The organism is Olivibacter sp. CPCC 100613 (assembly GCF_036959255.1).
Lineage (GTDB): Bacteria > Bacteroidota > Bacteroidia > Sphingobacteriales > Sphingobacteriaceae > Olivibacter.
Map to the genome: position 1 here is coordinate 346,029 of NZ_JAWMTI010000005.1, position 57,671 is coordinate 403,699.

The following is a 57,671-nucleotide window of genomic DNA, read 5'->3' on the forward strand; positions in this document are numbered from 1 at the left end:
TGATCGACAATCGCCTTAAGCCTATAAAGCTCGGTAGTGGGGCTAAAGGTTTTCAAGTATGCTTCTATATCATTCAAGTATATGCTAGAATCATTATCAACAAAAAAGTCGGCAACTTGCGCACTGTCAAGGGTACCCATCTTTGAATTGCTATATGTCCAATGATTCTGCGCAGGAACAGGAATATATTTACCGTAAACCACTCCTTTTATTCCGCAACTTTGATAGTGGATTTCCAAAAGTAAACTCCTAACCAAAGCGTCTTGATATGCGTGAAAGGCGGTATTTTCATCAATAAATAAATGTCTATTAGTCATTTCAATCATATTTCGGACCCGTATAAATTATTTAATTGGAAAATTCTGTAGGTTGGACGCCTTCCTTTCCCAGAAATTTGTATTTAAAAAGCCTTTAAAAGTACATGAACAGCAAATGTACTATATGAAAGCTTCGAAAACGGGTGTTTTTCTCACAAAAGAGGGTACTTTTTAGACACAGGAATGTGTAAGTAAAGATAAGCGAGGTACGCAGAGGATGTTAAGCTAATAGCTATTCGAAATATCGAAATGATTCGTGATCAAAGAAGATCCTTTAATCACTTTTTGTGTGCAAAAGAACTTCTATTGTAGATGGGGTTAATTGCTTACATTTCATCAAACGTCCTTGATCATTATGTATACAAACAATATCATGCTCCTTTTGTACAGTAAAATGCACCGTACATTCATCTGCCGTCTGAAATTTTACCTCATAAAATTCCTGGCAATCCTCTATAGTAACGTAAAACATAATCTAGGTTTTATGTTAAAGTCCAATGTTAGCAATCCGTGTTATCATCTTCCGAAGATTCGTTCGAATAAACAGTATTTTCTGGTTGGTTAATCAAGTAGTTTATATCATAGTAATGCAATTTACCCAACCTGTTCATCACGTCATAACTATAAATAGCCTTAATATGCATCATGGTCTCGGTCTCCTCGTGCGGATTATACAGATATGTCATCGGTTGCGAAGGAAAGGCCGCAAACTGTCTATCATCAAAAAAGATAGCTGCGCAAAACATAGCATTATGGATAGGTTCGCTCTCCAGAGATTGACAAAAATCATCAATATCCTTTCTCGTTACCATACTATTCACTGCAAATAGTTGAATCAGGTATACTTTTGAATTATTTGTTTCAATTCGTTTCTTAATAAAAGTAATTTCCTTCATATACATAAGTCCGGTGCTAAAGCACCTTATCTGGAAGACATATAACTGAAACAGCTCCCCTTCCTTCTTAACAACATTTTTTTTCCAATTTTGTTAAAAAAAATCATTTCACAAAATCAAACACATTAAGTTTTCTCTATCCGTGCAAATTATCTCGTTTTTTCACGCAAATAGAGAAATTCCGATTTATTAATCTATTTTCTGTATGTTTGAATGAAATAAAAGCTTTTCACCTCGTCTATAAACCCTAGTATGTTAAAGCTCAAGTACAATTTTTCTTTATTCGCCTTCGCGACCGCCATTGTGATCTTATCATGTGTACAAAAAGCGACTAATTCAAAAGTAAAATCCAGCTTGGAAAAAGCTAATTTTGAAGCGATCGTTAACGGAGATTCCACTCATTTGTTTACACTCAAGAATCCTCACATGGAAGTAGGTATCACAAACTATGGTGGTCGAATCGTTTCTCTCTTGGTTCCCGATAAAAACAACAGCCCATTGGACGTCGTTCTCGGTTTTGACAATATTCAAGACTACCTCGCTAAACCAAATTCATTCGGTGCTACAATGGGTCGAGTTACCAATCGTATTGCCAACGGCACATTTGTATTGGACGGTGATACGATCCGAATCGACAAGAATAACGGACAACATGCAATTCATGGAGGAAGTAAAGGTTGGCGTCAACAGGTTTTTAAAGGTAACCAGCGAAACGACAGCACACTATTCCTTTCTTACCGCTCTCCGGATGGAGAATCAGGTTTTCCTGGTAACGTAGAAGTAAACATACAATACACCCTCACACAAAACAATGCACTAAGAATTGACTACACCGCCAAGAGCGACAAAAAAACAGTCATTAATCTGACAAATCATAGTTTTTTTAATCTAAGTGGTAATCCCCAAAATATAGTACTTGACGACATCCTCTTTGTTAACGCGGGGTATTTCACACCAGTAGATTCCCAGGCTATTCCCACAGGTAAAATAGTCCCGGTATTAAATACACCTTTCGATTTTACAACACCTATTAAGATCAAGGATGCAATAAAACGCGACAGCACCTCGGAACAATTGAGATTTGTATCCGGTTTCGATCATAATTGGGTCCTAGATACAAAGGGAAATTTAAACGATCCCGCTGCAAGTGTTTATTCACCCATAAGCGGCATTAAATTAACCGTCTATACTGATGAGCCCGGGATACAAGTTTACACAGCTAATACCTTAGATCAATCCCAAAAAGGAAAAAAAAATATTCCTTTTCGGAAGTATGGTGCTATTTGTCTAGAAACACAACACTTTCCGGATACGCCCAATAAACCAAGTTGGCCTTCCATTGTACTAAATCCCGGCGAAAAATATCACAGTACCTGCATCTATGAATTTGGCATAGAATAAATCGATCTTCCGATTTATATGGATCATAGCCATCAGATAACGTAAAATAATTTGCGAATATGCTCGCCATGTTTTTACTTTGTTATTTAGATTTAATAAAAACAATATTGCTTCCGTCTAGATGCTATTAATGAAAGATATTAAAAAAGTCTTTGCCTGGTTACATTTATGGCTTGGATTAGCTGTAGGTCTTATATTTAGCGTCGTTGCGCTCACAGGTGCTATACTTGTTTTTGAGGAGGAGCTCGATCCGATATGCTATCCGTCTTTATATTATTTGAAGCAAACGAATAATGATTATCAATCATCATTATCCATTGACAGCTTATATAGCTTAGCCACCCAATACGCGAAGGGGGCAAAAATCAATTCCTTGATTGTGCGAGATAAATCTCGCCATCAGGCAGCTGTGCTCTTTCAAACCCACGGAGAACGCTTAACACGTCATCTTTTATCGGTTAATCCATACACAGGGCAGCTTCAACAAGATATTAAGGGCAGCCAACATCTTTTTACATTCTCAGAAGAGCTACATAGGCAACTTCTTATGGGAAAAACAGGAAAAGCCATTACAGGGATCTGCTGTTTATCCTATTTAGTAATTTTAATAACCGGTTTGGTCTTATGGTGGCCTAAGCACAAAAAAAACTTGAGACAACGTCTTAAGATAAAATGGGATGCAAAATTTAAACGCTTAAATTGGGATCTACATGCAGTGGCAGGCTTTTATTCGCTTCCTTTTGTGTTCCTTATTACGTTTACGGGGTTAACTTGGAGTTATAAATGGTTCAATGAAGGTATTTTTTTTCTTTTTGATGGTGAAGGTCCGCAAAAAGAATTTGTACAAGGAAATGAGCAACTACAATCACAAGGCAATATACTTCAAGATATCTATCGCCAAACACAATCCTTACTTCCTTACGCAAGTAATTTTACGTTGTACTTTCCTGTTGAAAAAACCGCAGCCTTACGGGTTAGCAAAGAGCAATCTCATGCAAGTATACCCAACGTGGTAGATCAGTTGTTCTTTGACCGTAATACGGGCGCACTCATTAAAAAGGAACTGTACAATACGCGCTCGAAAGGTATGAAAGTACGCCGTTTAATCTTTCCCATTCACACCGGTAGCCTTTATGGTTTTCCGACCAAATTACTTGCTTTTTTTTGCTCTCTTATTGGCGCTAGTCTTCCTATAACGGGCTTTATTATTTGGCTCAAAAGAAAAAAGAAGAAAAAGCCTATTAAAGTCAACCACCTTATTCGTAAAGATTATGAACTAGTCAATTAAAAGTGACTTCTCATTTCATTTCTTGCCTTACACTCCCCGTTGCTGATAACAAGTAAATTTGTTTATCCGATTTATTTTCGACTAGACCTGCGTGTCCCTGCGCAAGAAAAGAGATTAATTTAGATCACAAAAAACTCCTTCCAGGCATCATGAAGGCCGAAATTTCACATTTTCACATTTAGCACAATTATTACACGTTTTTATACATATTTTTACATTATCCAACCGAGACTTAGCGAGAAACTGGGAGGAAATAAGATTATTAGCCGATCCTACTGTTCAAGCCTCCATTTCTCCATGTTTCTTTTAACATTAAAGCGAGTATATGAAACATGTTTTACTTAAAATTTTAAATGTCGCCCTACTACTGGCAATCGTCGCTTGCGTAAAGGATCCTTTTCCCGGAGGAGGGGACAGTGAACTCGAGCCTGTACCTCCAACCGACACAACAACCACACCACCTCCGGACACAACAATAATCAATGATTTCTTTTTTGGCGTGAATGGGCACCCTCTCAATCAGGAGGCGTACGCAACGCTATCCGCTCCGGAACAAATGTTACTATTGAAGTCTCTCGGGATGAACATCTATCGTGTAGATTTCACCGTGACGAGTCAGGGAAAAATCATTCCAAAACAACGGTTTGAGACATTACGTGAGGCCGCAACAGCCTCCAATATAACGATCTTGCCCATGTTACCGGATGCTAAATTGGATTACAACAGCTCTGAAGATGTGGCTTACCGACAGGGATATGACAGAGGCTACGGCTTTGCACAGGAAAACGGTAATTATTTCACTTTCTATAACATTGGCAACGAACTGGACAATGATTGCATACTTCCTAATAAATCCGGAAAAATAGTGGAACATTACGATCAAAAAAAGTTCAAAATAATAGCCGCTCATCTAAAAGGAATGGATGAAGGAATTAAGGCAGTGGATAAAGATGCAAAAACCATGATCAATGCGAGCTGGATGCATTATAAATACCTCCAAATGCTCGAACAATATGGCATCAACTATGATATAGTTGCCTATCATTGGTACAGTGATATGGAATCAGCCGCCGTCAGCGCTTATCAAATAAATGATATAACAGAATTTTTAACCAAACAATTCGACAAGCCAATATGGCTTACGGAAATCAATATACGAAACAAAAATGGCAAGATCTCCGAGGAGAGCCAACGTGATTTTCTCAATACCGTAATCGCCAAATGCCAAAAGAATCCTGGAGTACAAGCCGTAATTATTTATGAACTCTTCAATCAACCTGTCTTTAACAGCATTGAATCTTATTATGGCTTATTTGACTGGGAACAACCTTACAAAAAATATAAAGCCAAACTTTGGGCTTCGGAACAAACAACAAAAACCTCAAAAGGTGGTTAAAAATACTGCTTATCTCGGGCGAGATAAGCAGTTTCTACATGATCAAGTATCCAACCGTAACCTTAGTAGAATTTCTTTATAGTAATGTACTGACAACTTTCTAAACCAAAGCTAACTAGAAAAATAGCCTTTTATTGCGTGTTAAACAATTTGTGTATTTTTTTGTATAAAAATGTGATAAAAACAAAAAGCTCTTCTACCTTTAATATATACCGTCGTCAGATCTAAAACATTTTATCTTGTTAAGAAAAATCGCCAGGTCCTCTTCCTTTATTCCTTCCCAAGTATAGCTTTCCAAATCATTCAGCTCAAGCTGTTTGCTCTCGAAGCTCTCGGTTAGTACCCAACGTTCATCTATTCGCAGAAACGGAACACAAAATTTCCCGCTATATTCTATCTTTCTTTTCAATCTTATACTTAACCTATTTAATGGGGGTATCATGTTTTTATGTTATGGGGCTAAGATACTACTCATTAATGACATGTTAATTCACAAAACACAATATACCTGAAAACCGCTAGTCATTTCTCATTTCACCGAGAAATCACCTGCGTTTACCGAGTTATTCCTCCCACAGACCTAATTAGCCTCAAAGTTTATCAAAGCACATTTTATCTTTGAATTAAACAACAAGATAGTATTAACCCATAATTTACGGGTAGACTCTTTTCCATCATATCGAACTATATATACAATCCCTGTTGACCGTGCTAAAGAACCAGCCATCTTCGGGGTTTTTCTTTATTTCCCAAACCTATAGAAGTTGTAAAGCAGAAACGATTTTCACTGAAATCTCGTATTTTTATCCTTTTAAAGAATTGCTCTCACTATGCCTATTCTGATATACCTATGGTTATTGCTTTCTCCTTTAGCAGCACTTGCGTTCGACAGCGCTCCTTACCGCCAATACAACTATACGCTACAAAATGGACTACCTTTTAACAATATTCGGGATATAAAACAAGACCATACTGGCTTTATTTGGATAGCAACCGAGAATGGCTTAAGCCGTTTTGATGGAAAAGTTTTCAAAAACTTCAGCTACAATGTCTCATCTTCGCAAGGTTTGTTGGGTAATTATGTGCAATCGATCCTGATCGATAAAAAAGGTACACTCTGGGTATCTTCCAGAAAAGGGATTAGCAAATACAACAGCGCAACAGAGTCTTTTACGCATTATCCAATTTTAGCATCGGTAAAGGGGCAATATAAGATGGACGTTGGCTGTATCAGTAATTCAAACGACAAGGATGTGTTATGGATTTCCGCTAATGGTCTAGGCGTTTATCGCTTCCGTAAATCGTCTGGTGCTTTCACCCGATATACCGCAGAAAACCTTGTAGGTCTGCCATCCAATATGGTGACGGCTATATTGGAAGACAGTCGAGGATTATTGTGGATCGGTAGCCAGGACGCAGGATTGCAGGTTTTCACGCAACACCGTAACATGCTAAAACCATTTTATCCCATTCAATCTACGCTAAAAGAAAAGCCTTTTTGTCGCATACATAACATTATGGAAGATCCCTCTGGAAACATTTGGATCGCAACCGACAGCGGTCTCTTCACTTATCGTCGGCGTAGTGGTAAAGGACAATGGATTACTGCGGAAGCCCTAGGTACACCTCATAACCATTATTTAAGTGTAGCTTGTCAGAACAATAAGGAGTTTTACCTCGGTATTCTAGACGGTGGTGCCTTTCATATAAAATTTGAGGAAAGCAAGGATAATAGCGTTATCATCAAGCAAGTTTCATCCGCAAATGAGGCCGATTCAACACCGAACGGCCTCCACAGAAGGTCAATTACCAGTTTATTTTTTGATCGAGATGAAAATTTATGGGTAGGCTCATACGGAGATGGTGTCTTTCTCATAGCCAAACCCATTTATCCCTTCTTTAATCTCTATAAAAGTCAATTAGGTTATAGTCATAAAACCGATCAAAATATCCGCTTTTATGGGTTGTTGGAAGATGCAATGGGAAACCTTTTTATTGGGACGGATGGTCATGGAATCTTTAAACTCGATCAGGAGAATAAATTGGTAAAACACTACACAAAAGAAAAGAACAAACCATTCAGCTTATCTGACAACAACATACTCGCTACCTTAAAAGATCACAACAATCAACTTTGGTTTGGTTCTTATCGGGGTGGTCTTATGCGGTACAATCCCAAAGAAGACAACTTCACACACTTCAAAGCGGACCCCACAAACGAAGGAGCCCTTGGCTCAAACGATGTCCGTACTATATTTGAGGATAGAAAACAACAGCTTTGGATAGGTACAAACGGCGGAGGACTTAATAGATTAAACTACTCAACGCAAAAATTCACCACCTTTATTCCTCAAAATAGCACGATTCCCTCTAACGATATCCGCTCAATCGTTGAGGATAGACAGGGTAACCTCATTGTTGGTACCTACGGAGCGGGCATTACCTATTTTGAGCAGGAAAGAGAACACTTTCATCCTTTTTTTCCGGATAGCAAGGATTTTGAGAGACTAAAATCAGAAGTCATTTATGATCTAGCCATTCTCAGTGATGGTTATTTATGGATTGCTACAGAAAGTAACGGACTATTCGTGTATGATATGGAGAAAAAACGTTTTGCTTATAACTTCCATGAAAGAAATGGTTTAACAAGCAATACCATTCTCGCCATTCAACAAGATGAGCAAGGGCATTGCTGGGTAAGTACGCTGCAAGGCTTATCGAGCATTCATTTAAAGTCAAAAGTGATCGTCAACTATGGAACTGGTTCAGGAGTTCAAGAGGGCACGTTCAATCCACGCGCATCCCTATATAGTAAAACAAGAAATCAACTTTTCTTTGCAGGGACTGGGGGCTTAACTTATTTCAAGCCAAAAAATATAATTTATAGAAAACCTCAACGGGATATCATTTTAACGGGATTGGATTTTTTAGATAAAGAAAATCCTTCATACTCCAGTAGGGCAAATCCTGCTCAACTACGATCGTTAAATGACATAAATAAATTAGTACTCCCCTATTATTCATCTACCTTTACCTTACATTACGCCTCGTTGAGCTTTGGACAGTCGAGCCAACACCGCTTCGCCTATAAACTGGAAGGATTGGATGAGCACTGGAACTATGTCGGTAATGAGCAAACCGCCACTTATCGTTATTTGCCTCCTGGTCGTTATACTTTTCGGGTCGCACTCGAACAAGGGGGTAAAATTTTCGCTGGCAGCATGAAGCAATTACATCTCGCAATCCTACCGCCATGGTATAAAACAGGATGGGCCTATTTTATCTACGTTATAGTAACCGTTACCATTCTGTACTATTATAGGCGTCATCAATTACAAAAACAGCATCTTAACTATCAACTTAAAATCAGCCAATTGGAGCGGGCCAAAGAACAAGAAATTAACGCTTTAAAAATAAATTATTATACCCGTTTGTCACACGAGTTCCGTTCCAGCTTAACACTCATTCTACAACCGGTTAAGGAATTGCTCAACAAAAAGGACACCAATGAATTCGATCAGACCCCTTCTGTCAAAACGCTGTATGTAAACACTAATCGTCTCTTAAGACTTGCCAATCAAGCACTCACGTTTAGAAAAGACAATTTAACGAAAGAGAATTTACAAATACAATCAACAGATTTGGTCAGTCTGATCTTAGAGGTATTAAATTGCTTCAATCATCAGGTTAAACAAAAGAATCTATCTGTAACGTTTCATACGCAATTTGAAGAGTTTATCTTAGCAATAGATCGTGAAAAAATGGAAATGGTATTGTTTAATCTCGTATTCAATGCGATTAAATTCACAAAAGAAGGAACCTTAGAAATCAACTTGACATCTATCAACAAAACGACTATTTTATTGAGCATAAAAGACAGTGGTTGCGGTATCGACAAGCAGGTCGGTGACAAATTGTTCGACCCCTTTACGCATCATCCATCTAACCTCAATAGCACCTTGGGCTCAGGTTTTGGCGTTGGATTATGGATGGTAAAATCGTTGATTGAGTTACATGACGGTCGTATTTATTATGAGAGTGAGCTACAGAAAGGAACAACCTTCTATTTGGAACTCCCCATCAAAGAACCTATCGTGCACATGCCACCTACACAGGATAAGCTCACAACGGGATCAATCGATATACTCCTTAACGGGCAAGAGGAAACTCCTCCTGCCCCCCTGGCAACAAGGGCGACTTCCTTTTGCAAATTATTAGTAATTGATGATGACATCAGCTTAACCGATTATCTAGCAAGTATGTTGTCCAAACACTTTGAGGTGTCTATTCAACATGACGTAAATGGTGCCCTTCAGTTATTAAATGACAGCTTACCCGATCTCATTCTTTGCGATATTGTGATGGAAGAACATAACGGAATCGAATTTTGTAAACAAGTAAAGAATGATCCTTCCAGAAGGCATATCCCAATCATTTTGCTCACCGCGTCCCATAACACAGAGACTAAGTTGGAAGGTATCCAAAGTGGTGCTGATGACTATATTACCAAACCTTTTGATATCGAGGTATTAACTGCTAAAATACAGGGTATATTAAAAAGTAGACGTGATTTAAAAGATTATTTTTTCCACCATATTACCGATGGTGCTAAATTCCAAAAGATTAGCATGGAAGATCAAGAGTTACACGACAAGTGTTTACTCATTATAGAAAAACGACTGACCGATGCGAATTTTAATGTTCATCAACTAGCAGATGCCTGCAGTCTCACTTATGCAACCTTGAGCAATCGGATTAAGGAGATGCATAACCTTAGTCTCAACAGCTTTATTCGTACCGTTCGATTGGATATCGCAGCGCGCTTATTTCTATCTTCCGAATCCACCATATATGAAGTAGCCTATCAAGTAGGGATACGTGATCTTAAGTATTTTAGAGAACAATTCGCTAAGCAGTATGGAATGAACCCCTCCGAGTACATTAAGAAGTACAGGAAGCCATTTCATAATGTTCATCACGCGAAATAGGCCCTTTTTATATTTACCCCCTCTTTTTTTTTATTTTACCCCTCACTTTGCAAGGGGGGGATAAACGAGATTTGCTCCTCATAAACTAATCGATTATAACGGGATTGTATCCTAACGCGTCAGTTTGTTTATCCTAACCAATAGTATTATGAGTTCTATTTACAATCGATCACGAGGATTTGTACAAGTATGTTTAGCATTCGCTATGTTTCATACCTTTGTTATTCACAACGTACAAGCAACTGTTATTCCATTTGACACTGGAAACAAACAGTCACACTTAAAACAGCAAGCCACCATCGGAATAGTGGTGGATGAAAATGGAAACCCACTTCCCGGAGTCAGCATCCGTGCAAAAAATGGGCAAAGTGGTGGGAGCACAGATGCACAAGGAAAGTTCAGTATACAAGTCCCTACGACAGAAACAACCTTGGTAATAAGCTATGTAGGTTATCTGACACAAGAAGTGGATATCATCCCTAATCAGGTAATCCGTATCAACCTACAACCCGATGCACAATCACTCAATGAAGTAGTAGTTGTAGGCTATGGAACCCAAAAAAGGGCAACCGTTACCGGCTCTATCTCAGAGGTAAAGGGAGCTGATATCGTAAAAAGTCCACAACCCAATGTATCGAATTCACTGGCAGGTCGTTTTTCAGGTTTGGTGGCAACCAATAGAGGAGGAGAGCCTGGTTATGACGGTTCACAGATACGCATTCGTGGCGTATCCACCACCGGTAATACAGATGTGCTCATTGTCGTAGATGGCGTCCCTGGTCAGGTAGGAGGACTAGAACGTCTGGATCCCAATGATATTGAAAGTATAAGTGTACTCAAAGATGCTTCTGCTGCTGTATATGGAAGTAGGGCTGCTAACGGCGTTATTTTAGTGACGACAAAAAAGGGTAGCAGCGGTAAGCCTACGGTATCATACAGTTTTAATCAAGGTTTTTCTTCCCCTACCCGATTGCCCAACATGGCCGATGCAGCCACATATGCCGCTATACGAAATGAAATAAGCTATTACAACAATCCAGCCGGCGGTCTGTTTCAGTCCTATACTGCCGATGAAATTGAGAAATTCAGAAATGGGTCAGACCCGGAGAATTATCCCAATACTGACTGGCAAAAAGAAGTATTGGCCAATACCGCTTCACAAAGCCAGCACAATCTCTCCGTCAACGGAGGTTCAGAAAAGGTAAAATATTTTGTTTCTGCCGGAACGCTCAAACAAGATGGCATTTTCAAGAACGGTGTAACCAATTTCAGGCAATACAACTTCCGATCGAATATCGATCTCGATGTCACTGATCGTTTTAAAATAGGGATGTCGCTGGCCGGTCGTGAAGAGAAACGTCTTTTCCCCACCACTGGAGCCGGTGATATCTTTCGTAATTTATACCGAGCGTACCCAACGGTTTTACCTCGATACGCCAATGGTTTACCAACCAGCGGTATTGAAAACAACAACCCTGTTATGATGGTAACCGATGCAGGAGGAACGAACCAAAACCCAAAACAAACTTTCAACGGTATCCTCCGCGCATCCTATCAACTGCCTGTCGAAGGCCTTATGTTAGACGGGTTCTTTGCTGTAGATCGTTCTACAGAATCAGGAAAGAACTTTATCGTTCCCTATTTAGTTTACAATTATGACGCAGCAACGGGAGTTTATCAACCACGTACTGTCGGAGAATCAAAAGCACAACTACAGCAGTTTCAAGAAAACACGTCCTTAACCACGTCTCATATTAAATTAAACTATGCACGTAGTTTTGGATTGCATAATATCAAAGCCTTTGCCGCTTACGAGCAAAGCGAGCGGACACTCAGTAGAATGGAGGCAGGCCGTCGCAATTTCCCTTCTTCCCTCACACCAGAATTGTCACAAGGAGGTACTTCTTTAGAAGATCGTACAAACGAGGGCTTAAGTTGGCGCGAGAGTCGTACGAGTTTCATCAGCAGGGTCAACTATAACTACGATGAGAAGTACTTGGTAGAGGCACAATTACGGGTAGATGGTTCGTCCATCTTTCCAAGCAATAATCGTTATGGATACTTTCCCGGCATTTCTGCAGGTTGGCGCATCTCCCAAGAAAATTGGTTCAAAGATCGGATTAAATTCTTCGACGATTTAAAATTACGCGCCTCATATGGTGAATTAGGGGGGGACAATGTTGGCGCGAATCAATTCGTAAACAATTACATTTTCGGCAACTATTACACATTGGGCAGTAGCATATATCCCGGCATTGATTTAAGCAAATTGGCAAATCCGAACATCACTTGGGAGGTATCCAAAAAAACAGATGTTGGTTTTAACGCCCAATTTTTGAAGAATTTCAACATGGAATTCATTTATTTCATGGAGAAACGGTCCAAAATACTGTTACCCCGAAATGCATCCGTCCCTGGCAGTACGGGTATCGTTAATCCTTTCCCAACCGATGACAACACCCCCCTTGTTCCCTCCGAAAACATAGGCAGAGTCGATAACAAAGGGCTCGAGGCCACTTTAGGTTATCAAAAAAGTGGTGCAATTAGTTTTGGTATTGCAGGAAATATCACCTACGTAAAGAGCAATGTTATTTTTAGAGATGAATCACCGGCGATATTACCCTACCAAAGCCAAACAGGCAGACCTTTAAATAGCTACCTGCTGTATCGTAGCATAGGTATATTCCGTAGTCAGGAAGAGTTGGATGCTTATCCGCATGTTGCAGGCGCAAAAGTTGGTGATTTAATATTGGAAGACTACAATGGAGATGGGGTTATTACTGCAGATGATATGGTCCAAACTAATTTAGGTAATATTCCACAGTTAACTTTCGGTTTAGCGCTTAATGCTTCTTATAAACAGGTTGATATCTCCGCTGTATTTGCGGGTCAAGGTAGAGTTCGCCAATACATTTTGGCCGAAGCAGGAACCATTGGTAATTACTTCAATACATGGGCAGAAAATCGCTGGAGCCCCGAGAATCCTACTGGTACATACCCACGTGTTGACGAAAGGGCTTCCTCTTCTATTAGTGGTGGCCTATATAAAAATGATTTCTGGTTGTTCAATACCGCATTTGTTCGTTTGAAAAGCATTGAATTAGGTTACACCCTACCAGAAACCCTCCTCAACAAACTAGGTATCAAATCACTACGGATTTTCACCAGTGGATTTAACCTTTTTACGATTACGAAATTGAAAGATTTCGACCCGGAAGGCTCAAGCGAAAGCGGTCAGTTCTATCCACAACAGCGTATCATTAACATTGGCGCTAACTTACGTTTCTAACATTAAACGCTAAAAACATGATTACCATACACAAAATAAAATTAGTTGTCTTAACAGCATTGGCTTTAACAACTGCCGGATGTAAAAAAGACTTTTTGGATGTTACCCCAACAGATAAAGTATCTGATGCCGCCGTTTTAGGTGATTCTGTCTTGTTTGAGGCATTCGTTGTCAATCGCTATCTTGGCGTACGACTTATTGATAAGGAGGCAGAGGGCACACCTCCTGGATTTGGAAGAGGCTTCGAGTATGCCATGTGGTCGTCTTTATCGGATGAATCGATTTACAACAATGATGACAATACCTGGTTCATTCAACGGGGGCAACTCTTACCGGAAAACACAGGGATCGCCGGTACCTTCTGGAAACGCAGTTATCGCAGCATTCGCGAATGTAATTATGCACTAGCACACATTAATGAGGTACCGATGAGCGAAGTGCATAAAAATTTATTAATTGCTGAATTGAAATTTATAAGAGCCTTTCGTTATCATGACCTCATTCGTAATTATGGTGGCGTTGTGTTGATAGGAGATAAGGTTGCCGAACTAACCGATGATTTCAGTGATCCGACTCTTTTTAAAAGAGAAGATTTAGCGACTAGCCTAGCTTATGTTTTAGCGCAATTGGACGAAGCGGCAACCAACCTTCCGGAAAACAACAATAATAACTGGTTGCGTGGTCGGGCGACAAAAGGAGCCGCGCTCGCCTTAAAATCCCGTCTTACATTATATGCCGCAAGCCCTCTTTATAATGTTGGAACCTGGGAAGCAGCCCTTCAAGCAGCAAACGCTGTTATCGCTTTAAACCGCTATGCTATTTCTCAAAATGGATATCGTGCGCTTTTTCGTAAAACCAGTGATGATAATGAGATTATCTTTGCTCGGTACTATTCAGTTGGTGCTCGACATGTTCCTATGGAAATTGCCAACGGTCCCAACGGTTATGATGGTTGGGCGGGAAATGTACCGCTGCAAAATTTAGTCGATGCATACCGCATGGCTAATGGAAAGCCAATTGCTGACCCAACATCAGGTTACGACCCTCAACGTCCTTATGTTGGACGTGATCCGCGTTTTTATCAAACCATTTTATATAATGGGGCTAGTTATCGCGATAGAAATGTAGAAACTTTTATTCCTGGTGGACGCGACAGTAAAGATGGCCCATCCAATTGGAATACCAGTAAAACTGGTTATTATCTAAAAAAATTCGTTGACGAAGATATGCCGATTAATAATCCTTGGAACATTGCAGGCTTACAACCTTGGATTTATTTCCGATATGCTGAAATTCTCTTAAATTTTGCTGAAGCGGCAAATGAACTTTCTGGACCCGATGCAATACCCGCAGGAGCTAGTTTTTCAGCTCGTGAAGCCCTGAATCAAATCCGTAGTCGCGCTGGCGTAGAAATGCCTTCTATAGTTGCAGGTTTGGGGCAGGACACCTTCAGGGAACTGATCCGTAATGAAAGACAGATCGAATTAGCATTTGAAGAACACCGATTTTATGACGTACGTCGTTGGAAAATTGCCGAACAAACAGAGAATGTTCCTGCCTATGGCATTGACATTACAAAAAATGGGGACACCTTTAGCTATGTAAAAAAAGTTGCGTTAGATGGTCGAAGTTTTGCGATAAAACATTACTGGTTGCCAATCCCGCGTGAAGAAATTCAGGCATCCAACAATACCTTACAACAGAATCCGGGATACTAACAGCGCTATTTTTTGTTATTTAAACCAGCAATACACATGAAAGAATTTGTAAGCACATTTATGGCGATAATCTTTGGATTATCAGCTATAGCTCAACAAGATAAGACGCTTTTCAACGATCAGTGGAAATTTCATTTGGGAGATATTTCGCAGGCAGCTGAAGTATCCTTTAATGATCAAGACTGGAAGCAGGTAATGCTACCCCATGATTGGAGCATTGCCGGTCCTTTCGACAAACAGTGGGCAAGTGCCACAGGCTACCTTCCAGGAGGTATTGGCTGGTATCGAAAAACATTTACGCTCACAACACACGACACAAAATTCAAGCACAGCATTTATTTTGATGGGGTTTATAAAAATGCAGAAGTCTGGATCAATGGTCATTATCTTGGAAAACGCCCAAACGGTTTTATTGCCTTTTATTATGACCTCAGTCCCTATCTCAAAAGTGGTAAAAACATCTTAGCTGTAAAAGTCGATCACAGCCAGTTTGCCGATGCTAGATGGTATACCGGTTCGGGCATTTATCGAAATGTATATCTTATTAGGCAACAGCCACTGCATTTTGCCACTTGGGGTATTGCCTTCCAAACACCTCAGTTAAATGACCAGGAAGCTCATGCAACGGTACTTATTGATTTAGTAAATGAAGATAAGCTAAAACTTTCCGATGTATCATTAACTGCTTCTTTGTTAGACAAAGGAGGTAACGTGGTCGCACAACAAAAACAACAAATCGATTTAACCGGTAATAAAGAGCAGCAAGCCAAGCTTCATCTACACCTGTTAAAACCAAATCGATGGTCGGTGGAAGACCCTTATCTTTATACCCTACAGGTACAATTAACTACCCCTAATCAAAAAGTCGACGCTTATCAAGAAAAGATTGGCTTCCGAACGTTTCGATTTGATGCCAACAAAGGCTTCTTTCTAAATAATCGGAATATGAAATTAAAAGGTGTATGCATACATGACGATGCGGGCGCTCTAGGCGTAGCTACCTTTGAGAGTCTTTGGCGAAGAAGACTGAAAACATTAAAAGAGGGTGGTGTCAACGCAATACGTATGAGCCATAATCCGCACGCCGATTTTTTTTATACTTTATGTGATGAGTTAGGCTTGCTCGTTATGGATGAAGCGTTCGACGAATGGGAATTCGGCAAAAACAAATGGATTGCTGGATGGAATGTAGGTATTCCCGGGAAAGACGGCTACCATCAGCATTTCCAAAACTGGGCTCAAACAGATGTCAAAGACATGATCCGCAGAAACCGAAATAGACCCTCCATCATACTTTGGAGTATTGGTAATGAAGTAGATTATCCCAATGATCCATATAGTCATGAAGTTTTAAGTGGTGGTAACAACCCACAAATATATGGAAAAGGCTATCTACCGGACCATCCACCTGCTAGCAGACTTGGAAAGCTTTCCAAATCGTTAGCAGATGCTGCTAAAAGTATAGATTCAACACGCACGATTACAGCCGCCTTAGCAGGTGTTGTCATGTCAAATACAACCACCTACCCTGAAAATGTGGACGTTGTGGGGTATAATTATCAAGAATATCGCTATGCAACTGATCATGTCAACTATCCGTCGCGCATTATTTATGGTAGTGAAAATGGCATGCAATATAAGGCATGGCTTGCGGTAGATACGAATGAATATATTTCAGGTCAATTTTTATGGACGGGTATCGATTATCTTGGTGAAGCTGGCAAATGGCCTAACAGAAGTAATGGTGCAGGTCTCTTGGATCTAGCGGGCTTACCAAAACCCGAGTACTATTTCAGACAAAGTTTATGGTCTACGGAACCGATGGTCTACATTGGTAGCTCATCGATTCCGGACGAAGATGACGACGGTATTTGGAGCCATAAAAAGGCAGATCCTGTATGGAATGCTACTTATGGTGATCAGCAAAGAATAACGGCTTTTTCCAATGCCGAAGAAGTGGAACTCTTCCTTAATGGTAAATCGTTTGGAAAAAAAAATAAAGGAGACTTTACCTCAGGTTTTGTTTACTGGGATATCCCTTTTAATCCCGGCACTTTGGAGGCAAAAGCCTATATAAATAAATCAGAGGTGGCCAGGTATACCATACATTCCACAAAGAAAGCCGTTAGATTAATTTACCAAATTTTAAATACGGGTAACGACCGGTTAAAAGAGGTGTTGATACAAGCGGTAGATGAGGTGGGTAACCCGGTATATATGGCCGATGATTCGATTGAGGTAAAAACTGATGGTATGGTTGAATTTAGAGGAATGGAAAATGGAAATCACCAAAATCTATGCAACTATTTATCCCGAAGCAATCAGCTTTACCACGGAAAAATACTTATCTATCTCTATAAACATGAACTAGATCAAAAGGCTGAATTAACAGTTGGATCAGCCGCCTACCCAAGTGTCAATGTACCGCTTTAGACTTTAAGATGTACGATATCACAAATCCCCATTTTCAGGTATTGCCATTTCATCGATAGCAGATATATTTGCTATCGATGAAACGCGCACGCACTTTTCTTCGTTTATTCGCTTTCTTATGTTTGCTTTACAACACGGAATCATTGGTAAAAGCGCAAACGATGCGGTATAATGGAGCTTTTTCAGGCCATTTCAGAGGAGAAAGGACAACCTTATTTCTAGAAGGCCCAAAAGGTACTTTCTCCATGTTATTACAGCAAACGGAGAACACACCCTATGAATTTATCACTGGTACCTTCCAGCTAAGGCAAGATACCGCCTGGCTGCAAAGTGATTTTTATACACACGACGTCTTTGTATGGGGACTTCATAATCCACAGATAAAAAAAGGGCAAATTAAATTATTATTTCAGCTTTGTCATTCAATGAATACCCCATCGATAACGTTTAGTTTAGGTTCTATCAGTGCGGAGAAAATCACGCAATGGAAGGAAGCCGGCAAGCTTCACAAAGGAGATAATAGTTGGTCCATAAGGGCACCACAAGAGGATACGTTATTTATTGCGCACGGATTTGATCGTTTATATTTGTATAGTTTTCCACTTAAACAAGACAAGCAAATTCTCAACGAGTTCACAATTATCCAAGTTCCTAAACATAAAAATCGGATGCTGATTAATATGCCGGTGTACATACCGTCACGCAATCCTAATCAGCTATTACTTGGTCGTGAAACGAAAACACGTTTCATGAGAATCGATGAAAGCCCATGGGGTGTATTGCCTCCACTTGAAGAAAACTGCCCATATCTTGGGCCTCCCTTCCAGCGGATATTACCTACTAGCGTAAGCGATCTCTCCTTCGTGCTCCGTAAATAGAACTTGCTGCATGATTAAGATTCTCCGAGCACCTGCTTAAACCGATATACCATTTTATTCAATACGCCCAACACGAATTTACGTACAACGCAATAGCGTTCACCGAAAAATCCACCTTCTTTACCGAGTTCTTCACTTTACTCACCTAATTCTACTCGGGTGACAACGGATTGTGTTTTACCTTTGAATCAACAAATAAAACATAACAATACATAAAATATTAACCCTTTAAAACATAAAGTCATGAAAACCTCCATCAAATTATTTATAGCGGCCATCATTGTTCTTACTTCAGGCACTTTTGCAAATGCCACCATGGTAGATAAAAACTTAAACACCGCAGAAAATGCCATTCATGAATACATCGATGGTATTACCTTAGGTCGTACCGAGAACTTGGAAGAACTGTTTACAGAAAATTTTAAACGTAATACCTCGGGCAAAGGGATTAGCTATAGCCATACTAAAAGTCAAGTGATCAGCTTTTTAAAGCAGAACAAAAATTTAAAACAAAACTGTAAAACACAATACAACGTGATTGAACAGAGCGCACAATTTGCTCTAGCGCAAATAGAAATGAAATATCCGGATTTTATCAAAGTTGAATACGTTCAATTATGTAGAGAAGGTAACGAATGGAAGATCAATCAAATAACTACTACTTATAGATAGATACACAAAAAAAGCTGCCGTAAAAAAACGGCAGCTTTTTTCTTACCTAAAAATCATTTATTGCTCCACATCCCACCACATACGCGAAGTCATTCGATCCCCGTCACTATAACGGGAAACCGCTTCATTATAGTTAGCGGTATTGATCGATGCTTCGCTGGTTGGATACGTAAAACGACGAGGTACTTTGCCATTCGTTACATTATTAAAATAGTTCACTTCCTTCAATACAGGATAACCTGAACGACGATAATTGGTCCATGCCTCATATTCATCCATAAAAGTTGCAATCCAATATTGTGTATTAATCTGCTCCAGCGCCTGATTTGCATTAAACGGGTTCGCCGTCAAATAACTTGTGGCTTCCAATTCGGTCATCGCGGGTGATGCCCCCAACTGATTCATCTGTAAAATAGCCGCTTTTACACCCTCTTCGTAATAAGCCTTCGCATCCCCACCTATCCATGCGCGCGATGCTGCTTCAGCCAATAATAGCTGCGTCTCGGCATGCGTTAATAAAAAGCTGGGCGCATCCAAACGAGCATAAGTATAACGATTTACAATCGAATAATTATTGAGGTTTCCCGGCCAATTTGCTGCATTTGAAACATCTGTTTCAGCCCCCAATTCATCATAACCATTAGGCATGCCCAACTGCTTGGAAGCGGTGGTGTCGCCTAAATCGTAATTGGCATTTCCATAAGCCAATTGAGGAGCTTCTGCCACCGTCGCAATATAAATGAGCCGGGGGTCATGGGTGTTTTTCAACTGATTGATGAATGCTTCACTTACCCGAGAGGCATTGGCATCTTGATAAACCAATACTTTTCCATATGCATTTGCAGCATCGGTTGTATTTAACTGATGCTGCATCAATGCATTATCATCGTTACTGCTAAATATACCTCCTTCTAATGCCCGAGTTACCCATTGCTTGCCCGTTTCAGGATCTACCTTTGACAATCGCAAACCTAAGCGAATCATAAAAGAGTAGGCGAACTTCTTCCATTTATCAACGTTACCACCATAGATTAAATCAGCGGTCGATAATGTATTAGGAGCACCTGCATCCAAGGCACTCGCTGCTTCATCCAACTCCTTGTATAAGTCATGATAGATTGCTTCCTGTTTATCGTATTTTGGGTAACCAACGTCATCTAAGTAACCCAATCCTGCCTCAGTATAAGGAATGTCACCGTATAAATCTGTCATTTTTTGGAAAATTGCAACACGCATAATACGCGCAATCTGATAAGCATTAGCTTTGGCTGGATCATCTTTGAATTTGCTGATTACCATTGTAATGTCTTTCACAGCATTCGGATAGTCGCGATCCCAATGTGCAGCATTATAACCTGCATCATAAGTATATTTATCGCCATTCCAATAGCTCTGCGTAGAGGCAAGGTGTTGTACCATTGTTGCACAATAAATCAAACCATTTCGCCAAACATTATAATCGGTACCTGCATGGTAAACCTGAGCAGAAGAAAATAACAAATTATAATCCATGCCATTTTCCGGAATCGCGTTTGGATCCGTATTGATTTCTTCAAAATCCTTGGTACAGCTCCAAAGGGTAAAAGCAAGAAGTGCCAAGGCAAATGGAAATTTAGAATATCTCATTGAATAATATTTTTAGAACTTAACATTTAAATTAAACCCAAAACTCCTAACCGGAGGGTTTGAGGTTGCCTCCAATCCTTGGGCATTTGAATTATTATAGGCAGATTCCGGATCAATGTTCGGCGTGTGCTTTAACAAAGTGGCCAGGTTACGTGTGACCAAGGAGACGGTTGCAGCTTTAAAAGGCATCTTTTGCAAAAAGCTATTTGGCAAAGTATAACCCAATGACAGCTCACGTAGCTTAATAAAACTTGCATCATAAACAAATTCTTCTGCAATGTTATTATTAATTGCCAGATTCTGGTAATAATTCTGCGCCGGTACAGCTACCGTATTCTGACTGCCATCTTCAGTTACTCCGACCCCCACTACTCCGCCTTCGCGTCCATTCAACGTTTCTTTATGTAAACCTGCATTATATAAAAGTAAATTAGTTGCAGAATACAATTTGGCTCCAAACTTAAAATCGAATAAAGCAGACAGGGAAAAATTTTTGTATTTGAATTGATTGGAAAATCCACCCGTTGTTTTATAAACACCTGAACCCAAAGGTACCACACCATCGGTACGAAGTGGGTTACCGTCCGAACCATAGATGATATTACCCTGATCGTCACGTCTATAAGCAAAGCCCATGATTTGTCCATAGCGCATCCCAACCACGTTACTAACAACCACACCACTTCCATAGGCGGCCTCTGATCCCTGTATGGTTAATGCATTTACTCCCTCACCTAAGTACCTGATTTTACTATCATTAAAGGCTAAGTTTAAACTCGTATTCCATGTAAAATTATTATTTTGAATCGGTGTTCCAGAAATTAGTCCTTCAATACCACGATTGCGGACTTCCCCTATATTTTGAATAGCTGCGCTATAACCGGAAGCCGTACTCGTACTAATAATCGCGATATCATCTTTCGTATCTTTCTGATAAACCGCTGCGTCAAAGCTTAGTCTGTTATTAAAAAATTGCATGTTCAAGCCTGCTTCATATTCGCGAATTTGTACAGGGCGCAGATCGGTATTGGGTACATTCTCATTCTTCACATATCCTAGGGCTATACCATCCTTATCATAAGTTCGCAAGGAGAAATTCAATAAGTTTTGATAGGGAGTCGTTCCGTTGGAAGACATTGCATAAGAAGCCCTAAATTTAGCAAAGCTTATTACCTCTGGTAACTCAAAAGCCTCACTGAACACGAAACTGGTACTCACTGAAGGATAAAAATAACTATTGTTGCTTGGATTTAGTGTAGAGAACCAATCGTTTCTTCCTGTAAAGTTCAAGAAAAGGAAGTCTTTATAACCAAGGTCAGCCGTCCCATAAAAGGAGTTTACACGAAAACGTTCATATTCCGGAACGTATTTGGTATTTGGCGCATTGATATTATTGATATTATATACATAAGGTACAATAAAAGGGCCCGCAGCACCGCCCAGTAAACCATAAGCCCGATTGATATTGTCTTGATGGTTTCCTCCCAAAGAGGCGTTTATGCTAAAATTTTCGCCTATCTTCTTATTTGCAGTAATTAAAAAATTCGCATTGAGTTCCCGAAAATTGCGTTCATATTCCGTTAATTCACCACCATTTGCATATGCCGTTCCCGTAGGGGTTACTTTTCTGAACTGAAAGATATAACCATCCCTACTTATTTGTCCTTGCACAGATAGCCAGTCTAAGATATCATATTTTAACGTAGCAGCTCCTGTTAAACGGTTACGATCTGTATTGTTCTGATGCTCGTAGGCTAAGAAATAAGGGTTGTTAAAATAAAGGTTTGTTCCGGGCAGTAATTCATTCCCATCTGCGTTGCGAAAAGGATTTAACCATCGTATATCATATCCATTCGCCAGATACATCGTTGACGCGTTGATATTCGTCGAGTTATTTGCCAATAAAGCTCTGTTTTTTACTTGTTCAAAGATATAATTTGCTGTAACCGTTAATTCCAGCTTATCCGTAATCTTGTAACTGGTATTCATGTTGATCCCCTGTTGTTTCATGTTTGAATTGGGAATGTTCGGGTTGTTATATAGGTTAGATAGCCCCACACGATACCGTACCTTCTCGCTACTTCCGGCTAAAGCGACTGAAGTTTGATTATTTATTCCGTTTCGATAAAAATTCTTCCAATTATCCGGCCCGGGAGAATAAGTGTACGTATTACCCAGTAAGTTCACTGCTTCTGAACCGTCAAATCGGGGTCCCCAGCTGGAAACCGCTGAATTAAGGGCTGAAGTTGCTGAATTAGGTTTCACCCCTTGCGTTCCTTGTCCATACTCATTTTGAAAATCCCTAAAATCAATAATATTATTTAAGGTGAAATTGTTGTTTAGCTCAACAGATAAAGCCTCACCTGTTTTACCGCTTTTGGTGGTGATTAGGATTGCACCATTGCCTCCCCGATAACCATACAAAGCCGAGGCCGCCGCCCCTTTCAGTACCTGGATATCGGCAATATCATCGGGATTAATATTCGACAAACCATCGCCGAGATCCAATCCACCGTATTGCCCGGCACTCCCTTGGTTCGTATTATCGAAAGGCACGCCGTCGATGACGTATAAAGGTTGGTTGTTGCCTGTCATAGAGGCCGCACCACGAATGACTACCCGACTACTCCCCGAAGCACCGGTTGCGTTATTTGATACACTTACACCCGCAACCTTACCCGTAAGTGCGTTACCCAAGTTCACATCACGTGATTGTGTAAACTTTTCTCCGTCCACCCGGGTAGTGGAATAGCCCAAAGCTTTCGATTCGCGTTTAATACCCAGCGCACTCACAACCACCTCATTTAAGGCATTGGTTTCCGAGGCCAAGATTACATTTAAAATCGGATTATCCCCTACAAGCACCTCTTTACTGGTATAGCCGAGATAGGTGAATGTAAGGGTTTCCCCTTTTGTTGCTTTGATCTCATAAGTCCCGGTGGACGAAGTCTGAACCGATTGTTGTTGTCCTTTTACCATAACCGTGACACCAGGCAATGGCCCGGATTCGTCTCTTACTGTTCCTTTGATTGTTTGTTGTGCATACAATTGGACTGTATCCAGCAAAAAGAGAAATACAACTCCAAGGAGCATTTTGTAGTACTGAAGCATAATTTAAAAATTACAATATTTAACTTGTATAGAACCAGTAGTTGACGCGCATACATCACCAACTTCCCGTTCTTATAAGAATTAAACGTTTTAGCGACAATTATTTTGCCGTTTCTTCAGTCCTTCCATGTTTTAACATATAAAAATTTAATCGTGTAATAGGAAGTATGTCCAATCGTTTATTCAAAGTTCAATTATCGATTGTTAACCAAACATTTAACAACAGAATAATTGGTATAGGACGTAAAAAATTCATTTGAAAATTTTTAAATCGATAATCGAAGAAAACAAGCACATCGGACTATTCCTGTAGAAGGCTTCCACAAATTGTAGAAAAATGCCATCGTTGGCATTATTGTATTTAAAAAATGCTTAATACATCTCCGCTTTCAACATAGAAAATGATAGAATAGCTTTATAACACGTACGTGAGAGAAAGAATGGTATGAAAAAACTACCTTTTTACATTATGTAAGAAAGACCTTTTGATACTGAGCGAAAAATAGAATAAACGGTCGTCATGCTGACTATACATATTCGCATATCCATCCAATTCATCCCCAAAATAAAGTCCTAACTGAGCATTTACATTAACGGCCCAGGTTGGCCCGCTCAAAGAATAGCCAAAAGGAATGTCAATCCCCGCATTTAATGGTACAAAAGCACCTTTACTTTTATCCGCTCCTACAAAATTCGGATCTTCGGATGTACTACGCCGAGCCTCTACATCGTTCCGCAAAAAACCAATACCAGCACCGATATATAAATTTCGAATTAACGATTTGAAAAAAGGTTCCCGAATATAATTCAATTCAAAATTTCCACCACCACCATTCAGTACTAAACCCAATCGTGCTTTCGCATTGATATTAGCCCCAATATAGTTATTTTCAGCGCTTCTCCCTGTCCAATCGTCAGCAGCGAGTTTGCCCATCATTCCTTGTAAGCCGACTGAAACAAAAGGTATTACAATATAGTCTATACCCAAATGATAGCCGGGCTTTAGTGGTTTATGTGCCATTTCTCCGTACAACTGGGTTAGCCCGCCCCCCACCTCACCACTTAATCCGCCGCCAAATTGAGCAAAGGTCGTATTGGGAAGCAAAGCAGAAAAAACAAATAAAACGCAATAGAAGATTAAATAGCGAAAGAAAGTCATAGTAACACAATTTATGGCTGTAAATTAAACGCACTTTGTGTCAAATTAGTCTTTGCTAACCACAATTCATAGATAATTTATCTCAAGACTGAAACGTAAGCTTTTCACCAAATGCACAAATGTTCCAATTGAACATTTGTGCAATTAATTAATTCCCTTATTCTTCACTAGAATATTGCCTTAGCGATGATTTAGTTCATCTGCCAATTTTCTCATGCTTGCGCTAAAAAGTGCATCCACGCGTACCTTTGCATCTAAGGCTTTTTGCTTGGCTTCCTCTGGGTTTTTGGCTAGCGCTAAAACAGCCGGCAAAATCCGTTTCACATCCTCCGGTTTATCTACATCGAAATACCATTCATCCAATCCAATATCCTTCCACATAACTCCTTTAGAGGTTTGTTCTTCAAACCGGCCAACCAGGGCAGGTATGCCATTCCCAATACACATAATCGGTGAATGCATTTCTAACCCAAATAATCCTGCTGATAGCCTGTAGGTACTAACAGCTTCATCTGTTAACCAGTAGGTATCTTTCCAAATTACTTTCTTTCTTACATCTTGCGGTAATTTGTCCATAATAATTTGTTTACCTAGTTTAACTTGGGTGCCGTCCTCCGGACAGACCAGTACTTTCATTGAGGTTTGGCGCACGACTTCAATGATAGCTTCCCGAATGGGTGCATTATCATGCTCCCGCATTTCTTCATTACGTGCGTTCTTACGTTCATCAAATTTAGCCTTCTTTTCAGGAAGTTCCCACCAAGGTGTATAGCGTTGCCGTGGAATGGCACATAGAAATTTACCCGGTTCTAAGTCATGTTGTTTAAGGAATTGTTCAGCAGCACCATCGTTGCGCAAATCTACCGCGAAAGCTCCATCAGGCCCAAATTCCATAACAGGACAACGCGCTCCATGTTCTTGCGCAAAATGAAGCGATATTGAATCCCTGAAATAGCAAAATTGTGCTGTCGTGAGCAACTCAATATTCTTTGTTAATGCAGCTTCCTGTCCGGAAGTCGGTGGACCGTAAAATCCAGGAAATGTAATTCCATAAATGCCATAAGGTTTACCTGTTTCCTCTTTCCAGCGAGCGATATCTTTAGCGGCAACTAAGGAGGGTCCCGAGCCGTGCAGTAAAAAATCGCTCTCTTGCCAAGCTCGTGCAAGATCGGCTTCACCCTGTACTATTTTCACTTGTGGAAAACGCTTTCGTAACATCGGTTCTACGCCATTATTAATGCTCATAGGCCATAAGCGCACTTCCACGTCCGGCAAATGCTTTTCAAGTAAGGCGAGTACGCCTGGGGTGTGGCCAATATCACCTATGTTGACTGTTTGCCAAGATGAACGAAGTAATACAACTTTTTTACTCAAATTTCGCCCAAACAAATTTTGGGATAAGAGTACACTTGCAGTCAATGTTCCTAAATTCTTTATATATGCTCTTCGTGTTAACATAAAAATTCTTTTTAATAATTTGTCTTTAATTAATATCCCGGATTCTGTTCCAGTAGCGGATTAACATCCATGTCCAATTGCGGAATAGGCAGTAACACATGATGTTCCTGAATTTGCGCATTTCGCCCAAACCCTGTGTCCGCTTTAATGGCTTGCAATAATTGGCCGGTTCGTATTAGATCAAATCGTCTGTTATTTTCGAAAGTTAATTCTAATCGGCGCTCCAGCCAAACAGCCGCTCGAAAAGACGCATAATCAAGACCACTCAGTGCACTAAGACCTGCGCGTTGCCTCACTCGGTTAAGTGCTTCATATGCTTCCACGGACGGCCCTCCGTCGCGCTCGTTACTTGCCTCTGCATACATCAGCAGTATATCAGCATATCGTAAAATTGGAAAGCTTGTTCCCTCCCCACCATTTGTTGTCGCCGTTTTGTCCCAGAGTTTTTGGAAAGATACCGCATTGGCGGGATTCGGATCAGTAGCCGATAATTCAACCGTCTTCCCCTGATAACTGTAAGAAGTAATAAAAGAAACTGCTTTCCGTTGATCGTTGTCTTGATATAAGTTAAAAAGGTTTGCTGCTACCCGTGCAATACCGGCACCACCGCCTGGATAAATCGGAGCGGAACGAATACCATAACCTCTCCCCAAACTATGCCCCCGCACATCGGTCAGGTATTGAACTTCAAAAATGTTCTCTATTCCTCCTCTCGCTTGCAATGAAAAAGCCGCTGCAAAATTGGGATAAAGATCATAAACACCTTGATCGATCAGCTCCTTTGCTTTGGTTGCAGCACGTTGCCAATAAGGTGAGTTACGTTCTGTACCTGCTCGAGTAAGATATACTTTTGCCAAAATACCTTTCGCAGCTCCCTGCGTCGCCCGCCCTTTATCTACTTCTTCATACGATAATGGAAGTACCTGTTCGGCTTCCGACAAATCACTCTCGATAAGTTGATATACTTCGTCTATAGAGGCGCGGGCAACTTCCAAGCCTTCCAAGCCATCCGTTTCAGTTGTCATAATAGGAACCCCTCCGTAAAGGCGTACCAAATTAAAATAAGCCAATGCCCGTAAAAATTTTGCTTCGGCAATATAACGCTGCTTCAGGTTTTCATCCATCGCAATCGTTGGCAATCGATTGATAACAATATTACATCGGTTAATGCTCGTATAAGCAGCTGGATAGAAGCGAATAAAAGCATTATCCGGTGTTATATCATAGCGCCACAACAGCGGGCGGTTAGCGTCCCCTGTCAAAAACGGAACCGCATCGTCGGAAGTAGCTAAATCAATAAAGACATCCGGATTACTTATACTCGCATAACAACCCCCTAACGCAGCTTTTGCATCTTCCGCGGTTTTATAGTACGTAGCGTCTGTTAAATTGGAGAGAGGTGTTACATCCAATCGGCTCTCACAGTTAAACAATATCATTGCCAAGCATGAGAGCGAAACAATCGTTTTTATGTAGCCTAAAACTACTCGTTTCGTGTATGTCATATTTTCCATATTAAAATTTAACATTCAGTCCCAACAAATACGTTTTCGCCGCCGGATAGGCCCCATAATCAATACCTTGGCTTATCGTATCACTTCCGAACCTGTTTACTTCCGGGTCATACCCGGTATAAGAAGTGATCGTAAAGAGGTTTTGACCCGTGATATAAATACGGCAGGAACTAACCGAGAGTGACCGTAACCAACTGGTAGGCAAAGTATAACCCAAAGAAATATTTTTAAAACGAATGTAAGACCCATCTTCCACATGGAGTGTGGAAAGCAATCGAGACCCACCAGCCGCATTGGCCCGCGGCACCGAATTACTGGGATTGGAAGGAGTCCACCGGTCTAACACACGGGTTGACTGGTTATTTCCTCCCGTCATATTCATTTGGTCAAAAGTGCCGTAATTGAGAACCTCATTTCCAAAAGTGCCTTGAATAAAGATATTTACATCAAAACCCTTATAAGAGATCGTGTTATTAAGGCCACCAAAAGCATCCGGGTTTGCATTCCCGATAATCGTACGGTCCTCATCATTAAAAATACCATCACCATTAATGTCGGCATAGTGTATATCACCGGGCTTTGCGTTAGGTTGTGCTGAGGCTGCAATTTCGTTTTCATTTTGAAAAATACCCTCCATTTTAAACCCATAAAAATTGCCTATCGGCGTTCCCACACGCATTAAAATCGGACTGATATTCGTTCTATGCACTTGTGCATCACTACCCGCTCTAAACTCTGTGCGATTATCAAGCGCAAGTACCTTATTTTTATTGAATGTTATATTGAAAGCGCTCGTCCAACGAAGACCACCATGATCAATGTTGGTACTATTCAATGCTAGCTCAACTCCCTTGTTCTGCACGCGACCGATATTTTGGAGCATTGAAGAAAAACCCGAATTCGTGGGGACTCCTACACTGAACAAAAGGTCCGAAGTTGTTTTCACATAGTAGTCACCGGTGAAGGATAGCCGGTTATCAAAGAACCCAAGGTCCAATCCAATATCAAGTTGTGCATTCTTTTCCCAACGTAAATCCGGGTTAGCTATTCCCTGAGGTGCATTACCTGTTAATAATGCTCCGCCCAACACATAGGGATGCGGTGTAATATTTGCCAAAAAACGGTAATTATCAATTTCCTGGTTGCCGGAAAGTCCATAACTGACCCTGAGTTTTGCGTCTGATAAATATCTCAAATCCTGCATCCAGGTTTCATTCCGTACTTTCCAAGCAAGCGCACCAGAGGGGAAAAAACCGAACTTATTGTTAGTGCCAAAACGAGAGGAGCCGTCTCTTCTACCGGTAAGTGTTAGTAGAAACCGATCGTCAAAACCATAGTTGACTCGCGCAATATACGAAATCAATCGCCACTGGTTTGCTCCTGAGCTAGCCGGAATAAGTGTCGACCCAGCTTCCAAGTTATGATATTTAGCAAAGTCATCGTTGAAGGTATTGGCATTGGCCGTGGCTGTTTCATAATCCGATTGCTGATAGCTGTAGCCTAGCAAAGCATTAAGCTGATGAGTCGATCCAAAAGTTCGCTCATAAGTCAAGGTATTTTCATTTAACCAGTTGATGGTTTGTGAAGATGCAACAGAAGCACTGCCACCTAAGCTCGCACCTGTAATTACCAAGCGTGAAATATAATTGCTTGCCTTATTGGACTGTAAATCAGCACCCAATGTGGTTTTAAATTTCAAGTGATCGCTAATTGCAAACTCGGCATACGTATTTGCTAAAAACCGAATCAAAGAACCTTTGTTGGTAAATTCCTGCGACATTGCATAGGGATTATCGGCTCCCAAGCCATTAAGTGGCCCCTGATTACTAAAATAAGATCCATCAGAATTCCACACCGGAAAAGTTGGTGAATAGTTCAAAGCTGATGAAACCACGCTTTCGTAAGCGGTATTGCCGGCTACTTCCGTACGAGCACTATTACTGGAAGTGTGTACACCCTGTGCAGATAGCCCCACTTTCAGCCGACTTGAGACATCACTATCTACATTTGTCCGAAGTGAATAACGTTTAAAATCAGAACCGATAACGATACCGTCTTGTCCATAATAGCCTAGCGAAATGGCATAGCGCGTTTTTTCGGAGCCGCCTGATATCCCTAATTGATGATCTTGTATAGGCGCTTTGCGCAAGATGACATCTTGCCAATCTGTACCTTCACCTAAACTTGAAGGTAACGGACGTTCGTCATTGCTCCCATCAAAATAGGGCACCGATCCATTATTAACATTGGCATCATTGACAAATTCTGCAAACTGCCCGGCATTCAACAGGGGGATTTTTCGTCGTACGCTCTGCTCTCCATAATAACCGTCATAACTCACAATGGATCTTCCAACTTTTCCTCTACGTGTAGTTACCATGATGACACCATTTGAACCTCTCGATCCGTAAATAGCTGTCGCTGACGCATCTTTCAGGACCTCCATTGATTCGATATCGTTTATGTTAATAGAGTTGAGATCACCTGTTGGAAAGCCGTCAATAACATATAGTGGTTCGTTTCCTGCATTTACAGATCCAGTGCCACGGATACGAACGGTAGTCGCTCCACCTGGTCTGGCTGAATTTGTCGTCACATTGACACCTGCCACACGTCCTTGCATGGCACGATCTAATGCTACAATAGGAGTTGAGCGAATGTCCTTCTCCCCTACGGTAGATACCGCTCCTGTTAAATCTCCACGTCTCACCGTACCATATCCTACTACTACTACTTCGTCTAATGCCGACTCCTGTTCGGCCAACGTCACATTAATCTGCGTACGCTGCCCAATTGACTCTTCCACCCGTTGGAAGCCGGTAAATGAGAACACGATGAAGGCTCCGTCCCGAACAGATAATGAATAATAGCCATCACGATTCGTTATCGTACCTACTTTTGGATGCTCCTTAACAAAAACAGATACCCCTTCCAAGCCTCTTCCATCTTTGTCTGTTACACGTCCTTCTATTATTAACTGTGACAGCCCCGGTGGCCTAAGGCCTACCCCTCCAAGAGAGGATCGTCCACTTAGTTTTAATACAACAGTTTTTTCTTCTTTCGATACAATTTCTACCTTTAAAGGATAAAAGCACTGCTTTAATACCTCTTCTATGGGCGTCTCTTTTACGTCGATAGACACCTGTTTCAGGGTATTAGAACGTTCAACATTATAGATAAAATCATAGCCGGTCATTTTTCCTAGCCGCCGCATTACTTCTTTTATCGCAACGTTGTTAACCTTTAAGGTAACTCGCTGCCCCAAGCTGATCGCATAACAATGGCTACAGATTATGGTTAAGATGAAAATGAGCTTCATTACCGCTATTAATTTTAAGGAACAGCGTAAAAGTGCAACACTATTCCATGCAGTATTTTTTTTGTACATTTGATTATTAGGTTTGTTTAATACGAAAAGGAATTGACCTAATGTTCAGCTTTAAGCTACTGATCCGGAAGTGTTAGCGCATTTCCGGTCAGCTTTTTCTATTACTCAGACATAATCGTCACCCTCCTTCCTTTTATTTCGTAAGTAATCTCTCCCGTAGCAGCTAAACTGCTTAACAGATGCTGCAGGCTCTTCCTTTTAGAAAAAGTACCAGCGAAAATCTTATCCTCCATATCTCCCACATAGGTAACATCGATCTGATACCAGCGTCCTATTTTCTTCATGATATCAGTAATATTTTCATCATTAAAGACAAAATATCCGTTTTTCCAAGCGAGTACCGCTTCTATATCTGCTTGTCCAATATCCAACCGATCATTGTCAACGTAAGATAGTGCTTCGTCTCCAACCTTCAGTAGCTGTTGCGTTTGCGCAACTTGCACCCGCACAGTACCCGCCAATAAGGTTGTTTTCATCACCGCTTCGTCATGATAAGCTTGCACATTGAATTTAGTCCCCAGTACATGGATTGTTTGTTGGCGGGTAATAACTGTAAAGGGCCGTCTCTCATCCTTTGTAATTTCAAAATAAGCTTCACCCGTTAAGGTCACATTACGAGCGTTTTTGGAAAACTGTGCAGGAAAAGCTAAAGACGAATTGGCATTTAACCAAACCAAAGAGCTATCTGGTAAAACTACCCGATATTCGCCTCCAACGGGCGTCGTAAGGGTATTATAACGAGCCTCATGCTGCATATCAGATCCTCCCTGATAACGACAGCTAATCTGACCGTCTATCGTCTTTGTAATTTGAACACCCGCCAGCATACTACTTTTACCAGCAGGTAAGCTATCTAAATTAAATGTCGAACCATCATATAATTTCAGTCGAGCCAACGAAGCTCCTGGTAAGATATCGTTTTCAGCAATCTGGTTTTTTGCTTTATACAGGAACAGTTCCCCTACGCAGAAGAAAATTAATATCGAAGCAGCCATCCAATAAATCAACCTGCTTTTTCTCTTTTTGCTATTAATCAACATCTGATGCTTCAGGCGATTCATGCTAGCCTCAACATCATATGACTGCATTTTTTCCAATCCGACCTTAACGATTGAGGGATCGCTTAGTTGTTCAAAAAGTGTTTGATTTTCCTGAGATACCTGACGCCAAGCTTGAACTTCCTCCTCCTCTTCTGTGGCCAGTGGTTCTTGTAGTCGCTTTGAAAGTAGGTAAATAATACGTTCCTGTTTATAAAAGACGTTGCTCGTCATCTTAGATGAATTGGTTAGTCTGTATACGACAAACCAAGAAAAGCGTACCTATTTATTTTTTATTTTTTTAATGGAGGAAGATATAAATAAGTAGAAGCTCCGAAATGCTTCCCGCAAACTGCTGTTTCAGTATTTTTAATGCTCTTACTTTGTGGTTTTTTACCGTTTGGACAGAAAGCGATAAGGTTTGGGCGATCTCTTCATTGGTTAGACCGTCTACAAATCCTAATTGCATCACGTACCTACATTGAGAAGGTAGCTTGCTAATCGCGCGGTGCAGTTCCGCTAACACTTCGGTATGAACCAAATGATGGAGATAATCTTGTTCCGTCTTCTCCAATTGATTCAGCCAAACATGATGTCTCTTGTTTAGTCGTCCTTGTACTTTGATGAAGTCTAGGCAAGCATTTCTTGTAGCTTGATATAAAAACGCTTTCAGGTGCGCCTCGCTAGCCAACAGCTTCTTTTGTTTCCAAACCCGTAAAAAGAGCGACTCGACGATGTCCTCGCTTTCATCATCACCCACATACTTTGAAGCAAAAAAACGAAGCGCAGGATAATACATTCGGTAGATCCGTTCAAAAACAGCATTATCACCTAGATTAATGGCATTGACCATCTTTGATATGAATTATTCAATGAATAATAGCTTATAAATCGGTTAGATCATAAAGGGTATAACAAGAAACCCTTTACGTAAAGGTATAAAAAAATGGAATTAAACAAAAAGATAAGGCAATATGCCTTATCTTGCGCAAGTCACGCTAGCATTTTAGGCTACCAATCTGTAACTAATAGCAGATCGCTTCCAACACCTGATGGAGATTGTCAAAAGCACGTTCAACGATCAACGATTGTCGGATCGGTTCATGTGTTTGTACACCCCAGCATGTAAGACCGGCAGCTTTGGCGGCCGTCGTCCCTGTTACAGAATCTTCCAGTACCAGACAATCCGACTTAGCAACTCCCAATTGCTCAACACACATAAGATAAGGTTCAGGATGCGGCTTCGTATTTTTAACTTCTGTCCGAGTAATCAATAACTTAAAAAATCTCATTATATGGTGGGCCTCCAAATAGTAAGTGGCTATTTCTCGTTGACTGGAAGTGACGAGTGCTATTTGTATTCCTTCTTGGCACAAATAGGTAATCAGCTCCTTAGCTCCTGGCATCATCGGAACTAACTCATCATCATACTGCTTTGCCACACGCGCTTTAATTCTTGCCAAAAAAGTATCAATCACTGTGTGGAATCCAAATTGCTCATGTAACACTTTAATTGCCTGCACATCGGTCTTGCCTGCCAGAGAAGATAGCCAAACATCACTATCCAATGTAAAATTATATTCCGCCAATACGGCTTTCCATGCTTTGTAATAGAACCATTCGGAATCGATGAGTGTTCCATCCAAATCGAACAATACTGCTTTCGGTTGCTGAATCATATTTTCCCTAACTGCTTAACGTGTTCTGCAGTTCGTACAAAATACAAAGAAATTTGAGTTCGTCTGAACAAATGTGTTTTTTTTATTTGGTTAACTTCACCACTTCGAGCTCCCGCCAACGCAAGAACTCCATTTTTTGACCGACGAAGACACGGCTTTGGTACGGCTATTGCATTATAACAGATAATATTGATTTTAAACACATTTGCTATGGAAATTACAACAACTACTGTACACGATTTACATTGGGATTTTCCAAATTCGCAAGATTTTTCCGCACAGATCACCAATAATAAAATAACGAGACTTTGCTTTCAGGATGTGGGTGAATTAACCAATTCACATCTCGACTCGATCAATGAGAAATATTTACGTAATATTCACCGAGCGCTTAGCAATCTGTTTCAACATCTTGATCAGGTTCGCGGTGTTGGCAGTCTCCCTAAGCAGGAAGAGGAAGAAGAGACAACTACGGCTGATCGTGCGCAACAACTTCGATATCTCCAGAAAGACGAAAAGGATATGTTAGAGCATCGTGAGAACATTATGAATCGGATCAGACGATTATAAGAATTTACCTTAGAAAAAAAAAGTTCAACTCATATTCGCTTACTTATATCGGAAGGAATTCCCTTATCATTGTCTATTATGTTATAAATTAGCAGTCTTTAATTTCTTGTATAAAATCGATTAGCGCATTTAAGGCACCAAAATCTTTTCTTGAGAAAGGGAAATAAATATTTGACAATTCTTGAACGGGGAATGCGATAATCTGTTAATGTTTTACACTTAGGGCATTTTGCTTCTTGATCTGGGTTAATAGTATGCATGACGGAAAAGTTGAAGGTTGACAAGCTAGGTATGAACCAAAAAGTCCATGATTCCTCAAACTATTCATTAGTTTTCACCCTATCAATTACCTTGAACTTTTGTAGAAAAAAGTGAATAAAATGAATAGTTGAGCGAATTTAATAATTAGCAGAGATCTCCACAAGTTTAGCGAGAAATATTGAGAAAAAACGACATCTTATAGACGTCGTTTTCGTGTAAAATCTAACGGTCACCAAAAAAGGATTAGTGGTTCAAAACCTATTTATTCTTCCACCATTTTTTCTGTTTTTCTTGCCCATAATGTCCATAAGCGTAGCCATAATAACTATAACCATGTCCCTTCTTACGTACATCGTTTAATATGATAGCATAACTTCCAAGTTTCCTTTCACGTTTCATGTCCTCAGGCAAGGACAATAAATTAAAGGGCGTATAGTTTGCTCGTGTCACAAATAAAAATAGATCTGCATAATTATTAAGTAATTGTGCATCCGTTACGGCTCCAACGGGGGGTGCGTCAATAATAACAATATCAAACCGTTCCCTAGCAATTTTGAACAGCTCCTTGGTACGTTCTTTCATAATTAACTCAGATGGGTTTGGCGGAATCGGTCCACAAGGTGCAAAATAAACGTTTCCTGTTTCATCCACTGGTCTAACTATATCATCAATTATTAAATCTTTGTTAACAATGAAATTAGAAATCCCTTGCTGCCCAGTTTGTGCGTGGTATGTTTTCGAAAGCTTGGGTTTGCGTAGATCAAACTCTAATAAGAGTACTTTCTTCTCCGAATGTGCAAAAACGTTGGCCAAGTTCAACGATATAAAAGATTTACCTTCACCAGGCATACCGGAAGACAATAAAACCACCTTATTACCTTCACCAGCTAGTAAAAATTGAATATTTGTTCGTAAACCACGAAATTGTTCAGCCAAAATAGATCGGGAGGAATCAAATTGTAATAAGTCTACCCCAGAAGTATTATGACTAAGCTCTGCAACAACAGGGGCAGAGGAACGGTCTTCTATATCTTTGCGTCCACGTATTTTCGTATTCAAACTGTCCTCTAAAAAGATTTTACCAGTTGGAATCAGTAAAGCAATAAGAATACCTCCAAGATATATAACAGAAGGTTTCGGGCTAAACGGTTGCTTGTTCGCTTTTGGTTTATCCAGTACGGTAATTCCACCGATACTTGAGGTATTCGCTAAAGCGGTTTCCTCCCTTTTTTGTAAAAGGAACAAATATAATTCTTGCTTCAATTGTTGTTGCCGTGAAAGATCGAGAAATGCACGTTCCTGTACAGGAACTTGTTTAATATTTCCTCTTAGCAAGCCAAAGTTTCGATCAATTTCTTGCTTATTTACCTCAAGTGATCTACGTGTGTTCTTAATGTAGTCGAAAATATTTTCCTTAATCGAATTAATCCGTTTCTCTGCATTTTGAATGATCGGATTATTTGGTCTATATCCCATTAATAAACGTTCCTTTTCTAAAATAAGTCCATTATAAGATGAAATCAATGTATTAAAAGCTTGATCAGTACTTCCGTTGTTTAATACCGCTCCGGAGATTAAGCTTTTTCCTCCTGGAATGTTCAACATCGAATCTACAGCATCCATCATTTGCATACGAATCTCCAGATCCTGAATTTCAGTGGTATACTCCTTATTGCTCTCCAACATCAACTGCGACTGGGCAGAGATATTGGCCAAGCCATTTCCCTGCATAAATTGTTGTATTTTTTGCTCGATACCATTTAACTCAGCATTCACCAAAAGTATCCGTTGATCGATAAATGCAATGGTGCTATCAGCAATTCTACTTTTATTTTGAATACTCTGTTTAATATACTGATCGATATACCTGTTTAAAATGTACTCACCCTTCGATATCAGTCCGCAATCCATTTGCAGATCAATAATGGTAGTAAGCTTGTTGCTAATATTCGTTGTGATGGTCGATCTTAGGGATGATACCGCATCATCAAAAGCTAAAATCTTAATTTTGTATTCCTCCGCAGCAACAACCTTAAAAGCAGCATTTCTCTCTACAGTAAAGGAGCCATAACCTGGTAATTCAAAAGGACTATTAAAGGGAATTTTCTGCAATTGTATTTCCTCGCCTTTATGTTCGTACGATAAATTAAAACTGGTTGTATCGTTAGCATGCATATTGAGTAGCAAAGCTCGACTTACCGTATCCGTAACACCGTTGAAAACAAGTTTATAAGGGCCATCGAATATTTCAAGTTCGCGCATCGGTTCTTGTTTGTACCACATGATATTTAACTTAAAGTCACGAACCAATGCCTCCATCAGCGAGCGAGTTTTTAAAATTTCTGCTTGATTATCCACACCACTAGTGGTTCCTAACATATTTTCAAGACTGAGGCCTGCCGCCGACGGATTGGCCCCTTGCGGTCCATCTTCTATTAAAATTTTAGCCCCAACATGATACATCGGAACGGTACGATAATGCAGATAACCGTAGGCAACGACTATGCATAGAATAAAACTGAGTAGAAAGAGTGGCCATAAGCGAATCAACCGCATAAGGTAATCCTGATAACTGAAGTGTTTGCGTTTGATAGAAGTAGAATCGGCAATAGTACTCATATTCAAATATTAAAGGCGTGTAATAATTAATGCGGCTGTTGACAGTAGGGAAGCAATGATAGCTACGACGCTAAATCGCGATGATTCCGCGGAAGCAATCTTACCTTTACTTGGTTCGACGTATATAATATCATTTTGCTTCAAATAATAGTATGGTGATTTAAAAACTTCAGAATCATTAAGGTTAAATTGCACAAGCTCTTTCCCCGTATCCGTTTCACGGATCAATAAGACATTCTCTCGCCTACCATAAATGGTTAAGTCCCCAGCCATACCAATGGCATCCAAAATATTCACGCGCTCCGAAGGCATCGTATAACTGGAAGGGCGATTAACCTCTCCAATAACCGTGACCTTAAAATTCACGAAACGAACTTGAACAGTTGGATCTACAAAATACTCATTTGCTTTTTCACGAATAAGGTTGCGTGCCTCATAGCTTGTCAACCCTTTTAATTTGACCCTACCAATCACAGGCAATTCTACCTCGCCTTCCTTATCCACCACAAAGCCTGTAACCCGTTGTTGTCCACTACCGGCAGCAACACTGTTGTTGGTAGCGGCCTCATTCACCTGAGAAGCTGCATTAACGTCGACCGTTTGGATCGTAATGTCCAAAATATCATCTTCCTTTATCTTTAGTTCGCTATATGCCGCCTGTTCGATCTTATTGTAATCTGTTTTAGGAATATTTTTAAAGTATGGAATCGTTTTATTACTCCTACATGCCCCTAAAGAAATTATCATAGAAGTCAAAACAAAGCCTATTAGAATTTTTTTCATAGAAATTTTTTCTTTTTTAATTTATTTTCTCACGCTCCATTAAAATATAGTATACCTGGCTCCCAAGCTTATTCCGAAGTTTCGATAGAACTGACCAGTATCCCAGGCCAACTCTCCGGTCAACTGCCATTTCTTAGTTAAAAGATAAGAGACCCGTTGAAGCGAATAAAACTGTCTATAGCGATTATTCACCAACTTTCTTATAACTGACCGATCCATAAAATGCACATTATAGGTAAGCAACGTTTTAAAATAAAATCGATCAAAAGGTTCATATTCAGCTCCAATATTCAGGCCTACAATACGATTGCTAATAATATTGGTATTGCCATTTATTTTACCTTCAACCCCTTCATCTCTTTGCCAATCATAGGGTTGTACAGGCAAAAAATGACTTCCGCGTACTCTGTTAAGAAAGAGAGGCGTTCCTATAATCATATCCTTATATTCCCATCCAGTCTTATAAAGACCATTATTATAATAGCTCTGCCGTTCTTTTCCGTATTCTTCCATTTGTTTGGTATAAATGAACTCAGCCAGAACCTTTTTGATTTTCTTTCGACCGTCCTTAAAGGTTAAACTCAATCCTGCTAAACGATCGATGTTCCGAATATCGATGCCTGTACCGCTTTCGAAGAAAGTTTGGTTATATAAGTGCCAATCACCATAGCTCGCCTCCAGATCCGCGCCGAACTCGAATGTCCCTCTTTGGTCTCCCGCCCGATTTGGACGTCTATTACTCCACGAAGGCGTGGATCCATCATTCGCTTCCTTTACAAAAAACACATTCCAAAAACCTGCCCAGCTTCTATCTAAAGAAAATCGCCCTCTCTTTCCTCCCCATTCGGTAAAATGGGTCATACCTCCAAACAATTTCAATTTTCCTCTTCCTACTCTTAGAAAAAAGGTCTTTTCGTGTAAGTACGATTCATAATAGCGATCTTTCCCCAACCAGCCATGGCTCAGTAAACCCTTGAATTGTAACCAACCATTTGTAAAAGGCACCTTTTTATAATCTGGAACGGCTACACCTATTTTAGGGATAGGAGGCGCATTAGCACTCAATCCTAATGAGCCTGTAGAAAGTGTCGGATCTACTTCTCCGATTACCTCCCGATAGCGCCCACCACGCAATTGCCAGCCCTTATAATTAATTTTTAAGTTTGCTTCTACAAGCGTAAAATCATCAAAGTGGTTATTATTATACAAATCAATTGTATAGTTAAATTGTAAATCGCTTTTCCCAACAGTATGCTCATTGTAGAGGTAAATGTTCGTTGAAACATCACCCTGCCGATCCTTAATTGTTCCATATCGATTTGCAATCAACCAAAATGGTAAAAAATCCTTAGAGGCTGTTGTAGCTACAGTACTTACGGAAAGTCTCAACGAATCTTGCCAACGCCTTACAGAATCTTGGGCAGCCACCAACCCGATACATCCTATACAAATCATCAATAAAAAAATTAAGCGTAATGCCATTTTTTAGTCCTTTCTTTTACACCGATCATTCCCAATAAATTATCCTCAAAGCTTCGCATAATTCTTTCTTTCGAAAGATGTTGTGTTGCATAGTCCCGAGCAGCCTTACGATAAATTGTCAAATCTTCATTCAACATCCTATTCAACCCATCTACCAATGCTTGCGTCGATTCCGGTTCTACCAAGACTCCCAAGTTATCCTCTTGAACTACGTCATATAGAGAGGTATTGGGCATTGCAGTGACCAAAGCGCAACCACCTGCCGAAAATATACCTGTTAGCTTACTAGGCATCACCAAATCAGCAGCGGATTTCTTCTGCAACACCAAGTGGATATCAGCAGTAGCCAATAGTGCACTTAATTTTTCATAAGGTTGTAACGGGTAAAAGAAAACATTATTCAAGCCTCTTTCAGTTGCCGCTCTTTGTAGATTTTCTTTGTTACCACCAGAACCAACAATCAAAAAGCGTACAAAGCGATTTTGTTTAAACGCCTCTGCAGTATCAATAATAATTTCCAAGCCTTGTTTTTCACCCAAGTTTCCCGAATAAAGAACAACTTTGTCCTCCATCGGAATGGCCCATTCTTCACGTAAAGATTCTTGCAGAGATAAGGGTTTAATAGCTGTTTCATCCACCCAGTTCGGAAACAGAATAAACTTTTCTTTCGGCACCCCTTTCGCCAATATTTTTCGTTGCATTCCTAAACTAATGGAAGAGATGGCATGACTATTATTGAGGAGATAACGCTCTGATTTGAACATCCAGTTTAATAAACGCTTGTTGCGGATCATCCCCAAGTCTTTGGCAGCATCTATTTGCAAGTCTTGAATGTGCGTTAATAAACGTGCCTTTTTTATTTTTGCATATAGCAACGCAAAGAAGCCCAAGTGAAAAGGTGGATTGATATTGATTACCACATCGTATTTCTTCTTTAACAATAAGCCGAACCATTTTGGCAATACAGCACCTAAAAAGGAAAATTCATGGAGAATACGTTTTTTTGATGTTACTTCTTTCGGAACGTATAAGGGTACCCGATAAACGGTTACGCCATCAATAATCTCTTTGAACCATCTCTTTCCTTTATAGTCTGGATGGATATCCCACTCAGGGTAATAGGGAGGAGCAGTCACAACAGCCACCTCATGTCCCTGAGCCGCTAACCAAGCCCCCATTTCGCCGGTATATTTTCCAATACCGGTAAGCTCAGGATAATAATTGATACCAAATATTAATATCTTCATAGCATTTCTATTTGGAATTTTGTTTACTTACCAATTCTTTTGTCTTCAAGACAATAAAATACTCATAGATAGACTGTAGCGTAGCATAGGTAGTACCCGCTATGCCATCCATAAATGCTCTTCTCCACAATACCATATACAACCATTTGATAAATGGTCTTCCCGGCATTTTATAAAATAAGCCCTTCTGATGGTAGCGTTTCTCTGTAAAATCTTTGCTGAACAAGGCTTTTCCTAAGGAAAAGCTAGTACCCCTTCCCATGTCTTCCAAACGCATCGCAGCTTCCATATCCGCATAGCTTAAATGGCGTTGCAACCAATAACGAAATCCTTTACTAAAAGGATAATGATCGAGATAACCATTCAATCTACCTACTGGTCCATCAGGCAAAGAAACTGGATTGACTAAACGTTCATAACGCATTTTATCGGGTCTAAAAAAACGCAGATAAAATGGCGATATCTGTGCATGTTTCAACCATCGTCCATTCCAGGCAAAGTCACGTCGCTGAATTTCACAAGCAACTACCTCACTTTGCGCTTGATCAAAGGCTTCTAATGCATTTCTTAAGCCAGCTGAGACACGTTCATCGGCGTCAATATAAAGTACCCACGGATATTTAAATGGAATATTGGCCAAACCCCAATTTTGGTGTGCCGACCAGTTATCAAATTTACGCTGCGTAATTTTAGCATTGGCTTGCCGAGCTATTTCTACCGTACGATCTTCGCTAAAAGAATCGAAAACATGTACGTCATCACACCAGCTCACAGAAGCTAAACATCCCGGTAAATCTTGTTCTTCATTTTTAGTTAAAATCAATACTGAAATCATATCTTTTAATTATTCGTTACTAGTTGCCGGTTGCGTGTTGCCAGTTGTGAGTCCACGGGGCATAAGCTTCATTATCACATTGGCTACTTAACTACTTTCTTACCCAACTACTTAACTAATTCTCTACTTAACTACGCTCCCTCCCCCGCTCTTTCAGTGGCTTACAAGGATGTCCTGCACAAACCATCCAAGAGGGCATGTCTTTTGTAACCACAGAACGCGCTCCAATCACCGCTCCCTCACCTATCGTAACACCAGGATGGATAAAACATTCCGCCGCAATCCACGCGTGCGCTGAAATAACGATGGGTAAAGTATATAAGGGATGTCCCTCCTTCGTGTAATCATGTGTTCCTGTACATACATAAGAACCTTGTGAAACAATAGCCCGATGGCCGATCGTGATTTTACCTTGTGAGTACAATTCTACCCCACTCGCTATACCACAGGCAGAACCCAAGTCCAGATTCCAGGGTGCCCATATTTTTACACCTGGATACACATGCGCTCCCTGTCCTACTTTAGCGCCAAAACATCGTAGCAGAAAAGCCCGATAGCTATGGAAAGGCCGTGGCGAATACTTAAATAACAAGACATAAACAGCTCCCCAAAGTACCCGCATTAAACGATTACTTAAGGAGAAAGAGGCTTCTACATAGGTGTCTTTATTATATCCCTTAGTCATAATTCAACGCTTCTTTTAAACGCTTAGCGGCTATACCCACAGTAAAATATTTATGAAATGTTTTCTCTGCATTCCGTCCCATTTCTCTTTTATTAACTTCATCCAACGCAACCCACTTGCTTAACAAGGCTGTTACCCCCTCTATAGAATCTTCCGCTACTAGTCCTCCCCCTTCCAACTCAATTTCGCGCCAAATATTTACTTGATTGCTAATTAATACGGGTCTTTGACAAGAGAGCGCCTCTACAACCGCAATACCAAAATTTTCCTGATGGCTCGGCAATACAAAGGCACCACAGCCATGAAAAGCGCCCCATTTGAATCGCCCTGTCAACATACCTGTAAAAATGATGTCTGAACTTTCATTTACCAATGCCTGAATCTCCTGCCCAAATGTTGATTCTAACCCTGGACCTGCAATAATCAATTGTGGCAGGTGCGCCATTGATTTTTTCAGCTTCAGATAGGCGCTCACTAATAAGTCTAATCCCTTCTTCGGATGTATTCTACTAATAAACAACAAATAACCTTTTGATCGAATTTGAGGGAAAGCCTCCCTAAACTCATCTGCCATAGAGGCATTCTCTTCTACATCTTTCTCTACCCCTAATCCAACGACCAGTTCCTTTCTAGGTTTATAACCACTAAATGTTTCATGAGCTAACACTTTTTCGGTTTCACAGGTAAACAAAAGCCCTTCTGCTTTATTGATAAGCCGATTTTCAATCAAGGACCAAATCAATTGATTTCGAATGGCTTTTAATTTCCTACCAGCTGATTTTTGGAAATAAGGATCGAGCATGCCATGTGGCATTACATAAATTTTGGTACCTGAAGCAGCGGGCATACTCTTCAATATGGCATAACATTGAAACTGCCAAAGACCATGAACAATGACATTTTCATAAGCGGTTATATTGTCCTTTAGCCAGCTAATTAACTTACTATGGTAATTCCAAGATGTTGCGCCCTTTCCTATTGGAATCAAGTCAAAGCCAACATAATCTTTTCTAATTTCAGCGTCATCCAATGAAACAATGACACTTGAAATATTATGAAATGTTAATCCCTTAACCATTGTTTTTACAGCCTGGCTAACCCCGCCAGCCTTGGGATCCATGGTTGATATGATATGTAAAATACGCGCTTTCATAATATCGATAAAGCGTTTTCAGTCATGTTCCTCATCAATAATTTACTTTTCACAATTTGCTTAGAAGCTCGCCCCATCTCATCCATATCATTCCGCACCATGTGAGATAAAGATTGTTTTAGCTCCTCCAAATCATTCAGGAGGATGCCATTCCGTCTATCCTGGATATAACTATATTCTACACATTGCAATATCTGGTCACTTCTTCTAAAAGTAAGGATGGGTTTCCCATAAGCCATGGCCTCTACTACCGAAAGACCTATCCAACCCGGTTGATAATACAAGTCAGCGATAGAAAACAATTCGTCCTTTAATTGCTTTTCGTAAACCTTTCCGTAATCGTATACATTAGGGTAAGCTTTGAAATCCGGTTTATGTATCCCATCTCCTATGATGATAAAACCATATCTTTGAGGTTCCAACAACTCAATCGTCTGAATTAAAAGATCAAAGCGCCGATAGGGATTGTCAAAGCGTGCACAATAGATAAAACAAATCTCTTGCTGAATACGATGCTTTTCTTTTAAACCCCTTCGCTCATCAGCGGTATAGTCAGTAGCCAATACATCCTCCACACCCGATATGGTATTGTTCAAGGCTACAATCGATTTGCCAGGAAAAATCTTTTTCCATTGTTTTTGCTCTTCCTCTGTATATAACCACACACCATGCGACAGTCCTATCATCCATCGAAATAAAAGATTCGGTTTTTTTTGTTCCTGTAAATAACGTTTGACCGAAATTCCTTGTCCCCAAAGAATGACTTTTTTGCGATGAAACACTTGCGTGAGCAGGAGAAACCATGCACTGATATGCCCGAAATGAAGCATGAGGACAAGCGTATCGTACTTTTTTGTCAGCAAAGGAAATATACTGTAGAAGATAAATCGATTTCCCAAGAAACCGAAGTTCTTTATGTTCTTTACCTGCAGTTCGCTGACCTTAAAGTTGGCATACTCACTCCCGTTTTCATAAACATAAATATCTAAATTGACATGGCTCGCCAATTGTTTGAAAAATTCCTCGCGGTAATGAGGAACTAAGGGATTCAGTAATGCAACATTTTTCAATACCATAGACTAAAATTTAACATAGGTCAATAACAACCAATACGTAAATACGGGCATGCTTACGCTATCTAATAGATAACCTTCAAAAGTTGAACTAATTAAAAAAAATACAGCCAGCCCTCTAAATAGATTTACAATCATATTATTATACTGAGGCAGCTTAGCGAAAAATAACCTGATGAGCTCAAGGAGGCTTCTAAAGAAAAAAATAGTTCCAAAAATCCCAGTTGCCACAATCGAAAAAAGAAAGGCATTTGTTGTTGCCCCTACCTTACCATATCCAAACAACGGAAGCTCAGAAGCCTGTTCCAACATAGAGCCCCATGTCCCTTCTCTTGTATTACCCCTACCTGCAAAATCCAAGGAAGATAAAGTCAAATTTGCATATAGGAAAAGGCCAAAAATCAACGTACCCAGCACAAAAACGGGTTTAAAAGAACTATTTTTCATCGTATACGATGAAATAAATGTTACCCCTATTGTACCGGAAAGTAAGGAAGTCCTTGAACCTGTTAAGATGGAGCCATATATGCTTAGTAACATGGCGATTAAGAAGAACATTTTTATTTTCAAGGTTTTGCCTTCCATAAATAAGGCAAAAGAAACAATCCAAGCAATAGCAGTGCACATTCCTAAAAAATTGGGGTGTGCTGTTACGCCAAACAGACGCCCCTTCCAAACCACATTGGCACCAGGATATAATGCGAGAAACACATTAATTGCAACAAACACAATGGCTCCATAGAAGAAATATACCAATACACCTTTATTAACGGAGCTGTACAACGGGAGTGACCGCAATACATAAAAGAAATAAAAAAAGGTTAGTATGATGAACCCCACCCTTACAAAGAAGTCTTGGAGATCGCTTTTATATAGGAAATCCGTTAAAACAATAATGAGTTGAAAAACAAAATAGCAAACAAGCCCAACAGGAATTCCAATGTCTCCGCTTCTATCGGTCCTGCTGAGATTAATGAAAATAGAAACAAGCATTAAGGCGCCCACTAAAAGGAGAGATAACTTCTGTACCAATGCGACGTAAGCAGGTACAAAATAATCTACCGCATCATCTCCTGATGTCCCTGTGCGAAACGAAGCAAGGATGAAAATAAGGGAGCATATGATCAGTAATACACGCTCTTTATTTTGATCGATTTTTTGATGCATTGGACCTTTTCAATTTATTGTTAAAACACATTTTTTCTCGACCTACTTTTATATACTATTTGACCGATGATTAAAATTTATCGCACCATTATGACTCGCCCGATGAATTTTCAATAACTCGCCATCGATTTTATCGAGTAAATCTCTGGAATATAAAGAGGAAACTTTTCGTACAAATAGCCGATCGGTATGCTTTACTTTGTCAAAATCGTCGAGGTCAAACCATTTCTTTAACGTAGGATCAATGATATGGATATTCGCAAACGCTGATGTAAAGGGGACATATGGTTCCTCTCCTTTATACAAATTGCTACTGGAAAAATCGGAGTTAAAGAATATGGTATGGAAAAATTTTTCGTCAGAAGCGAGCGAATATTGGAAATATTTACTGATTTCTTTATGCTTAGAAGCATAATTTTCTATGTATCGAATCACATCGATATTTAAAGCCCACCAGGATGATCCATGATATATGTCAACCTTATTATTATCTCTGTTGACAATATAATTGGGTTTTTTCAATAAACTTCCTACAAGATTCAATCCCTTACGTACTAACCGCGTAAAACTTCCATTGTAAGCAAAAAAATCAAAGAATAGATAATTACGCACACAATAATTATACTTCTTTGTGTTGGCCTTCGTAATATTCATTCCTCTTATAAAATTTATAACCTTATGTTGGTCAAAAAAGCGGTGGATGTACTCATTATTTTTTATTGGGTAATCCGCCCCAGACATAAAGACAACCTTCTTGTATTCCAATGGGTTGCTATCGTTCTTTTCTAAACATCTTCTCAATAAGTTAAGTGTTGCCCTTACTTGCGAAAACCCGCCCCAATATACTTTGATACGATCTTCTTCTTCCAAAAAAAAGACGTTAGGTTTATTAATGTGCTCCAAAAATGGCTCGATTTGTTGCTTTAGATCAATATGTATAAAAAAGTCAGCGTTGTAGTCCAACGCATTAACTAGCCTCTTTAGATGCTCAGGATCACTATGAGCTGCAATTAGATAAGCGATTTTTTTCTTTTTTTCCATATGATTCTATAATAGCCGGTTACCTAAAAATGTCTTCGGGAAACGCATTGAGTAAATCACTTTTCATCTTTTCTAAGTCAGGCAATGCAGGAATAGCAGTAGCTAGCCCCTCCTCAACCGTCTTTACTTTCGTAAATTCCTTCCGCCCCGTACTCATAAAATAATCTTTGTATTTGAATAAATTATCTTTTTCAACCTCGTCCAATAAGATGGCGGGGACACCATAGGCCTCTGCAATAATAACTCCATGTAAAGATGAACTGATAATTAATTTGGCAGATGCAATCTCATTAATAAAATTTTTCCAATCAGCTGTTAAAGGTGATAACACGGGGTACCCCATCTTAACATACTTATCTACCGTTTTCCAATGTGGAATGACTAAAAAGTCTTTTCTATCGACAACAACTGGCGGAGCATAAAAAATAGGCAATAGAATAGCGGGATCGCCATAAACCATTGGAACATCATAACCAATCTCCTGCAGCTTACCTCGGGTTAAAGGGCCACGTACCGCCCTTACATCAAGCTTCAGTTTTTTTTTCGCGAATGGTTCCGCAACGTACTCAAATAAAAAACCACTGCCATATACCACTGCATCAGCAGTTAAAAACTGGATAACAGAGCCTATAAAGGTAATTCTTGTAGTACGTCTTGCTTTCAAGGAATTAATCCCTTTATATTTCATCAAATAGTCAAAGGTTACTTTTGATAATAAATCACCTACATTGGGTTGCTTATCAGGACCAATTTTTTCATCGAAGTACATTAGGTTAACCTGATTAGGTCGGATTAACCTATGATATTGCCCGAATATTGTCATCCTGCCTGCTAGCTTTTTAGTCCATTTATTCAAAAGTATTTTCTTTAACATAAAACCTGATTAGTATAATTCGTTTTTGTCATTCGTAAAATCATTTCATACAACTAATGTTGAAGCAAAATTTTCGGGAGTACGTTCAGCTACAAATTTTGCTGCATCACTCCTCCAATAGTCATGATGAAGAAGCTCCTCTATTTTTTGCGCGATCAGTTCAGGATTCACTTCGTCAATCAATATGCCCAAGCTGTATGTTTCAATAAGCTCCTTGAGCAGGCCTTTTCCCGTAGAAATGACCGGTTTGTTGGAAGCGGCGGCATGGCCCAATATACCACTAGACGCTTCCGCATGCTTATATGGGATAACAATTGCATAACACTGGTCCAAGATACTCTTCATCTTTTCATTAGACAGAAAGCCCGGATCATAAACAGCTCTAACACATGTGCTTTCATTAATCTGACTGATTTCATTTTCGATTCGTTCCGACATTTGAGCACCCCCAGGAGATCCAGCAACTAAAATCACCAATTCATTTTGTAATTCTGGCTTAATAAATAAGGCAGACTGAATAAATTCTATAGTGCCTTTTCTATCACTTAACGCACCTGGGTGCAATAATATCTTGCGGTGACGTTCAATGTCGTAGTAACTGTATACGTCAAAATCATTTAACGGTTGTAATGACGGAACCGGATCGTTTAGAACATGGAATAATCCTTTTCGGAATGTACCATTTAAGTAATCAACCGAACTGGGATCATTTAAAATAAAAACACGCTCAATACGTTTGTTGCTAGTATAAAACTTTGTTATTAAATACTTTCTAAGATATTTAAATCGTTCACTCCACTGCTGTTTGCCCATCCGATAGAATTGAAGGAATAGAATACCTCTGATTTTAAAACTCGGCCTTAGAAATATTAAACTAAACTGAAAAACATTAAAGTGCAAAAGAAAGACGTGGCTAGCGAGATATTTCTTTGCATATTTCTTCACTAGTTTAAAGCGAGAAAAAGACATCTTAATTAGATTACCGTCGATACTGCGTTGATATTCCTCATCAGTTATCTCCACAAGAAGCACATTATGAGCATTCCTCGCATCGCTCACTAAAAGTGGAAATTTTTCTTTAAAATGAGGGTGGACAATAAATACATTGTTACCTTCTCTCTTATAATCTTTAAAGTAATTAATAAGATGCCCAATATATTCTGAATGGTGTCCCGTGATTTCTATGTCAAAAAACAAGTAATTCATTAATTAAATTTTAAAAGTTCATCGAACAAATTCATGCTTATCATGCCTTGCCATAAAATCGCTGATATCGTGCATATCTTTGAAATTTTCTGAAAACCATTCATCGTCCTCGTCCCACCATCTACGTTGCAATAGGAGAGAGATTTGCTCTTCCTCAAATCTTTTCTTTATCAACTTCGCAGGCACCCCTGCTACAATTGAATAGGCTTCTACGTCTTTTGTTACTACAGCACCCGAAGCTACTATTGCTCCGTCACCAATCGTTACTCCTCCTTTAACAATCACATTTGAGCCGATCCACACATCGTTACCAATATAAGTTCGTTGAAATTCTTCAAAGTATTCTTTATCAGCAAACGTTTTCCCCAATCTCCCTTTTCCAGAATAGAAAGCGGGATGGACAGAAACAAAAATCCGAGTTGGGTGGCTACCCAGACCTATTTTCACATCAGGACCAATACATGTAAATTTTCCAATAACGGTTAAATTCACATAGGAATTTGAAGAGATGTAGGAATAATCACCGAGTGCTGAATTGTTGAACGAAACACCATTTGCCAATGAGTTATGCTTACCAAATACTGAATTATTGGCATGTACCAAGCCACGGACCTTAAGTGTCTCATTCCTCATTTGTACTTTAAAAGTTGCCAAATAAGTCACAAGAAAATTATACAGAGGTAATAAACAGATTTTAACGAATCTTTTCATTTGTTTTTTTTCTTAATCTCAACAACACTTTGCTAGCAAAGACTTTTAAATAAACATTGGGTTTCAATTTAAAAATATAATAATCCCAAACTGAATTATCCGTAATATCAAGTCCTTGAAAATTATTTTCAAACAACGTTGTTTCTCCCAGCTTAATATCCGCCCCCTCTATACCATAGATTACATTTAAGATAGCAGGCTTCATTTGCAAGGAATACCCTGATAAAGGTTCACTATTACCCCCTTTCAATTGTTTACTTGACAAGAGGTATTTTGTTTTCACATTATCAAGTGGCTTCATTCCATACAAATCAATGGTAATATCATATTCCTGATATTCTTTATGCAGTTTTTTTAAAACACTTGGAATTAATTCAAAAAATGCATCATAAATATTAATAGATTTATCAATTTCTTGAAACCTTATCGAATTCATCTTTCCTACAAATAGAGGAACCTGAAAGTCCGTATTCTTAGATTTATTATGGGTACCGCTGTCAGAAAAATTTGTTGCAAAAGACTTATTTGGATATACAAAATATTTGTTTTTGACAACTAAATACTTAATAAAGAACTTTAACCACGAAGATTCTGGCCATCTTTTCACATTTTCAGGTATAGGATCGTCCTTTTCTATGCGACCTTCGTGTTGGTACCAACTCTTGAACCCTTCCCACTGTTTGAGCGTCCACGCTTGTCCCCATGAAGAAGCAAACTGCAAAAAATAAGTATCATTTTCTTCCGGGATGATTTCAAAATGAAATCGATTAAATGGGTTTTTTCGATGATTATATAAAGAAATACCACCGACTCGTTCATCGTTGTTATAAAACCGTAAGGCCTCCTGTGCATAGGAATAGAATTGCTCACTAACTACCAGATCATCTTCCAAAAGAATAACACTTCCATATTTGATTGCTAGGTCTCCACATAAAATAACGTGTTTCCTTAGTCCGAGTTTTTCATGATGATTTACCACTAATTTATTCCCATATGTCCACAAAAACTGATCAGCAATAGCAATCACTTCTTTTCTGGCATCCGAATCTTGATAGTCTACACTAATAATCATGTCAATATCATTACGATCATATTGGCCATTTTGAATAGACAACAACAATCTTCTCAACGACTCCGGTCGATTAAATGCGACGATTATTATAGCAGGTTTCATTTTCTATTTTACACTTCAGTAAATCCTAATTATTAACAATGTCTTCAAGCAGGTTTTCAATGACACCTGCATTACTTTTATATCTCTCTTCAAGACGATTTAAAATAACACTCCTGCTTTTAATCATATCAACTAATCTTCCACTAACAGTAGTAGTATTATTTCGATAATCGAGTACAACATCATATAATGCATTGTCTTTATATATCCCAGCGATCTTTTTATTATCAACAGGATTGATAAAAGGGATTGATAACGTTTTACAGATTGTTCCCAGTAGTAAAACGTGAAGACGATTACTGATAATCAAGTCAGATCCTTTGTAAAGATGTATTGCTTCATCTAAAGACAATAGTTTATCAATGAATTCGACCTCGAACTCTTTAGCAAATAATTCTACCAACTCTTGAGCAGCTTCACGATCATATTGTACCTGATAGGAAACGACTATTTTATAATCACCTAATGATGATTGGTGCAATACATCAAATAAATGATTCTTGATTTCAGCAAAATAATCGCCATGATGACTTGTTCCAGATTTACTGGCCCTAAAACTTATCAGTATATACCGACCCTTCACAACCCCCTCATTTTCATTGAATTTGGGGTAAAACGCCCATGCTAAATCGGGAAAATAACGAACGTTGGAAAAACGAAAGCGTTCGGCCTTAGCAATAGATTGCTTATCTCTAAGTCCATAAACATGGAAAGCACTTGAGTAAAGTGATTCAGCAATCATATTGGGCGCATCAAAAGTATTTAAAGAAATACCTAAACGCAGTATTCTACATCCCATCTGCTTCAATTTACGCAATCGTGAATTAAAAAAACGTACGCGCGATAATGCTTTTTTAAAGCCTTTAACGGAAAGATCTCCAGGAACAAAAACCAAGTAATATTTATCTTCAGATGGAGTTTTTAATCTATGCTCGGCAAAATTAAAGAGACCTTGGGTAGTAATCTCAGATAGTTTTTGATCATTTTCAGCTAGAAGTTGAGTAATAAAACTAATAGGCTTGTTATTATCATCAATAATAACTTGCCCGTGCCTTCTCAATAGAGTAATCAGGGACTTATTGATCAATAAGTCTCCCATATTGTCATACTGCGTTACCGGATTATATAAAAAATAGTTCATTCAGTCTTTTTTAATTTTTAACCTTAACCATCTTACCAAAGGCCATTTTGACTAAGTTGTTAATCATATTACGCTCGTGTATTGAAATACCGGCTAAATAGATCAGCATAACATATAGAAGTATCGTTATAATAAAGAATGGAGCAATATGCCATATACTACTGTTCAATCCGATATGCTCATAGGTAAATCGGGCAATCAAAAACAGAATAGCGGAAGGAATCAGGGGGGTTATCACAATTTCCTTCAGAAATTGTGATACGGAAAATGCGGTCAGCACATGAAAGTAATAGACTCTAAAATAACTAGCTACAAACTCCAGTGATACTGTGCTTATCATAACAGATTCCGCTGAGTAGCCCGCTTTTAATGCAAAATAACTAATCGGTACCGTCAATATCTGTACCGTACCAACAACCAACTGATAACGCTTGATTTTACCAATAGCCTGCGTAGCGACCATGATTCCCATACTGAACTGTTGCGTTAAATTGAGTACCAACATGTAACGACAGAAGGAGATTGTATATTCTGGAACCTGACCAAGCCAAAAATTCAATACTTGTGGCATGGCAATAAACATGGGAATAGAAACAATTGCATTTAAATAAAACGAAAATTTCCCTGCAAAAACCGACAGTCTTAACATCCTTTGCCGATCTCCGGCTCCCTCGCTTTTCATCATTTGAGGACGTACCGTTTTCATCATCGTCATAGAAAGAAAAGACATCTGATTATTTACCTGATTGGCTATGGAATAAGCAGCGTTAACAACCGTTGAATAAAACAAATTTAACACCACCGCCACCCCTTGGCTTCTTGAAAGTCCGCAAATTACGCCAAATAAATTCCAGCTAGCAAAGGACCCCATTTCTTTGATGAGTTTCCAATCATAGACCTTAAAAATATGCACCGAGCATTCGGAATATTTTCTCCGGCAATAGACTTGTTTAATGATACGGATCAAAACAGCACTAACCATCGTTAGAAAACCGTATACGATTAATTTATCCTGCAATACATACGTGAGTAAAATGGCAACAACAAGCTTCAGAACACTCTCAAGAATATTAATCAAAGCCACAAACGCCATATTTTCATGAGCGTTAACAACGGCATCATAAGGAACCGAAATAATCGACACAAAACTGGAGATAACGGTGAAATGGAAAATTATCTTCGCAGCAGAAATCCGATCAGGTTCTATATTAAGTTTAGTTTCGATAAAATAACTTCCCAGTAACTCGAAGATTACCACCAATAATAACCCCAGCAAAATATGGATCAATATGCTATTTCCCAATACGCGTTTGATTTTAACCATATCCCCTACACCCATATTAAAGGAGAGGTAACGCTGAGTAGACGTCGTCATCGCGGCGTTGAGGAAAGACAGCATAGCAATGACCCCACCTACCACATTATATAAGCCATAATCGCTAGCACCCAGGTTACTCAAAATCAAGCGAGTAGAATATAGGCTAATACCAATAGTAACCAACATTCTACCATATAATATGGCCGTATTTAAAACAATTTTATTTCCAGCGTTCATCAATCTTTGCGTGTATTTAAGATAAAAAAGTCGTCTTCATCAATCTAATCGTCTTTTGCTTCAGCATACAAATCGGGAATCTGCTCTTGTAAAACAGAAGCGACAAAATTGTTGAAGATACCGACTCCTTTTTGGTTCAGATGCTGGTCATCTGAAAAACATTCTTCAGAAAGCCGATTAACCTCATTGTAATTGTAATAAAGTGAAAAATGTGATCTCAACGTCGAATCAATACATGCTTTGTTATTGGCTCTAGCATAACGTGCCGGCAAGATAGGGCTCTGAATACAGATGGTTCTGATTTTTCGCTTATCGAGTTCATCCTTAATATCCAGTAATGCCTCATACTGCTCTTCATCAAATATATATTCATCCACTTTCTGATCCGTAAATTTACTTGCATAAGTTTTGTTAGTTTGGGTATATCCACCTTTAATATAGGTATCTTCTTTATAGCTCCATGTAATCTTTTCTCCACTATGTTCATTATCAAAAGGATCTACGAATGCATTATACAAGAAGGTGTTGAGCACGCGTATATCTTGCACGTCAAAGACCATATCCAAAGCGGGCTTTCCCAAATGAGTATTGGATAGTAGATCAATAGATGACTCTACTCCGTCAAGATTCAGGAATTTCGGATAGATATCCAGAATAACAACCTTTGGATTCATCTGTTCCAAATAGATGTCTAACAAGTATTGAGTCTGCCGTAGCGTTTGTGCGCTAGACCCCAGATTGAATGTCTTCAATCCATACCGTTTGAAAATACGCGGATCATACCCTCTATATGTATGCGATGAGCCAAGAAAAAGGACATCCACATTCTTTATAGAATCAGCTTCACGAAACCTTAGGTTGGAAAATCCCGCTACTCTGTCGTCGTCATAAGGTAAGTTAGGTCTTAACATATGTGGAGCTGTAAAACCAAATACCAGCAATAAAACAACATAAATGCATCCGCCTAGTAGGCCAAAAGCAGTAAGATTAACAGCGAATTTCTTCATCAGAACTGGAAATAAATAAATTCCGTTCCGCCTGTTTGCATATACATTCCGATGACAAATGCACAAGCGGAATAAAAACTCCATCTCATTAATTTTGGCCAGCGATAGCCCAATGTTTCAATAGCATAGTTATTCGTACGACCAAGCCATTCAATTATTAAAAATGGTATGATCAATAATAGACAGAGTATACTTTCTCGGAGCCCGGCATAGCGAAATGGATTTTCTAAAAGATTCGCGGTAAATATGCGTGAGATATACGCTAAAGCATGCGTTAGGCTCTCAGCCCGAAAAAATATCCAAGCAAAAGTCGTCAAGATAAATGTAACAGCTAATTGACCTGCCTCTCGTAAGGACGGAAATAGCCTTCCCTCTGCCACCACCATACTGGGTTTATTTTTTGGCTTCCATATGACCGAAGGCATAATAAATAGCGCATTTAATCCACCCCATACTACAAATGTCCAATTAGCACCGTGCCAAAAACCGCTTACCAGGAAAATAACAAAGGTATTCCGTATAGTTTTCCATAAACCATCTCTGCTACCGCCTAATGGGATATATAGATAGTCCCTAAACCAGGAAGAAAGTGAGATATGCCAACGCTTCCAGAACTCAGCGATATTCCTCGAAAAGTAAGGGTAATTAAAATTCTTCAACAATTCAAATCCAAACAATCTCGCTGTCCCCAAAGCAATATCTGTATAACCGGAAAAATCCCCGTAAATTTGAAAGGCGAAAAGAATTGCCCCCCATACCAAGGTCATACCTGAATATTCACCGGAGTGATCAAATATTTGATTTGCAAATGCTGCACAATTATCTGCAATAACAACCTTTTTAATAAATCCCCAGAGAATCTGTTTAAGACCGTCCACTGCCTGATGGTAATTAAAAATACGTGGTCGTTCAACTTGAGGCAGCAGGTGGGTTGCCCGTTCAATTGGGCCAGCAACTAATAGCGGAAAAAAACTGACAAATAGTGAATATTGAACCCAATTAGTTGATGGCTTAATGCGACCATAATAGATATCAATCACATACGAGAGCCCGTGAAACGTATAAAAGGAAATACCTACCGGCAATATAATATGAAGGGTAGCGACTGAAGGCCGAAAACCAAATAACTGCACAAAATCTGCAAAAGACTCGGCGAAGAAATTGTAATACTTGAAAAATCCGAGAAATCCAAGATTAACTCCTACACTGATAATCAACCACATCTTTTTCAGCCCAAGTGTTTGAGACTTATGGATCTGCAATCCTGTGAAATAATCGAGGGCCGTGGAAAATGCTAAGAGAAACAAAAAACGCCAATCCCAGCAGCTATAAAAATAATAGCTTGTTATTAACAACAACCAATTCTGCGTCTTCAGCGATTTATTAGTTGCAAACCAATAAAGCAGAAACACAGTTGGAAGAAAAATCAAAAAGCTTAGCGAATTAAATAACATACTGTTGAGCTGTCTCTCTTAACCTTTTTTATTTGTAGTTCACGCTTTTATTAAATTGCGTTACATATTTCTATCCCGCTAAATGTTCCCACTGTGTTTTGCTATCTTTCTTAAATACCTCGATATCGGAGGCCACCATTTCACGACATAACGCAGGTAAATCATATTCCGGCTCCCATCCCAATTTCGTCTTCGATTTGGTTGGATCGCCTATTAATAATTCAACTTCCGTCGGACGGAAGTAAGCTGAGTCTACAGACACAACTTCTTGTCCGATTTGCAAAGAATCGTATGCTGGATTGCTAAGGGATTTAACGAAACCTTTTTCGTTTACACCCTCTCCTTTGAATTCAATTTCGGCTCCAACTTCCGCAAAAGCCATTTTGATGAAATCACGCACAGGTGTAGTAATTCCCGTTGCGATAACATAATCTTCTGGTTTTTCTTGTTGTAATATCAACCACATCGCTTTTACATAGTCTTTGGCATGACCCCAATCACGACGAGCATCTAAATTCCCCAAGAACATCTTCTCTTGTAAACCCAAAGAAATTGCTGCAACTGCACGCGTAATTTTCCTGGTCACAAAGGTTTCACCCCTCAGCGGGCTTTCATGGTTAAATAAAATACCATTACATGCATACATATTGTAGGCTTCGCGATAATTGACCGTAATCCAATAAGCGTATAGTTTCGCTACTGCATAGGGGCTACGGGGATAGAAGGGTGTGGTTTCACTTTGTGGTACAGCTTGTACTAATCCATATAACTCAGAAGTAGAAGCCTGATAGATTCTTGTTTTCTTCTCCATACCTAAGATACGGATCGCTTCCAAGAGGCGCAAGGTTCCTATACCATCTGCGTTAGCCGTATATTCCGGTGTATCAAAGCTAACTTTTACATGGCTCATTGCCGCCAAATTGTAAATTTCATCCGGTTGCGTTTCTTGTATGATACGAATTAGATTGGTACTATCAGTCATATCACCGTAATGCAACTTAAAGCGCACGTTTTCGCTGTGTGGATCTTGATAAAGATGGTCAATACGATCCGTATTGATCAATGATGAACGACGTTTCACCCCATGCACCATGTAGCCTTTCTCCAATAAAAGTTCTGCAAGATAGGCTCCATCTTGCCCATTAACACCCGTAATTAATGCTGTCTTCATATGTTACATTGTTTTATATTATTCCTTTTATGTGCTACAATTTCAATCGGATTACATCTGCATCATCTGATGGATAACGAAGATCCACATGATTCCATAGCTGTGCAATAACTGCCCAATCATCCAGCCCGACCAAACGATGCCTCTTTCCCGGTTTCAGCTCAAGTATATCTTTTGGCTGTTTAATCAATAATTTCCTTTCTTCGTCATCATC

General features: G+C 39.5%; 42 protein-coding genes (2 of these 42 cut by a window edge). 10 read left to right on the top strand and 32 right to left on the bottom strand.

Annotated elements, in window-relative coordinates; translation table 11 throughout:
* Window positions 1-317, bottom strand: partial view of a hypothetical protein gene (locus RYH73_RS17655; protein WP_335314777.1) — the start only. It extends 358 nt beyond the left edge of the window; only the first 317 of its 675 coding nucleotides appear in the window; it begins with the start codon at window positions 315-317; the stop codon falls past the left edge of the window.
* Between the two features lie 500 nt (window positions 318-817).
* On the bottom strand, window positions 818-1,213 hold the full coding sequence (locus RYH73_RS17660) for a hypothetical protein (RefSeq protein ID WP_335314778.1): 396 nt from the start codon (window positions 1,211-1,213) through the stop codon (window positions 818-820).
* 252 nt (window positions 1,214-1,465) lie between these two features.
* On the opposite strand from RYH73_RS17660, the gene RYH73_RS17665 reads away from it, so the two are divergent.
* From RYH73_RS17665 to RYH73_RS17675, 3 genes are all read left to right on the top strand, one after another.
* Window positions 1,466-2,614, top strand: coding sequence for an aldose epimerase family protein (locus RYH73_RS17665; RefSeq protein WP_335314779.1), 1,149 nt, complete (start codon window positions 1,466-1,468; stop codon window positions 2,612-2,614).
* 130 nt (window positions 2,615-2,744) lie between these two features.
* Window positions 2,745-3,902 (top strand): PepSY-associated TM helix domain-containing protein, encoded by a 1,158-nt coding sequence (locus tag RYH73_RS17670; RefSeq protein ID WP_335314780.1) that lies wholly within the window; start codon window positions 2,745-2,747, stop codon window positions 3,900-3,902.
* Window positions 3,903-4,227: 325 nt separating this feature from the next.
* Window positions 4,228-5,298: a glycosyl hydrolase gene (locus tag RYH73_RS17675; protein ID WP_335314781.1), complete on the top strand. Its 1,071-nt coding sequence runs from the start codon at window positions 4,228-4,230 to the stop codon at window positions 5,296-5,298.
* Window positions 5,299-5,500: 202 nt separating this feature from the next.
* On the opposite strand, the gene RYH73_RS17680 is transcribed toward RYH73_RS17675, so the two are convergent.
* Entirely contained in the window at window positions 5,501-5,740 is a 240-nt protein-coding gene (locus tag RYH73_RS17680; RefSeq protein WP_335314782.1) for a hypothetical protein, read from the bottom strand.
* Between the two features lie 388 nt (window positions 5,741-6,128).
* On the opposite strand from RYH73_RS17680, the gene RYH73_RS17685 reads away from it, so the two are divergent.
* From RYH73_RS17685 to RYH73_RS17710, 6 genes are all read left to right on the top strand, one after another.
* The gene (locus tag RYH73_RS17685; protein ID WP_335314783.1) at window positions 6,129-10,286 is read left to right on the top strand and encodes a hybrid sensor histidine kinase/response regulator transcription factor; all 4,158 of its coding nucleotides are present in this window, start codon (window positions 6,129-6,131) and stop codon (window positions 10,284-10,286) included.
* Between the two features lie 148 nt (window positions 10,287-10,434).
* Complete coding sequence (locus RYH73_RS17690) at window positions 10,435-13,575, top strand: SusC/RagA family TonB-linked outer membrane protein (RefSeq protein WP_335314784.1); 3,141 nt, start codon at window positions 10,435-10,437, stop codon at window positions 13,573-13,575.
* Between the two features lie 17 nt (window positions 13,576-13,592).
* A complete protein-coding gene (locus RYH73_RS17695) occupies window positions 13,593-15,293 on the top strand; it encodes a RagB/SusD family nutrient uptake outer membrane protein (protein WP_335314785.1) in 1,701 nt (566 codons plus the stop codon).
* 36 nt (window positions 15,294-15,329) lie between these two features.
* Window positions 15,330-17,726, top strand: coding sequence for a sugar-binding domain-containing protein (locus RYH73_RS17700; protein WP_335314786.1), 2,397 nt, complete (start codon window positions 15,330-15,332; stop codon window positions 17,724-17,726).
* Between the two features lie 77 nt (window positions 17,727-17,803).
* Complete coding sequence (locus tag RYH73_RS17705) at window positions 17,804-18,604, top strand: hypothetical protein (RefSeq protein WP_335314787.1); 801 nt, start codon at window positions 17,804-17,806, stop codon at window positions 18,602-18,604.
* Between the two features lie 243 nt (window positions 18,605-18,847).
* Entirely contained in the window at window positions 18,848-19,276 is a 429-nt protein-coding gene (locus RYH73_RS17710) for a nuclear transport factor 2 family protein (RefSeq protein WP_335314788.1), read from the top strand.
* A 57-nt stretch (window positions 19,277-19,333) separates the two neighbouring features.
* On the opposite strand, the gene RYH73_RS17715 is transcribed toward RYH73_RS17710, so the two are convergent.
* The 9 genes from RYH73_RS17715 to RYH73_RS17755 form a co-directional block, all read right to left on the bottom strand.
* On the bottom strand, window positions 19,334-20,902 hold the full coding sequence (locus RYH73_RS17715; protein ID WP_335314789.1) for a SusD/RagB family nutrient-binding outer membrane lipoprotein: 1,569 nt from the start codon (window positions 20,900-20,902) through the stop codon (window positions 19,334-19,336).
* 12 nt (window positions 20,903-20,914) lie between these two features.
* The gene (locus RYH73_RS17720; protein WP_335314790.1) at window positions 20,915-24,013 is read right to left on the bottom strand and encodes a SusC/RagA family TonB-linked outer membrane protein; all 3,099 of its coding nucleotides are present in this window, start codon (window positions 24,011-24,013) and stop codon (window positions 20,915-20,917) included.
* Between the two features lie 454 nt (window positions 24,014-24,467).
* Window positions 24,468-25,172: a hypothetical protein gene (locus RYH73_RS17725; RefSeq protein WP_335314791.1), complete on the bottom strand. Its 705-nt coding sequence runs from the start codon at window positions 25,170-25,172 to the stop codon at window positions 24,468-24,470.
* A 180-nt stretch (window positions 25,173-25,352) separates the two neighbouring features.
* On the bottom strand, window positions 25,353-26,630 hold the full coding sequence (locus RYH73_RS17730; RefSeq protein ID WP_335314792.1) for a polysaccharide pyruvyl transferase family protein: 1,278 nt from the start codon (window positions 26,628-26,630) through the stop codon (window positions 25,353-25,355).
* Between the two features lie 29 nt (window positions 26,631-26,659).
* A complete protein-coding gene (locus tag RYH73_RS17735) occupies window positions 26,660-28,135 on the bottom strand; it encodes a RagB/SusD family nutrient uptake outer membrane protein (RefSeq protein WP_335314793.1) in 1,476 nt (491 codons plus the stop codon).
* Window positions 28,136-28,145: 10 nt separating this feature from the next.
* Window positions 28,146-31,532: a SusC/RagA family TonB-linked outer membrane protein gene (locus RYH73_RS17740; protein ID WP_335314794.1), complete on the bottom strand. Its 3,387-nt coding sequence runs from the start codon at window positions 31,530-31,532 to the stop codon at window positions 28,146-28,148.
* A gap of 101 nt (window positions 31,533-31,633) precedes the next feature.
* Window positions 31,634-32,803, bottom strand: coding sequence for a FecR family protein (locus tag RYH73_RS17745; protein ID WP_335314795.1), 1,170 nt, complete (start codon window positions 32,801-32,803; stop codon window positions 31,634-31,636).
* A 67-nt stretch (window positions 32,804-32,870) separates the two neighbouring features.
* Window positions 32,871-33,422 carry an RNA polymerase sigma factor gene (locus RYH73_RS17750; RefSeq protein WP_335314796.1) on the bottom strand — a complete coding sequence of 184 codons (552 nt, stop codon included), beginning with the start codon at window positions 33,420-33,422 and terminating at the stop codon, window positions 32,871-32,873.
* 172 nt (window positions 33,423-33,594) lie between these two features.
* Window positions 33,595-34,248 carry an HAD family hydrolase gene (locus RYH73_RS17755; protein WP_335314797.1) on the bottom strand — a complete coding sequence of 218 codons (654 nt, stop codon included), beginning with the start codon at window positions 34,246-34,248 and terminating at the stop codon, window positions 33,595-33,597.
* A gap of 210 nt (window positions 34,249-34,458) precedes the next feature.
* On the opposite strand from RYH73_RS17755, the gene RYH73_RS17760 reads away from it, so the two are divergent.
* Window positions 34,459-34,818 carry a hypothetical protein gene (locus RYH73_RS17760; RefSeq protein WP_335314798.1) on the top strand — a complete coding sequence of 120 codons (360 nt, stop codon included), beginning with the start codon at window positions 34,459-34,461 and terminating at the stop codon, window positions 34,816-34,818.
* Window positions 34,819-35,337: 519 nt separating this feature from the next.
* Here RYH73_RS17760 and RYH73_RS17765 read toward each other — a convergent pair.
* The 20 genes from RYH73_RS17765 to RYH73_RS17860 form a co-directional block, all read right to left on the bottom strand.
* The gene (locus RYH73_RS17765; RefSeq protein WP_335314799.1) at window positions 35,338-37,698 is read right to left on the bottom strand and encodes a GumC family protein; all 2,361 of its coding nucleotides are present in this window, start codon (window positions 37,696-37,698) and stop codon (window positions 35,338-35,340) included.
* A 9-nt stretch (window positions 37,699-37,707) separates the two neighbouring features.
* Window positions 37,708-38,481 (bottom strand): polysaccharide biosynthesis/export family protein, encoded by a 774-nt coding sequence (locus tag RYH73_RS17770; RefSeq protein ID WP_335314800.1) that lies wholly within the window; start codon window positions 38,479-38,481, stop codon window positions 37,708-37,710.
* 39 nt (window positions 38,482-38,520) lie between these two features.
* A complete protein-coding gene (locus RYH73_RS17775; RefSeq protein WP_335314801.1) occupies window positions 38,521-39,963 on the bottom strand; it encodes a capsule assembly Wzi family protein in 1,443 nt (480 codons plus the stop codon).
* Window positions 39,948-41,210: a WcaI family glycosyltransferase gene (locus tag RYH73_RS17780; RefSeq protein ID WP_335314802.1), complete on the bottom strand. Its 1,263-nt coding sequence runs from the start codon at window positions 41,208-41,210 to the stop codon at window positions 39,948-39,950. The genes RYH73_RS17775 and RYH73_RS17780 overlap by 16 nt, the downstream gene beginning before the upstream one ends.
* A 7-nt stretch (window positions 41,211-41,217) precedes the next feature.
* On the bottom strand, window positions 41,218-42,045 hold the full coding sequence (locus RYH73_RS17785) for a glycosyltransferase family 2 protein (RefSeq protein WP_335314803.1): 828 nt from the start codon (window positions 42,043-42,045) through the stop codon (window positions 41,218-41,220).
* Between the two features lie 127 nt (window positions 42,046-42,172).
* Window positions 42,173-42,730 (bottom strand): putative colanic acid biosynthesis acetyltransferase, encoded by a 558-nt coding sequence (locus tag RYH73_RS17790; RefSeq protein ID WP_335314804.1) that lies wholly within the window; start codon window positions 42,728-42,730, stop codon window positions 42,173-42,175.
* Window positions 42,723-43,883 (bottom strand): glycosyltransferase, encoded by a 1,161-nt coding sequence (locus tag RYH73_RS17795; protein WP_335314805.1) that lies wholly within the window; start codon window positions 43,881-43,883, stop codon window positions 42,723-42,725. Before RYH73_RS17795 ends, RYH73_RS17790 begins: the two co-directional genes overlap by 8 nt.
* The gene (locus RYH73_RS17800; protein WP_335314806.1) at window positions 43,880-44,959 is read right to left on the bottom strand and encodes a glycosyltransferase; all 1,080 of its coding nucleotides are present in this window, start codon (window positions 44,957-44,959) and stop codon (window positions 43,880-43,882) included. Before RYH73_RS17800 ends, RYH73_RS17795 begins: the two co-directional genes overlap by 4 nt.
* Before the next feature lie 3 nt (window positions 44,960-44,962).
* Window positions 44,963-46,123 (bottom strand): O-antigen ligase family protein, encoded by a 1,161-nt coding sequence (locus tag RYH73_RS17805; protein WP_335314807.1) that lies wholly within the window; start codon window positions 46,121-46,123, stop codon window positions 44,963-44,965.
* A 48-nt stretch (window positions 46,124-46,171) separates the two neighbouring features.
* Window positions 46,172-47,164: a beta-1,6-N-acetylglucosaminyltransferase gene (locus RYH73_RS17810; RefSeq protein WP_335314808.1), complete on the bottom strand. Its 993-nt coding sequence runs from the start codon at window positions 47,162-47,164 to the stop codon at window positions 46,172-46,174.
* 19 nt (window positions 47,165-47,183) lie between these two features.
* Window positions 47,184-48,038: a polysaccharide pyruvyl transferase family protein gene (locus tag RYH73_RS17815; protein ID WP_335314809.1), complete on the bottom strand. Its 855-nt coding sequence runs from the start codon at window positions 48,036-48,038 to the stop codon at window positions 47,184-47,186.
* A 45-nt stretch (window positions 48,039-48,083) separates the two neighbouring features.
* A complete protein-coding gene (locus RYH73_RS17820; RefSeq protein ID WP_335314810.1) occupies window positions 48,084-49,244 on the bottom strand; it encodes a glycosyltransferase in 1,161 nt (386 codons plus the stop codon).
* Window positions 49,245-49,262: 18 nt separating this feature from the next.
* Window positions 49,263-49,955, bottom strand: a complete 693-nt coding sequence (locus RYH73_RS17825) for a CatB-related O-acetyltransferase (protein WP_335314811.1) — start codon at window positions 49,953-49,955, stop codon at window positions 49,263-49,265.
* Window positions 49,939-51,129 (bottom strand): hypothetical protein, encoded by a 1,191-nt coding sequence (locus RYH73_RS17830; protein WP_335314812.1) that lies wholly within the window; start codon window positions 51,127-51,129, stop codon window positions 49,939-49,941. The genes RYH73_RS17825 and RYH73_RS17830 overlap by 17 nt, the downstream gene beginning before the upstream one ends.
* 25 nt (window positions 51,130-51,154) lie before the next feature.
* The gene (locus tag RYH73_RS17835) at window positions 51,155-52,270 is read right to left on the bottom strand and encodes a polysaccharide pyruvyl transferase family protein (RefSeq protein ID WP_335314813.1); all 1,116 of its coding nucleotides are present in this window, start codon (window positions 52,268-52,270) and stop codon (window positions 51,155-51,157) included.
* 10 nt (window positions 52,271-52,280) lie between these two features.
* Entirely contained in the window at window positions 52,281-53,825 is a 1,545-nt protein-coding gene (locus tag RYH73_RS17840) for a lipopolysaccharide biosynthesis protein (RefSeq protein ID WP_335314814.1), read from the bottom strand.
* 44 nt (window positions 53,826-53,869) lie between these two features.
* Window positions 53,870-54,832, bottom strand: a complete 963-nt coding sequence (locus RYH73_RS17845) for a hypothetical protein (protein WP_335314815.1) — start codon at window positions 54,830-54,832, stop codon at window positions 53,870-53,872.
* On the bottom strand, window positions 54,832-56,286 hold the full coding sequence (locus RYH73_RS17850; RefSeq protein WP_335314816.1) for an MBOAT family O-acyltransferase: 1,455 nt from the start codon (window positions 56,284-56,286) through the stop codon (window positions 54,832-54,834). The genes RYH73_RS17845 and RYH73_RS17850 overlap by 1 nt, the downstream gene beginning before the upstream one ends.
* 70 nt (window positions 56,287-56,356) lie before the next feature.
* Entirely contained in the window at window positions 56,357-57,457 is a 1,101-nt protein-coding gene (gmd, locus tag RYH73_RS17855; RefSeq protein WP_335314818.1) for a GDP-mannose 4,6-dehydratase, read from the bottom strand.
* Window positions 57,458-57,491: 34 nt separating this feature from the next.
* Window positions 57,492-57,671 carry the final stretch of a cupin domain-containing protein gene (locus RYH73_RS17860; RefSeq protein WP_335314819.1) on the bottom strand. Its footprint extends 315 nt past the window's final position, so only the last 180 of its 495 coding nucleotides appear in the window; its start codon lies beyond the right edge, outside the window; the stop codon is at window positions 57,492-57,494.

What these genes read in the sequence shown, in the direction of transcription:
- RYH73_RS17660 (WP_335314778.1), bottom strand. Translation starts at nt 1,213, where the DNA reads ATGAAGGAAATTACTTTTATTAAGAAACGAATTGAAACAAATAATTCA.
- RYH73_RS17665 (WP_335314779.1), top strand. Translation starts at nt 1,466, where the DNA reads ATGTTAAAGCTCAAGTACAATTTTTCTTTATTCGCCTTCGCGACCGCC.
- RYH73_RS17670 (WP_335314780.1), top strand. Translation starts at nt 2,745, where the DNA reads ATGAAAGATATTAAAAAAGTCTTTGCCTGGTTACATTTATGGCTTGGA.
- RYH73_RS17675 (WP_335314781.1), top strand. Translation starts at nt 4,228, where the DNA reads ATGAAACATGTTTTACTTAAAATTTTAAATGTCGCCCTACTACTGGCA.
- RYH73_RS17680 (WP_335314782.1), bottom strand. Translation starts at nt 5,740, where the DNA reads ATGATACCCCCATTAAATAGGTTAAGTATAAGATTGAAAAGAAAGATA.
- RYH73_RS17685 (WP_335314783.1), top strand. Translation starts at nt 6,129, where the DNA reads ATGCCTATTCTGATATACCTATGGTTATTGCTTTCTCCTTTAGCAGCA.
- RYH73_RS17690 (WP_335314784.1), top strand. Translation starts at nt 10,435, where the DNA reads ATGAGTTCTATTTACAATCGATCACGAGGATTTGTACAAGTATGTTTA.
- RYH73_RS17695 (WP_335314785.1), top strand. Translation starts at nt 13,593, where the DNA reads ATGATTACCATACACAAAATAAAATTAGTTGTCTTAACAGCATTGGCT.
- RYH73_RS17700 (WP_335314786.1), top strand. Translation starts at nt 15,330, where the DNA reads ATGAAAGAATTTGTAAGCACATTTATGGCGATAATCTTTGGATTATCA.
- RYH73_RS17705 (WP_335314787.1), top strand. Translation starts at nt 17,804, where the DNA reads ATGAAACGCGCACGCACTTTTCTTCGTTTATTCGCTTTCTTATGTTTG.
- RYH73_RS17710 (WP_335314788.1), top strand. Translation starts at nt 18,848, where the DNA reads ATGAAAACCTCCATCAAATTATTTATAGCGGCCATCATTGTTCTTACT.
- RYH73_RS17715 (WP_335314789.1), bottom strand. Translation starts at nt 20,902, where the DNA reads ATGAGATATTCTAAATTTCCATTTGCCTTGGCACTTCTTGCTTTTACC.
- RYH73_RS17720 (WP_335314790.1), bottom strand. Translation starts at nt 24,013, where the DNA reads ATGCTTCAGTACTACAAAATGCTCCTTGGAGTTGTATTTCTCTTTTTG.
- RYH73_RS17725 (WP_335314791.1), bottom strand. Translation starts at nt 25,172, where the DNA reads ATGACTTTCTTTCGCTATTTAATCTTCTATTGCGTTTTATTTGTTTTT.
- RYH73_RS17730 (WP_335314792.1), bottom strand. Translation starts at nt 26,630, where the DNA reads ATGTTAACACGAAGAGCATATATAAAGAATTTAGGAACATTGACTGCA.
- RYH73_RS17735 (WP_335314793.1), bottom strand. Translation starts at nt 28,135, where the DNA reads ATGACATACACGAAACGAGTAGTTTTAGGCTACATAAAAACGATTGTT.
- RYH73_RS17740 (WP_335314794.1), bottom strand. Translation starts at nt 31,532, where the DNA reads ATGTACAAAAAAAATACTGCATGGAATAGTGTTGCACTTTTACGCTGT.
- RYH73_RS17745 (WP_335314795.1), bottom strand. Translation starts at nt 32,803, where the DNA reads ATGACGAGCAACGTCTTTTATAAACAGGAACGTATTATTTACCTACTT.
- RYH73_RS17750 (WP_335314796.1), bottom strand. Translation starts at nt 33,422, where the DNA reads ATGGTCAATGCCATTAATCTAGGTGATAATGCTGTTTTTGAACGGATC.
- RYH73_RS17755 (WP_335314797.1), bottom strand. Translation starts at nt 34,248, where the DNA reads ATGATTCAGCAACCGAAAGCAGTATTGTTCGATTTGGATGGAACACTC.
- RYH73_RS17760 (WP_335314798.1), top strand. Translation starts at nt 34,459, where the DNA reads ATGGAAATTACAACAACTACTGTACACGATTTACATTGGGATTTTCCA.
- RYH73_RS17765 (WP_335314799.1), bottom strand. Translation starts at nt 37,698, where the DNA reads ATGAGTACTATTGCCGATTCTACTTCTATCAAACGCAAACACTTCAGT.
- RYH73_RS17770 (WP_335314800.1), bottom strand. Translation starts at nt 38,481, where the DNA reads ATGAAAAAAATTCTAATAGGCTTTGTTTTGACTTCTATGATAATTTCT.
- RYH73_RS17775 (WP_335314801.1), bottom strand. Translation starts at nt 39,963, where the DNA reads ATGGCATTACGCTTAATTTTTTTATTGATGATTTGTATAGGATGTATC.
- RYH73_RS17780 (WP_335314802.1), bottom strand. Translation starts at nt 41,210, where the DNA reads ATGAAGATATTAATATTTGGTATCAATTATTATCCTGAGCTTACCGGT.
- RYH73_RS17785 (WP_335314803.1), bottom strand. Translation starts at nt 42,045, where the DNA reads ATGATTTCAGTATTGATTTTAACTAAAAATGAAGAACAAGATTTACCG.
- RYH73_RS17790 (WP_335314804.1), bottom strand. Translation starts at nt 42,730, where the DNA reads ATGACTAAGGGATATAATAAAGACACCTATGTAGAAGCCTCTTTCTCC.
- RYH73_RS17795 (WP_335314805.1), bottom strand. Translation starts at nt 43,883, where the DNA reads ATGAAAGCGCGTATTTTACATATCATATCAACCATGGATCCCAAGGCT.
- RYH73_RS17800 (WP_335314806.1), bottom strand. Translation starts at nt 44,959, where the DNA reads ATGGTATTGAAAAATGTTGCATTACTGAATCCCTTAGTTCCTCATTAC.
- RYH73_RS17805 (WP_335314807.1), bottom strand. Translation starts at nt 46,123, where the DNA reads ATGCATCAAAAAATCGATCAAAATAAAGAGCGTGTATTACTGATCATA.
- RYH73_RS17810 (WP_335314808.1), bottom strand. Translation starts at nt 47,164, where the DNA reads ATGGAAAAAAAGAAAAAAATCGCTTATCTAATTGCAGCTCATAGTGAT.
- RYH73_RS17815 (WP_335314809.1), bottom strand. Translation starts at nt 48,038, where the DNA reads ATGTTAAAGAAAATACTTTTGAATAAATGGACTAAAAAGCTAGCAGGC.
- RYH73_RS17820 (WP_335314810.1), bottom strand. Translation starts at nt 49,244, where the DNA reads ATGAATTACTTGTTTTTTGACATAGAAATCACGGGACACCATTCAGAA.
- RYH73_RS17825 (WP_335314811.1), bottom strand. Translation starts at nt 49,955, where the DNA reads ATGAAAAGATTCGTTAAAATCTGTTTATTACCTCTGTATAATTTTCTT.
- RYH73_RS17830 (WP_335314812.1), bottom strand. Translation starts at nt 51,129, where the DNA reads ATGAAACCTGCTATAATAATCGTCGCATTTAATCGACCGGAGTCGTTG.
- RYH73_RS17835 (WP_335314813.1), bottom strand. Translation starts at nt 52,270, where the DNA reads ATGAACTATTTTTTATATAATCCGGTAACGCAGTATGACAATATGGGA.
- RYH73_RS17840 (WP_335314814.1), bottom strand. Translation starts at nt 53,825, where the DNA reads ATGAACGCTGGAAATAAAATTGTTTTAAATACGGCCATATTATATGGT.
- RYH73_RS17845 (WP_335314815.1), bottom strand. Translation starts at nt 54,832, where the DNA reads ATGAAGAAATTCGCTGTTAATCTTACTGCTTTTGGCCTACTAGGCGGA.
- RYH73_RS17850 (WP_335314816.1), bottom strand. Translation starts at nt 56,286, where the DNA reads ATGTTATTTAATTCGCTAAGCTTTTTGATTTTTCTTCCAACTGTGTTT.
- gmd (WP_335314818.1), bottom strand. Translation starts at nt 57,457, where the DNA reads ATGAAGACAGCATTAATTACGGGTGTTAATGGGCAAGATGGAGCCTAT.